At 69.3% G+C, this 57,671-nt stretch carries 50 protein-coding genes (2 of these 50 running past the window's edge); 37 read left to right on the top strand and 13 right to left on the bottom strand.

Annotation, left to right across the window (positions count from 1 at the left end; translation table 11 throughout):
* The 22 genes from AC1PLR_RS13650 to AC1PLR_RS13755 all read left to right on the top strand — a co-directional run.
* On the top strand, positions 1-1,935 hold the 3' portion of the coding sequence (locus AC1PLR_RS13650) for a fimbria/pilus outer membrane usher protein (RefSeq protein WP_481101331.1). 435 nt of this gene lie to the left of the window's left edge; the window shows 1,935 of its 2,370 coding nt (coding positions 436-2,370); its start codon lies off the left edge, out of view; the stop codon is at positions 1,933-1,935.
* Entirely contained in the window at positions 1,932-2,954 is a 1,023-nt protein-coding gene (locus AC1PLR_RS13655; protein ID WP_481100361.1) for a Csu type fimbrial protein, read from the top strand. The genes AC1PLR_RS13650 and AC1PLR_RS13655 overlap by 4 nt, the downstream gene beginning before the upstream one ends.
* An 81-nt stretch (positions 2,955-3,035) precedes the next feature.
* On the top strand, positions 3,036-3,356 hold the full coding sequence (locus tag AC1PLR_RS13660) for a hypothetical protein (RefSeq protein ID WP_481100360.1): 321 nt from the start codon (positions 3,036-3,038) through the stop codon (positions 3,354-3,356).
* 17 nt (positions 3,357-3,373) lie between these two features.
* Positions 3,374-4,087, top strand: a complete 714-nt coding sequence (locus tag AC1PLR_RS13665) for a fimbrial biogenesis chaperone (protein ID WP_481101332.1) — start codon at positions 3,374-3,376, stop codon at positions 4,085-4,087.
* A 275-nt stretch (positions 4,088-4,362) separates the two neighbouring features.
* On the top strand, positions 4,363-5,160 hold the full coding sequence (gene rpsB, locus AC1PLR_RS13670) for a 30S ribosomal protein S2 (protein ID WP_017908839.1): 798 nt from the start codon (positions 4,363-4,365) through the stop codon (positions 5,158-5,160).
* Between the two features lie 151 nt (positions 5,161-5,311).
* Positions 5,312-6,190 carry a translation elongation factor Ts gene (gene tsf / locus AC1PLR_RS13675; RefSeq protein ID WP_017908840.1) on the top strand — a complete coding sequence of 293 codons (879 nt, stop codon included), beginning with the start codon at positions 5,312-5,314 and terminating at the stop codon, positions 6,188-6,190.
* A gap of 119 nt (positions 6,191-6,309) precedes the next feature.
* On the top strand, positions 6,310-7,806 hold the full coding sequence (locus AC1PLR_RS13680; RefSeq protein ID WP_481101333.1) for an HDOD domain-containing protein: 1,497 nt from the start codon (positions 6,310-6,312) through the stop codon (positions 7,804-7,806).
* An 81-nt stretch (positions 7,807-7,887) separates the two neighbouring features.
* On the top strand, positions 7,888-8,610 hold the full coding sequence (gene pyrH, locus AC1PLR_RS13685) for a UMP kinase (protein WP_010344040.1): 723 nt from the start codon (positions 7,888-7,890) through the stop codon (positions 8,608-8,610).
* Between the two features lie 203 nt (positions 8,611-8,813).
* A complete protein-coding gene (frr, locus tag AC1PLR_RS13690) occupies positions 8,814-9,371 on the top strand; it encodes a ribosome recycling factor (RefSeq protein ID WP_010344041.1) in 558 nt (185 codons plus the stop codon).
* Positions 9,372-9,409: 38 nt separating this feature from the next.
* Entirely contained in the window at positions 9,410-10,150 is a 741-nt protein-coding gene (uppS, locus tag AC1PLR_RS13695) for a polyprenyl diphosphate synthase (RefSeq protein ID WP_481101334.1), read from the top strand.
* Positions 10,147-10,971, top strand: a complete 825-nt coding sequence (locus AC1PLR_RS13700) for a phosphatidate cytidylyltransferase (RefSeq protein WP_209029776.1) — start codon at positions 10,147-10,149, stop codon at positions 10,969-10,971. Before uppS ends, AC1PLR_RS13700 begins: the two co-directional genes overlap by 4 nt.
* A 5-nt stretch (positions 10,972-10,976) precedes the next feature.
* Positions 10,977-12,182 carry a 1-deoxy-D-xylulose-5-phosphate reductoisomerase gene (locus AC1PLR_RS13705; protein WP_481101335.1) on the top strand — a complete coding sequence of 402 codons (1,206 nt, stop codon included), beginning with the start codon at positions 10,977-10,979 and terminating at the stop codon, positions 12,180-12,182.
* A 26-nt stretch (positions 12,183-12,208) separates the two neighbouring features.
* Positions 12,209-13,567 (top strand): RIP metalloprotease RseP, encoded by a 1,359-nt coding sequence (rseP, locus tag AC1PLR_RS13710; RefSeq protein ID WP_481101336.1) that lies wholly within the window; start codon positions 12,209-12,211, stop codon positions 13,565-13,567.
* An 80-nt stretch (positions 13,568-13,647) separates the two neighbouring features.
* Positions 13,648-16,068, top strand: a complete 2,421-nt coding sequence (gene bamA, locus AC1PLR_RS13715) for an outer membrane protein assembly factor BamA (protein WP_209244274.1) — start codon at positions 13,648-13,650, stop codon at positions 16,066-16,068.
* 513 nt (positions 16,069-16,581) lie between these two features.
* A complete protein-coding gene (lpxD, locus tag AC1PLR_RS13720; RefSeq protein ID WP_481101337.1) occupies positions 16,582-17,604 on the top strand; it encodes a UDP-3-O-(3-hydroxymyristoyl)glucosamine N-acyltransferase in 1,023 nt (340 codons plus the stop codon).
* Positions 17,601-18,071, top strand: a complete 471-nt coding sequence (gene fabZ, locus AC1PLR_RS13725) for a 3-hydroxyacyl-ACP dehydratase FabZ (RefSeq protein WP_481101338.1) — start codon at positions 17,601-17,603, stop codon at positions 18,069-18,071. Before lpxD ends, fabZ begins: the two co-directional genes overlap by 4 nt.
* Positions 18,072-18,090: 19 nt before the next feature.
* Positions 18,091-18,882: an acyl-ACP--UDP-N-acetylglucosamine O-acyltransferase gene (gene lpxA / locus AC1PLR_RS13730; RefSeq protein ID WP_209229467.1), complete on the top strand. Its 792-nt coding sequence runs from the start codon at positions 18,091-18,093 to the stop codon at positions 18,880-18,882.
* Positions 18,879-20,168 carry a lipid-A-disaccharide synthase gene (gene lpxB, locus AC1PLR_RS13735; RefSeq protein ID WP_481101339.1) on the top strand — a complete coding sequence of 430 codons (1,290 nt, stop codon included), beginning with the start codon at positions 18,879-18,881 and terminating at the stop codon, positions 20,166-20,168. The genes lpxA and lpxB overlap by 4 nt, the downstream gene beginning before the upstream one ends.
* A complete protein-coding gene (locus AC1PLR_RS13740) occupies positions 20,165-20,857 on the top strand; it encodes a ribonuclease HII (protein WP_481101340.1) in 693 nt (230 codons plus the stop codon). Before lpxB ends, AC1PLR_RS13740 begins: the two co-directional genes overlap by 4 nt.
* Positions 20,858-21,016: 159 nt before the next feature.
* Positions 21,017-24,607 (top strand): DNA polymerase III subunit alpha, encoded by a 3,591-nt coding sequence (dnaE, locus tag AC1PLR_RS13745; protein ID WP_481101341.1) that lies wholly within the window; start codon positions 21,017-21,019, stop codon positions 24,605-24,607.
* A gap of 56 nt (positions 24,608-24,663) precedes the next feature.
* Positions 24,664-25,527 (top strand): hypothetical protein, encoded by an 864-nt coding sequence (locus tag AC1PLR_RS13750; RefSeq protein ID WP_481101342.1) that lies wholly within the window; start codon positions 24,664-24,666, stop codon positions 25,525-25,527.
* Positions 25,528-25,607: 80 nt separating this feature from the next.
* A complete protein-coding gene (locus tag AC1PLR_RS13755; RefSeq protein ID WP_481101343.1) occupies positions 25,608-26,567 on the top strand; it encodes an acetyl-CoA carboxylase carboxyltransferase subunit alpha in 960 nt (319 codons plus the stop codon).
* Positions 26,568-26,720: 153 nt separating this feature from the next.
* Here the strand turns inward: AC1PLR_RS13755 and AC1PLR_RS13760 are convergent, their stop codons facing one another.
* Positions 26,721-27,176, bottom strand: a complete 456-nt coding sequence (locus AC1PLR_RS13760) for a CopD family protein (protein ID WP_481101344.1) — start codon at positions 27,174-27,176, stop codon at positions 26,721-26,723.
* Between the two features lie 81 nt (positions 27,177-27,257).
* On the opposite strand from AC1PLR_RS13760, the gene AC1PLR_RS13765 reads away from it, so the two are divergent.
* Positions 27,258-27,863, top strand: coding sequence for a class I SAM-dependent DNA methyltransferase (locus tag AC1PLR_RS13765; RefSeq protein ID WP_010344055.1), 606 nt, complete (start codon positions 27,258-27,260; stop codon positions 27,861-27,863).
* A 63-nt stretch (positions 27,864-27,926) separates the two neighbouring features.
* Positions 27,927-29,237 carry a polyhydroxyalkanoate depolymerase gene (locus AC1PLR_RS13770; RefSeq protein ID WP_371181533.1) on the top strand — a complete coding sequence of 437 codons (1,311 nt, stop codon included), beginning with the start codon at positions 27,927-27,929 and terminating at the stop codon, positions 29,235-29,237.
* Positions 29,238-29,288: 51 nt separating this feature from the next.
* On the opposite strand, the gene AC1PLR_RS13775 is transcribed toward AC1PLR_RS13770, so the two are convergent.
* Positions 29,289-30,218 carry a sensor domain-containing protein gene (locus tag AC1PLR_RS13775; protein ID WP_010344057.1) on the bottom strand — a complete coding sequence of 310 codons (930 nt, stop codon included), beginning with the start codon at positions 30,216-30,218 and terminating at the stop codon, positions 29,289-29,291.
* Complete coding sequence (locus tag AC1PLR_RS13780) at positions 30,215-30,580, bottom strand: PadR family transcriptional regulator (RefSeq protein ID WP_481101345.1); 366 nt, start codon at positions 30,578-30,580, stop codon at positions 30,215-30,217. Before AC1PLR_RS13780 ends, AC1PLR_RS13775 begins: the two co-directional genes overlap by 4 nt.
* A 170-nt stretch (positions 30,581-30,750) precedes the next feature.
* Here AC1PLR_RS13780 and AC1PLR_RS13785 point away from each other — a divergent pair, with 170 nt between their 5' ends.
* Positions 30,751-32,529, top strand: coding sequence for an XVIPCD domain-containing protein (locus tag AC1PLR_RS13785; protein WP_481101346.1), 1,779 nt, complete (start codon positions 30,751-30,753; stop codon positions 32,527-32,529).
* Positions 32,530-32,630: 101 nt separating this feature from the next.
* Complete coding sequence (locus AC1PLR_RS13790) at positions 32,631-33,551, top strand: peptidylprolyl isomerase (protein WP_481101347.1); 921 nt, start codon at positions 32,631-32,633, stop codon at positions 33,549-33,551.
* A 30-nt stretch (positions 33,552-33,581) separates the two neighbouring features.
* Here AC1PLR_RS13790 and AC1PLR_RS13795 read toward each other — a convergent pair whose 3' ends face one another.
* Together AC1PLR_RS13795 and AC1PLR_RS13800 are read right to left on the bottom strand one after the other, a co-directional pair.
* Entirely contained in the window at positions 33,582-34,094 is a 513-nt protein-coding gene (locus tag AC1PLR_RS13795; protein WP_481101348.1) for a DinB family protein, read from the bottom strand.
* A gap of 78 nt (positions 34,095-34,172) precedes the next feature.
* Positions 34,173-35,099 carry a DMT family transporter gene (locus tag AC1PLR_RS13800; protein WP_481101349.1) on the bottom strand — a complete coding sequence of 309 codons (927 nt, stop codon included), beginning with the start codon at positions 35,097-35,099 and terminating at the stop codon, positions 34,173-34,175.
* Between the two features lie 213 nt (positions 35,100-35,312).
* Here AC1PLR_RS13800 and AC1PLR_RS13805 point away from each other — a divergent pair, with 213 nt between their 5' ends.
* The 4 genes from AC1PLR_RS13805 (at position 35,313) to AC1PLR_RS13820 (ending at position 38,620) form a co-directional block, all read left to right on the top strand.
* Entirely contained in the window at positions 35,313-36,254 is a 942-nt protein-coding gene (locus tag AC1PLR_RS13805; protein WP_481101350.1) for a LysR substrate-binding domain-containing protein, read from the top strand.
* A 227-nt stretch (positions 36,255-36,481) separates the two neighbouring features.
* Complete coding sequence (locus AC1PLR_RS13810; RefSeq protein WP_010344064.1) at positions 36,482-36,796, top strand: metalloregulator ArsR/SmtB family transcription factor; 315 nt, start codon at positions 36,482-36,484, stop codon at positions 36,794-36,796.
* A gap of 30 nt (positions 36,797-36,826) precedes the next feature.
* Positions 36,827-38,260: a DUF2867 domain-containing protein gene (locus tag AC1PLR_RS13815; RefSeq protein ID WP_481101351.1), complete on the top strand. Its 1,434-nt coding sequence runs from the start codon at positions 36,827-36,829 to the stop codon at positions 38,258-38,260.
* A 66-nt stretch (positions 38,261-38,326) separates the two neighbouring features.
* Positions 38,327-38,620, top strand: coding sequence for a hypothetical protein (locus AC1PLR_RS13820; protein WP_010344067.1), 294 nt, complete (start codon positions 38,327-38,329; stop codon positions 38,618-38,620).
* A gap of 373 nt (positions 38,621-38,993) precedes the next feature.
* On the opposite strand, the gene AC1PLR_RS13825 is transcribed toward AC1PLR_RS13820, so the two are convergent.
* Positions 38,994-39,821, bottom strand: coding sequence for a DUF4349 domain-containing protein (locus tag AC1PLR_RS13825; RefSeq protein ID WP_481103599.1), 828 nt, complete (start codon positions 39,819-39,821; stop codon positions 38,994-38,996).
* A 254-nt stretch (positions 39,822-40,075) separates the two neighbouring features.
* On the opposite strand from AC1PLR_RS13825, the gene AC1PLR_RS13830 reads away from it, so the two are divergent.
* Positions 40,076-41,890, top strand: a complete 1,815-nt coding sequence (locus AC1PLR_RS13830) for a DUF885 domain-containing protein (protein WP_481101352.1) — start codon at positions 40,076-40,078, stop codon at positions 41,888-41,890.
* 255 nt (positions 41,891-42,145) lie between these two features.
* On the opposite strand, the gene AC1PLR_RS13835 is transcribed toward AC1PLR_RS13830, so the two are convergent.
* From AC1PLR_RS13835 to AC1PLR_RS13845, 3 genes are all read right to left on the bottom strand, one after another.
* Positions 42,146-44,074, bottom strand: a complete 1,929-nt coding sequence (locus AC1PLR_RS13835; RefSeq protein ID WP_481101353.1) for a S8/S53 family peptidase — start codon at positions 44,072-44,074, stop codon at positions 42,146-42,148.
* 257 nt (positions 44,075-44,331) lie between these two features.
* Positions 44,332-45,381 carry a tRNA preQ1(34) S-adenosylmethionine ribosyltransferase-isomerase QueA gene (queA, locus tag AC1PLR_RS13840; RefSeq protein WP_481101354.1) on the bottom strand — a complete coding sequence of 350 codons (1,050 nt, stop codon included), beginning with the start codon at positions 45,379-45,381 and terminating at the stop codon, positions 44,332-44,334.
* 140 nt (positions 45,382-45,521) lie between these two features.
* On the bottom strand, positions 45,522-45,953 hold the full coding sequence (locus AC1PLR_RS13845) for an Lrp/AsnC family transcriptional regulator (protein WP_010344072.1): 432 nt from the start codon (positions 45,951-45,953) through the stop codon (positions 45,522-45,524).
* 128 nt (positions 45,954-46,081) lie between these two features.
* On the opposite strand from AC1PLR_RS13845, the gene AC1PLR_RS13850 reads away from it, so the two are divergent.
* The 4 genes from AC1PLR_RS13850 (at position 46,082) to AC1PLR_RS13865 (ending at position 52,329) form a co-directional block, all read left to right on the top strand.
* A complete protein-coding gene (locus AC1PLR_RS13850; RefSeq protein WP_481101355.1) occupies positions 46,082-47,578 on the top strand; it encodes an aminotransferase class III-fold pyridoxal phosphate-dependent enzyme in 1,497 nt (498 codons plus the stop codon).
* A 625-nt stretch (positions 47,579-48,203) separates the two neighbouring features.
* Entirely contained in the window at positions 48,204-50,498 is a 2,295-nt protein-coding gene (locus AC1PLR_RS13855; RefSeq protein ID WP_481101356.1) for a catecholate siderophore receptor Fiu, read from the top strand.
* A 63-nt stretch (positions 50,499-50,561) separates the two neighbouring features.
* Positions 50,562-51,254, top strand: a complete 693-nt coding sequence (locus AC1PLR_RS13860; RefSeq protein ID WP_371181519.1) for a Fe2+-dependent dioxygenase — start codon at positions 50,562-50,564, stop codon at positions 51,252-51,254.
* Between the two features lie 100 nt (positions 51,255-51,354).
* Positions 51,355-52,329 carry an FAD:protein FMN transferase gene (locus tag AC1PLR_RS13865; protein WP_481101357.1) on the top strand — a complete coding sequence of 325 codons (975 nt, stop codon included), beginning with the start codon at positions 51,355-51,357 and terminating at the stop codon, positions 52,327-52,329.
* Between the two features lie 302 nt (positions 52,330-52,631).
* Here the strand turns inward: AC1PLR_RS13865 and xopAW are convergent, their stop codons facing one another.
* From xopAW to AC1PLR_RS13885, 4 genes are all read right to left on the bottom strand, one after another.
* The gene (gene xopAW, locus AC1PLR_RS13870) at positions 52,632-53,375 is read right to left on the bottom strand and encodes a XopAW family type III secretion system calcium-binding effector (RefSeq protein ID WP_481101358.1); all 744 of its coding nucleotides are present in this window, start codon (positions 53,373-53,375) and stop codon (positions 52,632-52,634) included.
* Positions 53,376-53,705: 330 nt separating this feature from the next.
* On the bottom strand, positions 53,706-54,413 hold the full coding sequence (locus AC1PLR_RS13875) for a response regulator transcription factor (protein WP_481101359.1): 708 nt from the start codon (positions 54,411-54,413) through the stop codon (positions 53,706-53,708).
* A gap of 117 nt (positions 54,414-54,530) precedes the next feature.
* Complete coding sequence (locus AC1PLR_RS13880; RefSeq protein ID WP_481101360.1) at positions 54,531-55,127, bottom strand: HutD/Ves family protein; 597 nt, start codon at positions 55,125-55,127, stop codon at positions 54,531-54,533.
* A gap of 252 nt (positions 55,128-55,379) precedes the next feature.
* A complete protein-coding gene (locus AC1PLR_RS13885; RefSeq protein WP_010344081.1) occupies positions 55,380-55,712 on the bottom strand; it encodes a ComEA family DNA-binding protein in 333 nt (110 codons plus the stop codon).
* A 204-nt stretch (positions 55,713-55,916) separates the two neighbouring features.
* Here AC1PLR_RS13885 and AC1PLR_RS13890 point away from each other — a divergent pair, with 204 nt between their 5' ends.
* Together AC1PLR_RS13890 and AC1PLR_RS13895 are read left to right on the top strand one after the other, a co-directional pair.
* Positions 55,917-57,407 (top strand): M20 family metallopeptidase, encoded by a 1,491-nt coding sequence (locus AC1PLR_RS13890; RefSeq protein WP_481101361.1) that lies wholly within the window; start codon positions 55,917-55,919, stop codon positions 57,405-57,407.
* 247 nt (positions 57,408-57,654) lie between these two features.
* Positions 57,655-57,671, top strand: partial view of a GlsB/YeaQ/YmgE family stress response membrane protein gene (locus AC1PLR_RS13895; protein WP_010344083.1) — the beginning only. 253 nt of this gene lie beyond the right edge of the window; 17 of the gene's 270 nt are visible here — the first part of the coding sequence; its start codon is at positions 57,655-57,657; its stop codon lies off the right edge, out of view.

Raw genomic sequence — 57,671 nt, forward strand, 5'->3', positions numbered from 1 at the left:
TCCCCAGGCGCCCTGCTCGACTACGACCTCTACGCCAGCCGCCAGGGCGGCGCCAGCAATCTCACCGCCAGCGGCGAACTGCGCGTGTTCGGCCTGGGCGCGGGCCTGCTGCGGCAGTCCTTCGTCGGCCGCCTGTACCGCGAACCGCAGCGCGACTGGCGCGCCCAGGCGATCCGCCTGGACACGCAATGGCAGTGGTCGCTGCCCGAGCGCATGACCAGCGTGGTGCTGGGCGACACCTTCAGCAGCAGCACCAGTTGGAGCCGCACCGTGCGCCTGGGCGGCGTCCGGGTGGGCAGCGACTTCGGCCTGCAGCCGTATCGCGCGATCACTCCCTTGCCGGAGTTCCTCGGCGAGGTGGCGGTGCCGTCCAGCGTGGACCTGTACGTCAACGGCATCCGCCAGTACGGCGCGCAGTTGCCGGCCGGGCCGTTCCAGTTGTCCGCGGCGCCGGGCGTGGACGGCGCCGGCAATGCCCAAGTGGTGATCACCGACGCCTACGGCCGCACCCGCTCGCTGGCCTTTCCGTTCTATGCGACCCAGGACTTGCTGGCCAGCGGGCTGACCGACTGGTCGCTGGCGCTGGGCCGGGTGCGCGAGGAGTACGGCGTCGCCGATTTCGCCTATGCCGGCGACACCGTCGGCAGCGCCAGCTGGCGGCGCGGCCTCGGCCCGCGCTTCACTGCCGAGGCGCATGCCGAGGCCGGGGCCGGCGCGCGCAATGCCGGGGTCGGCGGCCTGTGGCTGCTGCCGCGCGCCGGCGTGTTCGGCGCCTCGCTGGCGCACGGCGGCGCTGCCGGCCAGCACGGCCTGCAGTACGCGCTGAGCTACCGCTGGAACAACGGTCGCTTCAACCTGGCGATGGACACCCAGCGCGCGCAGGCCGGCTACCGCGACGTGGCCGCGCGCTACGGCGCCGCGCCGCCGCGGGTCAGCGAGCGCGCCCTGTTCGGCAGCACCTGGAACGGCGTCGGCAACATCGCCCTGAGCTATGTGCGCCTGGCCTACCCCGACAGCGGCGACCAGCGCTATGCCAGCCTGTTCTGGACCCGCGCCCTGCCGCGGCAATCGTCGCTGAACCTGAGCATCAACCAGAACCTGGACCAGGCCAGCGACCGCAGTGTGTACCTGGGCTGGTCGATCGCCCTGGACGGCCGCCGCCAGGCGGGCGTGGCCATGCAGCGCATCGGCGCGCGCACCAATGCGACGGCGGACCTCAGCCAGGCGGCCGCCGCCGACGGCGGCAGCGGCTGGCGCCTGCAGGCGCGCGGCGGGCAGGACGGTGGTGGCGGGCTGGCCGAAGCCAGTTGGCGCGGCGACAGCGCTCGCTACGCCGGCGGCATCGCCAGCGCCGGCGGCCAGACCTACGGCTATGCCGAAGCCTCGGGCGGCCTGGCCTGGATCGGCGGCGGCTGGTTCCCTGGCCGCGATCTCGACCAGGCCTTCGCCCTGGTCTCCACCGGCGGTGTCGCCGACGTGCCGGTGCTGCTGGAGAACCGGCCGATCGGGCGCACCGATGCGCGCGGCTTCCTGCTGGTCACGCCGCTGCTGGCCTGGCAGCACAACCGCCTGTCGATCGATCCGATGCGCCTGCCGCCCGAGTTGCGGCCGGAGCAGGTCGACCAGATCGTGGTACCGCGCGACCGCACCGGGGTGGTGGTGGCGTTCCCGATCCGCCGCAGCGACGGCGTGCTGGTGCAACTGCACGATGCCGCCGACCTCCCGCTGCCGGTCGGCAGCCGGGTGCGCGGCGCGGGCGTCGACACGGTGGTGGGCTACGATGGCCAGGCCTATGTGGAAGGGCTCGCGCCCGGCCGCAACGACCTGGAGGTGGACATGCAAGGAAGCCGTTGCCGGTTGCGGATCGAGCGCCCGACGCAGGCACCGCCCACCCGGCTGGGCCCGCTGCGCTGCGTGCCGGAGACGACGCCATGAGCGCGCGTGCCTGGCCGATGGCGCTGACGGCGCTGCTGCTGGCGGCCGTGGCGCTGCTGCCGCAGCGCGCCGCGGCCACCACCACCTGTACCGCGCAGGCGACGGCGGCGAGCTTCGGCACCCTCTCCGATACCGCCGCCACCGACACCACCGCGCAGATCCTGGTGACCTGCCAGACCGGCGCGATCAGCGTGCTGGGCACGATCTACGTGCGCATGTGCCTGAACATCGGCGAGGGCGCGCAGGGCGCCGGCTTCGGCATCACCCCGCGGCGCATGCTCAACCCGCTCAACGACATCCTGGGCTTCCAGCTCTACCGCGACAGCGCGCGCAGCCTGATCTGGGGCAGCGCCCTGAGCGGCTCCACCCCACTGCAGGTGGACCTGACCTATTCGTCGCTGGCGACCGGCGGCACCGGCACCGCCACCTACACCATCTATGCGCGCGTCCCGCTGCAGAGCGGCATCGCCACCGGGACCTACCAGAACAGTTTCAGCGGCGTGTACACCAACCTGCAGTACCGCTACGACGAGCCGTTGGTCGGCAACCCCGCGGTGATTCCCACCTCCTGCACCACCGGCGGCAAAGGCGGCGGCACCTCGGTGCAGTTCCCGTTCGTGGCCAGCGCCACCGCCGCGCCGACCTGCACCATCGCCAGCATCGCCGACCTGGATTTCGGCACCCAATCGGGCCTGATCGACAATGCGCTGAACTACACCACCACGCTCAGCATGAACTGCCGCGCCCGCACCGCCTGGCAGGTGAGCCTGGACAACGGCCAGAACGCCAGCGGCAACGTGCGGCGCATGCGCAGCGCCAGCGGCCAGTACCTGACCTACGAGCTGTATCGCGACGCCGCGCGCACCCAGCGCTGGGGCAGCACCCTGAATACCGATACCCAGACCGGCACCGGGACCGGCAGCGCCCAGTCGCTGACCCTGTACGGGCAGGTTCCCGCGCGGCAGACCCCCGTCCCGGGCAGCTACAGCGACGTGGTCAAGGTCACCGTCACCTACTGAGGCCTGAACGGCGCCGCGGTGCCGGTCAAGTTGCCGGGATGGGAGCCGTTATCGGTTGTGTCTACTCCGGAGTGCCGATCGATGCGCCTGCCGTTTCTACGACCGCTGCTGTTGGCGAGCCTGTGCGTGGCCGGCGTCGACGCGGCGGCGCAGCCGGGGGCCGGCAGCGGCGGCGCCATGCTGCGGATCGGCATCCGCATCGAGCGCAGTTGCGAAATCGGCGCCGCGGCGCGCCCGCAGCCCGGGGCGCTGCCGACGGTCGCCTGCAACCGCCCGCTGGCCTACCAAGTCAGCATCGACGGCATGCCCGCGCCCGACGCCGCCACCGCCCTGGCCTTGAGCGTGCCCGCGGCGGGCGCCACGCCGCGCATCCCGGCGCGCTACGCCACGGTCGCGTTCTAGTGGGCGGTGCCCGCCGCATGCGTGCGCGCCTGCTGCCGGCGCTGCTGCTGGCGCTTGCCGGCAGTGCCGACGCGGCCGGGGTGCGGATCAGCCCGACCCTGGTGCAACTGGCTCCTGGCGAGACCAGCACCGAGATCTGGTTGAGCAACACCCAGGACCGCCCCTGGCAGGCCCAGGTGAAGGTGTACCGGTGGCGGCAGACCGACGGGATCGACGACCTGGAGAGCACCGACGAGGTCCGCACCAGCCCGCAATCGATCGACATCCCGGCGCAGGGGCGGCAACTGCTGCGGCTGGTGCGTCCCGGACCGGCCAGCGCCGACGAAGGCGCCTACCGCCTGGTGCTGGAGGAACGCCCCGCCCCAGCCGACCCGGCCGCACCGGCGCCCGCCACCCAACCCCCGCCCTTGCTGCTGCGCTATTCCACCCCGGTGTTCCTGAGCGCGGCGGACCCGGCAGCCGCGCCGCGCCTGAGCGCCCACCTGGTGGCCGGCGCGCGCGGGCCGGAGCTGGTCGTGCACAACCGCGGCAGCGCCCATGCCCGGCTCAGCGACCTGAGCTTCGTCAGCGCCGACGGCCGCACCCTGCCCCTGTTCCCCAGCCTCGCCGGCTACGTCCTGGCCGGCGCCTACAAGCGCTGGCCGCTGCCGGCCGCCGCGACCGCGCCTGGCGGCCACTTCGCCGCCAGGCTCGACGACGAGGCGCCGCTGCAGGCGCTGCCCGCCGAGTGAACCGCACGGCGCATTGCGCCAGCGGCCCCCGCCAGGTATAGTGCGCGGCTTCGTCGTGCCCGTCTTGGGCCGATGGACCGTCCACGCCGGACGCACCGGCGAATTCACACCTGCCGCCATCGCCCGTGCCGGGGTGCTCCGCAAGGAGTTCGGCCACGGAGGCGGCAGGGAGGCCCAACCCCGGAATCGTCGCGCGGCTCGCAAGGCCGCCGTCATGCGCGCGCTTCACCCATTCCTGCCCGCGCACGGCCGGTTCCCCATCAGGAGTCACTGCAATGCCCCAGGTCACCATGCGTCAGATGCTGGAAGCCGGCGTCCACTTCGGCCACCAGACCCGCTACTGGAACCCCAAGATGGCGCCGTACATCTTCGGCGCGCGCGGCAAGATCCACATCATCAACCTCGAGAAGACGGTTCCGCTGTTCAACGACGCGATGAACTTCATCTCCAGCGTCGCGCAGAAGCGCGGCACCATCCTGTTTCTGGGCACCAAGCGCAGCGCCCGCGACGCGGTGAAGGAAGAAGCCGAGCGTTGCGGCCAACCGTTCATGACCCAGCGCTGGCTGGGCGGCACGCTGACCAACTTCCGCACCGTCAAGCAGTCGGTGGCGCGCCTGAAGGAGCTGGAAGCGGCCGAGACCGACGGCACCTTCGACAAGCTGGTCAAGCACGAAGTGCTGACCCTGCGCCGCGAGCGCGACAAGCTGGAAGCCTCGCTGGGCGGCATCAAGGAAATGAACCGCCTGCCCGACGCCCTGTTCGTCATCGACATCGGCCATGAAGACATCGCCATCAAGGAAGCCAAGAAGCTCGGCATTCCGGTGATCGCGGTGGTCGACACCAACTACAACCCGGACCTGGTCGACTACGCCATCCCGGGCAACGACGACGCCATCCGCGCCGTGCAGCTGTACGCCCGTGCCGCCGCCGACGCCGTGCTGGAAGGCAAGGCCGCTGCGCCGAACGCTGCCAGCGTGCGCGAGGAAGAGTTCGCCGAGGGCGGCGACGACAAGGGCCGCGGCCCGCGCAAGAACGGCAAGAAGGCCGAAGAGACCGCTCCCGCCGCCGAGTAACCGGCGCGCCATGCGGCTGCGCGATCATGCGCAGCCGCCGCCCGGCGCGCTCGGCGCGCCCGGCTTCGCGAGCGCCGCCTGCGGCGCCCGCTTCCCAGATCTACCGGCCGGCCGCAAGCCGGCCTTTTCCCACCTTTCGTGAGGACATCCCGTGGAAATCACTGCTTCCCTGGTCAAGGAACTGCGCGAGCGCACCGGCGCCGGCATGATGGAGTGCAAGAAGGCGCTCACCGAGAACGCCGGCAACATCGACAACGCCGCCGAGTGGCTGCGCAAGTCGGGCCTGGCCAAGGCCGACAAGAAGGCCGACCGCGTCGCCGCCGAAGGCCGCATCGCGATGGCCCAGGACGGCGGCAAGGCGGTCCTGGTCGAAATCAACTCCGAGACCGACTTCGTCGCCAAGGACAACAACTTCCTGGCCTTCACCGATGCCGTCGTCCAGGCCGCCCTGGCCTCCGGCGCCGCCGACGTGGAGGCACTGAAGAGCGCCAAGCTGCCCAGCGGCGAGACCGTCGAGGAAGCCCGCGCCGCGGTCATCGCCAAGGTCGGCGAGAACGTGCAGGTGCGCCGCCTGGTGCGCATCGACAGCGCCAACAACGTCGCTGCCTACGTGCACGGCGGCCGCATCGGCGTGCTGGTCGAGGTCAAGGGCGGCGACGCCGACCTGGCCCGCGGCATCGCCATGCACATCGCGGCGATGAACCCGCCGCACGTCAAGGCGTCCGACGTCCCGGCCGAGTTCGTGGCCAAGGAAAAGGAAATCGAGCTGGCCAAGATGTCGGAGAAGGACAAGGCCAAGCCGGCCGACATCCTGGAGAAGATCATCAGCGGCAAGATCGCCAAGATCGTCAACGAAGTCACCCTGTACGGCCAGCCCTACGTGCTGAACACCGACCAGACCGTGGAGCAGGCGGTGAAGGCCGCCGGCGCCGACGTGGTCGGCTTCCAGCGCCTGGCCGTGGGCGAAGGCATCGAGAAGGTGGTGGAAGACTACGCCGCCGAAGTGATGAAGCAGGCCGGCCTGGCCTGATCCCGCGCCCGGGAAGAAAAGAGCCGCGCATTGTCGCGGCTTTTTTTTTACGGGTGTACGCTGCACAGGCCGGGACAGGCCGCTCCCCCACCTCTCATTCCATGCCGTATCGGAAGTGCATGCATCCTGAACTCGAAGCGATCCTGAGCCACTCCCGCGACCTGCCCTCGCCGCCCGGCGTGGCCTTGCGCATCATCGAACTGGCACAGGATACGGACGTGGATCTGGCCGCCACCGCCGATGCCATCGCCATGGACATGGCGCTGAGCGCGCGCATGCTGCGCATCGCCAATTCCCCGCTGTACGCCAGCCGACGCCGCGTCGACAACCTGGGCCAGGCGCTGACCATGCTCGGCCTGAACGCCGCGCTGAGCCTGGCGCTGGGCTTCTCGATGGTGCAGAGCCTGCGCGGCGGCAGCGGCGAGCCGCAGGAACGGCTGTGGCGACGCAGCGTGCTGGCGGCGCTGGCCAGCCGCCTGCTCGGCCAGGCCGCGGGGTTGCGCAAGCACGAGGAGCTGATGCTGGCCGGGCTGTTGCAGGACATGGGCGCACTGGCCCTGCTGCACGTCTGCCACGACCGCTACGCCGCCCTGCTGCACGAGGCCGCCGGCGATCCGCAGCGGCTGAGCGCGCTGGAACGCGAGCACCTGGGCGCCGACCGCGCCGAGGTCGGCGCCTGGCTGGCGCACAAGTGGAAGCTGCCCACCTACCTGCAGCGCAGTATCGGCAGCGGCGGCGATACCAGCCCCGCGACCGAGCCCTTCGACATCTGCGTGCGGCTGTCCGGCCGCATCGCCGACATCTGGCTTGGCGACGATCCGGAAGCCGCGCGCACCCACGCCATGCAGTGCGCCTATCGCGACCTGCAACTGGACAGCCGCCGCTTCGACGAGGTGGTGGGTCACATTGCCGAGGCGCTGCCGGCGGTCAGCCCGATCTTCGATGTGCGCATCGCCCAGCCGGAGCGGGTCGACGCGATCATCAGCCATGCCCGCGAACTGATGGTGCTGCGCAACCTGCGCGAAGTGCAGGAAGCCAACCGCGTGCGCCAGCGCGCCGACGAGTACGAGCAGCACGCACGGCGCCTGGCCGAACAGGCCAGCCGCGACGCGCTCACCGGCGTGTTCAACCGGCACCAGCTGGACACCCTGCTCAAGCAGCAGTTCGAGCTGGCCAATCGCCACGACTGGCCGCTGTCGGTGGCCTTCATCGACCTGGACGATTTCAAGAAGATCAACGACGCGCACGGGCACCTGGTCGGCGACCAGGTCCTGCGCGCATTCGCGCAGAACCTGCAGCCGATGCTGCGCGCCAGCGACACCGTGGCGCGCTTCGGCGGCGAGGAATTCCTGGTGCTGTTGCCCAACACCGGCGAAGAGGCTGCGCTGGGCGTGATGCGGCGCATCCTCGCCGAGATCGCGCAGCGGCCGATGGCCGACACCAAGCAGGGGCCGTTGCACATCAGCTTCTCCGCGGGCGTGGCCACCCAGGGCGGCCGCGAGCGTTTCAACAGCGCGCAGGAACTGCTGCAGGCGGCCGACGACATGCTGTACAGCGCCAAGCACGGCGGTCGCAATCGCGTCACCGCGCGCTCGTGCGGCGAGGCGCAACGCTGAAGCATCGCTGCCGGCGCAGACGCGCTGGCGCGCATCGGCTAAAATCGTGTGGTTTGCCCGTCATCCCCCAACGAGGTCGCCATGTCCCAGCTCGCCTATCGCCGTATCCTGTTGAAACTGTCCGGCGAAGCGCTGATGGGAGACGGGGACTACGGCATCGACCCCAAGATCATCAACCGCCTCGCCCATGAGGTGATCGAGGCGCAGCAGGCCGGCGCGGAAGTAGCGCTGGTGATCGGCGGCGGCAACATCTTCCGCGGCGCCGGCCTTGCCGCCAACGGCATGGACCGGGTCACCGGCGACCACATGGGCATGCTCGCCACCGTCATCAACGCGCTGGCGATGCAGGACGCGCTGGAGAAACTCGGCGCCAAGGTGCGGGTGATGAGCGCGATCAAGATCAACGACGTGTGCGAGGACTTCATCCGCCGCCGTGCGATCCGCCATCTGGAAAAGGGCCGCATCGCGATCTTCGCCGCCGGCACCGGCAACCCCTTCTTCACCACCGACTCCGGCGCGGCGCTGCGCGCGATCGAGATCGGCGCCGACCTGCTGCTGAAGGCGACCAAGGTCGACGGCGTGTACGACAAGGACCCGAAGAAGCACGCCGACGCCGTGCGCTTCGACAGCCTGACCTACGACGAGGTCATCGCGCGCAACCTGGAAGTGATGGACACCGCCGCCTTCGCCCTGGCCCGCGACAGCGACCTGCCGCTGCGCATCTTCAACATGGGCCAGCCCGGCGAACTGCTGAAGATCCTGCGCGGCGCCGAGATCGGCACGTTGGTCAAAGGTCGGGGCTGATGCCCCGACCCGGGATTGGGGATTCGGGATTGGGGATTCGCGAAGGCGTTGCGCGCTGCAGCATTGCGGGCGCAGGCGCGTTTTCGCATCTCATCGCGCCTGAAGCGCCGCTTTTGCGAATCCCCAATCCCGAATCCCCAATCCCGGCCCCACGCCTTTCCCGGCTATAATCGTCCGATTCAGATTCAGCACGGACACCGGCGATGCTCAACGAAATCAAGCAAGACGCACAGACCCGCATGGCCAAGAGCATCGACGCGCTGCGTCATGCGCTCATCAAGGTGCGCACCGGCCGCGCGTCGACCGCCTTGGTCGAGCACCTGAAGGTCAACTACTATGGCTCGGACATGCCGCTGAGCCAGGTCGCCAGCGTGGCCGTCGCCGACGCCCGCTCACTGACCATCACCCCGTGGGAAAAGCAGATGGTCGGCGCGGTCGAGAAGGCGATCCTGGCCTCGGACCTGGGCCTGACCCCGAACACCGCCGGCACCACCATCCGCCTCAACCTGCCCGCGCTCACCGAGGAGCGCCGCCGCGAGCTGTCCAAGGTCGTGCACGGCGAAGGCGAGGACACCAAGGTCGCGATCCGCAACATCCGTCGCGACGCCAACCAGCAGGTCAAGGATCTGCTGAAGGACAAGAAGGTCACCGAGGACGAGGCCCGCGCCAGCGAGGACGACATCCAGAAGCTGACCGACAAGGCGATCAAGGACGTGGACGACGTGGTCAAGGGCAAGGAACAGGAACTGATGGCGGTCTGAGCCTGCGCCTGCCGGCCATGCCTTCCGACCCCATCCCCATGTCCCTGCCCCGCCACCTGGCCATCATCATGGATGGCAACGGCCGCTGGGCGCAGCGCCGCCGCCGGCCGCGCGTGATCGGCCACCGCGCCGGCGCGCGTGCGGTCAACCGCACCATCGACTTCTGCCTGGAGCGCGGCATCGGCGCGCTGACCCTGTTCGCCTTTTCCAGCGAGAACTGGGGGCGCCCGCAGGAGGAAGTGGACGCGTTGATGAAGCTGTTCCTGCACGCGCTCGACCGCGAGGTCGATGAGCTGCAGCGGCGCGGCGTGCGCGTGCGCTTCATCGGCGACCGCTCGCGCTTCGCGCCGTCGCTGTGCGAGCGCATGGCCCAGGCCGAGGCGCGCACCCGCGACAACCAGGCCCTGCACCTGTCGATCGCCGCCAGCTACGGCGGCCGCCAGGACATCGCCCTGGCCGCGCGCGCGCTGGCCGAGGACGTCGCCGCCGGACGCCTGCGCCCGGAGCAGATCGACGAGGACGCGCTGTCGGCGCGCATGGCGCTGGCCGAGCTGCCGCCGCCGGACCTGTTCATCCGCACCGGCGGCGACCTGCGCATCAGCAACTTCCTGCTGTGGCAGCTGGCCTACACCGAACTGTGGTTCACCGAGACCCTCTGGCCCGAGTTCGGCCCCGAGGTGCTGCAACAAGCCCTGGACGACTACGCCCGCCGCGAGCGGCGTTTCGGCCTCACCAGCGCGCAGGTCGCCGAAGCGGCGACGGAGAACGTTTCCGCATGACCCGTACCCGCGTCATCGCCGCGCTGATCATGGCCCCGCTGGCCATCTGCGCCATCCTGCTGCTGCCGACCCAGTGGCTGGTCGCGCTGGCCGCCCTGATCTTCCTGATCGGCCTGTGGGAATGGCTGAAGCTGGCCGAGGTCGACGACACCTTGCCGCGCACCATCCTGCTGATGCTCAACCTGCTGCTGATGGTGCTGCTGGTATGGGCCTCGGCCGGCTCGCTGGTGCTGTTCCAACTGACCACCCTGATCGGCGCCGGCTGGTGGTGCGTGGCCTTGCTGTGGCTGGGCTTCTACCGCTTCGGCTCCGACCACGCCACCTACGCGCGGGTGTTCAAGCTCGCCGCCGGCACCCTGGCGATCGTGCCGGCCTGGGCCGCGCTGGGCCTGATCCACGCCAGCGAGCCGAACGGCCACCGCTGGCTGCTGACCGCCCTGGCGACGGTGTGGGCCGCCGATTCCGGCGCCTATTTCGCCGGCCGCCAGTTCGGCAAGCACAAGCTGGCGCCGCGGATCAGCCCCAACAAGACCGTGGAAGGCCTCATCGGCGGCCTGCTGGCCGGCCTGATCGTGGCCGCCGGCTTCGGCTGGCTGGCCGGGGTGACCCTGCCGCACCTGCCCGGGCTGCTGATCGTGGCCGCGGTCAGCGTGCTGGCCTCGGTGGTCGGCGACCTGTTCGAGAGCCTGCTCAAGCGCCACGTCGGCGCCAAGGACTCGGGCAACGTCATTCCCGGCCACGGCGGCGTGCTGGACCGGATCGACGGCGTGCTGGCGGCGCTGCCGATCTTCGCGCTGGGCAAGGACATCTTCGGGTTCTGAGGCCAGTGAACACGCAACACAGCAAGGACCCGGCGGTCCGCACCATCGCCGTGCTCGGCGCCACCGGCTCGATCGGCGCCTCGGCGCTGGACGTGATCGCACGCCATCCGCAGCGCCTGCGCGCCGGCGTGCTGGCGGCCGGACGCAACGTCGACGCGCTGCTGGCGCTGTGCGCCACGCACCGCCCCGCGCATGCGGTGATCGCCGATCAGGCGCTGTACCCGGCGCTGCGCGACGGCCTGCGCGCGGCCGGGCTGTCGACCCAGGCGCATGCCGGCGACGCCGCACTGGACCAACTGGTGGCCAGCGACGCCTGCGACAGCGTGGTCGCCGCCATCGTCGGTGCGGCCGGCCTGGCCTCGACCCTGGCCGCCGCCCGCGCCGGCAAGCGCCTGCTGCTGGCCAACAAGGAAGCGCTGGTGCTGGCCGGCGAACTGGTCACCGCGGCGGCGGCGGCGGCCGGCGCCGAGATCATCCCGATCGACAGCGAGCACAACGCCATCTTCCAGTGCCTGCGCTCGCGCCAGACCGGCACCGAGGTGCAGCGGGTGCTGCTGACCGCCTCTGGCGGCCCGTTCCGCGGCTGGGACCGCGCACGCCTGCAGGCGGTGACCCCGGCGCAGGCCGTGGCGCACCCGAAGTGGTCGATGGGGCCGAAGATCTCGGTCGATTCGGCGACGTTGATGAACAAGGGCCTGGAAGTGATCGAGGCCCACCACCTGTTCGCGCTGGCGCCCGAGCGCATCGAGGTGCTGGTGCACCCGCAGAGCCTGGTGCACTCGCTGGTCGAGTTCATCGACGGTTCGACCCTGGCGCAGATGGGCCTGCCGGACATGCGCACCACCCTCGCGGTGGGCCTGGGCTGGCCGGAGCGCATCGCCTCCGGAGTCGCCGGGCTGGACCTGCTGGCGCAGGGACGGCTGGACTTCGAGGCGCCGGACCTGGACGCCTTCCCCTGCCTGGCCCTGGCCTGGCGCGCGATGCAGGCCGGCGGCAGCGCCCCGGCGATCCTGAATGCGGCCAACGAAGTGGCTGTTTCAGCCTTTCTTCAGGGCCGAATCGGTTTCCTATCGATTCCTGCGCTGGTCGAGAACGCCCTGACCGAGCTGCCTGCGGTCGCGGCCGATTCCCTGGACGCATTGCTGGCGGCGGATGCGCACTCGCGCAAGATCACCGAACTCGCCATTGCCCGCCACTTCGCCCATGCTTGATGCCCACGCCGCCATGAGCCACGCGCATGGGTAATTTCGTTGGCTCCATCTGGTGGATGCTGGTCAGCCTGGGCATCCTGGTGACGTTCCACGAGTTCGGGCATTTCTGGGTGGCCCGCCGCTGCGGGGTCAAGGTGCTGCGCTTCTCGGTGGGCTTCGGCAAGCCGCTGTGGTCGCGCTACGACCGCCACGGCACCGAGTTCGCGATCGCCGCGATCCCGCTCGGCGGCTACGTGAAGATGCTCGACGAACGCGAGGCCGAGGTCGACCCGGCCGAGCGCGCGCAGGCCTTCAACAACAAGAGCGTGTGGCAGCGCATCGCCATCGTCGCCGCTGGCCCCATCGCCAACCTGATCCTGTGCGTGGCGTTCCTTTGGGCGATGTTCGTCATCGGCAAGCAGGACTACGCCCCCATCGTCGGCCGCGCCGAGGGCCTGGCGCAGCAGGCCGGGTTCCAGGCCGGCGAGCGCATCGTCCGCGTCGGCGACCGCGACGTCGCGACCTGGAGCGAGGCCGCCATGCAGCTGACCGTCGCCGCCATGGACCGCGAGGACGTGCCGGTGCAGACCGAGGACGCGCAGGACGGTGCCAGCCATACCCGGACCCTGCGCCTGTCGCAGCTCCCGGTCGGTTTCGACGAGCGGCAGGTGCCGGCGCTGGCCGGCCTGACCTGGCGCTTCACGCTGCAGCCGGCGGTCATCGCCAGCGTCACTGCCGGCTCGGCCGCCGACGGCGTGCTGCGCCCGGGCGACCGCGTGCTGGCGGTGGACGGCAGCCCGATCACCAGCGCCGACCAGGTCGCGCCGCGGGTGCAGGCCCTGGGCCGCGAGGGCGGCAACGGCCTGATCGAGGTCGAGCGCAACGGCGAGCGCCTGGCCCTGGACGTCCATCTCAAGCAGGCCGCCGGCCCCGGCGCGCCGCGCTGGACGCTGGGCGTGGCCATCGGCGAGCAGCGCCGCCCGGCCTACGACGCCACCCTGCGCTACGGCCCGCTGGCGGCGATCCCGATGGCCTTCGGCGAGACCGGCCGGCTGGCCGGCGACACCCTGGGCATCCTGCGCCGCATGCTGACCGGCGACGCCTCGCTGAAGAACGTGTCCGGCCCGATCACCATCGCCAAGGTCGCCAACATCTCGGCCAAGGAAGGGCCGGACGGATTCCTGAATTTCCTGGCGCTGCTGTCGCTGAGCCTGGCGATCATGAACCTGCTGCCGATCCCGATCTTGGACGGCGGGCACTTGCTGTATTACCTTATCGAGTTGGTCAAGGGCAGCCCGCTGAGCGAGCGCGCCATGGCGGCGGGGCAGTTCGTGGGCCTGACGTTGCTGGCAGGACTGATGGGGTTGGCGTTCTACAACGACCTCTTCGGGCAGGCCCTGCGATGACCCGCGCCGATCCACTCGACCCGCTGTCGTCTTGCGCCGGCGCCCATGCAACAACGATATCGACCTCTACCGGACGTGACATGACGAGATTTCCCACTCGCCGCCTGCTTGCCCTCGCCCTCGCCGCCAGCCTCAGCCTGCCGGCCCTGGCCCAGGTAGCGGAGCCCTTCACCGCCAGCGACATCCGCGTCGACGGGCTGCAACGCATTTCGTCCGGCACCGTGTTCACCTACCTGCCGGTAGAGCGCGGCGACACCGTGGACGAGGCCAAGGTCGCCGAGGCGATCCGTGCGCTGTACCGCACCGGCTTCTTCGAGGACGTGCGCGTCGACCGCCAGGGCAACATCCTGGTGGTCACGGTCAAGGAACGTCCGGCGATCAACAAGCTGACCGTCACCGGCAACAAGGACATCAAGAGCGAGGAACTGCTCAAGGGCCTGTCCGACATCGGCCTCAGCGAGGGCGGCACCTTCGACCGGCTGAGCCTGGACCGGGTGACCCAGGAGCTGACCCGCCAGTACAACAACCGCGGCAAGTACAACGTCGAGATCACCCCGACGGTGAGCCCGCTGGACCGCAACCGCGTCGACGTGGCCATCGCGATCAAGGAAGGCAAGGCGGCCAAGATCCGCCACGTCAACCTGATCGGCACCGAGAAGTTCCTCAACAAGGACATCCTGGAGAACTGGGAGTCGCGCGAGCACAACTGGCTGTCCTGGTACCGCCGCGACGACCAGTACTCCAAGGAAAAGCTGTCCGGCGACCTGGAGAAGCTCAACTCCTGGTACCTGGACCGCGGCTACGTCGACTTCAGCGTCGACTCCACCCAGGTGGCGATCAGCCCCGACAAGCGCGACATGTACCTGACCGCCGGCATCACCGAAGGCGAGCAGTACAAGATCTCCGACATCAAGGTCACCGGCGACACCATCCTGCCGCAGGAAGAGATCGAGAAGCTGGTGATCCCCAAGGCCGGCGACACCTTCTCGCGCGCGCTGCTGGAATACAGCTCCGACGCGATCACCAACACCCTGAGCAACATCGGCTACGCCTTCGCCAAGGTCACCCCGATCCCGACCACCGACCGCGAAAAGCGCACGGTGGCGGTGAACCTGCAGGTGACCCCGGGCCCGCGCGTGTCGGTGCGGCGCATCGTGTTCCGCGGCAACACCCGCACCTCCGACGAAGTGCTGCGCCGCGAAATGCGCCAGTTCGAGGACACCTGGTACTCGCAGGCGGCGATCGACCGCTCCAAGATCCGCCTGCAGCGCCTGGGCTACTTCGAGTCGGTGGACGTGGAAACGCCGCCGGTGCCGGGCAGCAACGACAAGGTCGACGTGGTCTACAACGTCAAGGAGACCACCTCGGGCAGCTTCACCTTCGGCCTGGGCTACTCGCAGACCTACGGCGTCACCACCTCGGTGCAGCTGTCGCAGAACAACTTCCTCGGCGGCGGCAACCGCGTCGCCGTGGACGCCTCGCGCAGCAGCTACCAGGAGCGCTACGCGTTCTCCTACACCAACCCGTTCTTCACCGACGACGGCGTGTCGCTGGGCTACAACCTGTCGTGGCGCAAGCTGGACTACTCCGACTTCGGCACCGCGCAGTACAACAGCACCAACGGCGCGGCGCAGGTGATCTTCGGCGTGCCGATCACCGAGACCGACAGCGTCTCGCTGATGTTCGGCATCGACAGCAACCAGATCACCACCTACCCCGGCTATACCCCGCAGGCGATCATCAACTACATCGATGCGATGGGGACCAAGACCTTCCACGCCTGGCGTAGCGAACTGGGCTGGGCCCGCGACACCCGCAACGACTACTTCATGCCGACCCGCGGCATGTACCAGCGCGTCGGCCTGGAAGCCACCCTGCCCGGCTCGACCGTGGAGTACTGGAAGCTCAACTACCAGATCTCCAAGTACTGGCCGATCTCGCCGGCACTGGTGCTCAACACGCGTGCCGAATTCGGCTACGGCGACAGCTACGGCAGCGACGTGTCGCGCGATATCTGCGGCACCACCACCACCAACAGCTCCGGCACGCCGGTGTACACGGCGCAGGCCTGCGACGGCACCAACCTGGTCCGCCGCGTGACGGCGTCCGGCCTGCCGTTCTACGAGAACTTCTACGCTGGCGGCACCAACTCGGTGCGCGGCTTCGAGGACAACACCCTCGGCCCGCGCTCGGAGGCTACCGCCTCGTACAGCCGCGGCCAGCCGCTGGGTGGCTCGTTCAAGACCGTGGGCTCGGCGGAAATGTACTTCCCGAAGCTGTTCGACAGCCCGTCGGCGCGCATTTCGGCGTTCGTGGACGTCGGCAACGTGTTCAACGGCGTGGACAACTTCAAGTCCAACCAGCTGCGTGCCTCCACCGGCATCGCGTTGCTGTGGCGCGCACCGGTCGGTCCGATCTCGATCAGCTACGCGATTCCGCTGAAGAAGGAAGACAACGACGAGATCGAGCGTCTGCAGTTCACGTTCGGCGGTCAGTTCTAAAGAACTGCCCGCCCGCTGCCAGGGTTTCACCCTGGCAGCCCAGGTTTTCGCTACACGAAAACCTGGCCGGGGCTTGGCCTTCCGAATCCCCGCGCCTTCGGCGCGCCCCCTTTACCAAAGGGGGCTTTGCTCCAGTCGGTTGATCGTTCCCGACAGGTGGTCGTGGCCTGTTGCGCGGCCGCATGCGATCGCCCTACGCGGCCGTCCGACTGCCCACCCGATGCCGGGCCTTGGCCTTCCACATCACTGCGCCTGTCGGCGCGCGCCTCGCCCTGCGAATCGCAAGCCATGGCTCGTTGCCTTCCGAATCCCGCGCCTGGGAGCCTGTCGCTTTTGGCCGTACCCTCACCCCAACCCCTCTCCCGGTGGGAGAGGGGCTGACGCACCTCCCTTCTCCCACCGGGAGAAGGTGCCCCGTAGGGGCGGATGAGGGTCGGGCAGCGCACGCTGTGTCAGCGCGCCCTACGCGGGCGTACGTATGACCGTGTTGATGGCACACGGTAGAATCTCCCGGTGAATACTTCGACCTATACCGCTGACGAGATCGCCGAGCGTTTCGGCCTGCAGGTGCATGGCGACGGCAGCGTCGCGGTGCATGGCGTGGCCACGCTGGCGCAAGCCGGCCCGGGGCAGCTCAGCTTCCTGGCCAATCCCCGCTACCGCGCGCAACTGGCCGACAGCACCGCGGCGATCGTGGTGCTGCGCGCCGACGACGCCGAGGCCGCGCCGGGCACCGCGCTGATCGCGCGCGACCCGTATGTCGCCTTCGCCAAGATCGCCGCGCTGTTCGACGTGGCCCCGCTGCGGCCGCCCGGCATCCATCCCAGCGCCAGCATCGATCCCAGCGCGCAGGTCGCGGCCAGCGCGCACATCGGCGCGTTCGTCAGCATCGGCGCGCGCAGCGTGGTCGGCGAAGGTTGCGTGATCGGCCCCGGCTGCGTGATCGGCGAGGACTGCCAGGTCGGCGCCGGCAGCGAACTGATCGCCCGCGTCACCCTGGTCACCCGGGTGCGCCTGGGCCAACGCGTGCGCGTGCATCCCGGTGCGGTGCTCGGCGCCGATGGGTTCGGCCTGGCGATGGACGCCGGCCGCTGGATCAAGGTGCCGCAGCTGGGCGGGGTCCGCATCGGCGACGATTGCGAGATCGGCGCCAACACCTGCGTGGATCGCGGTGCGCTGGAAGACACCACCCTCGAAGAAGACGTGCGCCTGGACAACCTGGTGCAGGTCGCGCACAACGTGCACATCGGCGCGCACAGCGCCATCGCCGGCTGCACCGGCATCGCCGGCAGCGCCAAGATCGGCCGTTACGTGATGCTCGGCGGCGCGGTCGGCGTGGTCGGCCACCTGGAGATCTGCGACAAGGTCGTGGTCACCGGCAAGTCGGTCGTACGCAACTCCATCCACGCGCCGGGCGAGTACTCGTCCGGCACCCCATTGACCGACAACCGCACGTGGCGCAAGAACGCCGCGCGCTTCAAACAGCTCGATGCCCTGGCCCGTCGCATCCTGTCTGTGAGCAAGGAGAAGGAATGAGCCACGATCAGCCCCTGCCGGACGCCAACCTGCCGGACATCAACCAGATCCGCGCACTGCTTCCGCATCGCTACCCGTTCCTGCTGGTGGACAAGGTGGTCTCGCTGGATTTCGAGAACCGCCGGATCGTCGCGCACAAGAACGTCAGCATCAACGAGCCGTATTTCCAGGGCCATTTCCCCGGCCAGCCGATCATGCCCGGCGTGCTGATCATCGAGGCGCTGGCGCAGGCCGGCGGCATCCTGACCCAGTTGGCGATGGGCCGCGACGCGCAGTCCAAGCTGTTCTACATGGTCAAGGTCGACAACGCCCGCTTCAACAGCCAGGTGGTGCCCGGCGACGTGCTGGAGCTGCACGTGGAGATCAAGCGGGTGATCCGCAACATGGCGGTGTACTACGGCGAGGCCAAGGTCAACGGCAAGGTCGTGGCCTGCGCCGAAGTGCTGTGCGCCGGCACCCGCGAATGACCCTGGCAGGAGACCTGCAATGAGCGCCAACGCTCCCCTGATTCACCCCTCCGCGGTCATCGATCCCGGCGCGACACTCGCCGCCGACGTGCGCGTCGGCGCCTTCACCGTGATCGGCGCCGAGGTGGAGATCGGCGAAGGCTGCGAGATCGGCTCGCATTGCAGCATCGTCGGCCCGACCCGGCTGGGCCGCGACAACCGCCTGGTCGGCCACGTCGCGCTGGGCGGCGACCCGCAGGACAAGAAGTTCGCCGGCGAACGCACCGAACTGGTGATCGGCGACCGCAATGTGATCCGCGAGTTCGTCACCGTCAGCCGCGGCACCGGCAGCGGCGGCGGCATCACCCGGGTCGGCAGCGACAACTGGTTCCTCGCCTACACCCACGTCGCCCACGACTGCATCGTCGGCAACCACTGCGTGTTCTCCAACAACACCACCCTGGCCGGGCATGTGGAAGTGGGCGACCACGTCATCATCAGCGGCTTCGCCGGCGCGCATCAGTTCTGCCGCATCGGCGATCACGCCTTCCTCGGCATGGGCGCGCTGATCAACGGCGACGTGCCGCCGTTCACCATGGTCGGCGGCAATTCGCTGGGGCGCCCGCGCGGCATCAACAGCGAAGGCCTGAAGCGCCGCGGCTTCGACCCCGAGCGCGTGGCCGCGATCAAGCGCGCCTACCGCGCGCTGTACGTGGCCGGCCTGCCGCTGGCCGAGGCCAAGCACCAGTTGGCGCTGCTGGCCGAAGGCAGCGAGGACGTGCGCGCGATGCTGGAGTTCATCGAGTCCAGCGAGCGGCCGTTGTTGCGATGATGGCCGGGATTCGGGATTCGGGATTCGGGATTGGCAACGGCAGCATTGCCGGTGCCGATAGCGCCGCGTCCGCTGTTGCGAATCCCCAATCCCCAATCCCCAATCCCCGCGCAACACCGCTGCGCATCGCCCTCGTCGCTGGCGAGGCCTCCGGCGACCTGCTGGGCGCGGGGCTGATCGAGGCGTTGCGCGCGCGCTATCCCGACGCGGAGTTCGCCGGGGTCGGGGGCCAGGCGATGCGCCAGGCCGGGTGCCGGACCTGGTTCGACGCCAGCGAGCTGGCGGTGATGGGTCTGCTGGAAGTGCTGCGGCACCTGCCGCGCCTGCTGAAGCTGCGCCGCGCGCTGCGCGAGCGGCTGCTGGCCTGGCGCCCGGACGTGTTCGTCGGCATCGACGCGCCCGATTTCAATCTCGGCGTGGAGCGCTGGCTGAAACAGCGCGGGCTGCGCACCGTGCATTACGTCAGCCCGTCGGTGTGGGCCTGGCGCGAGCAGCGCGCGGCCAAGATCGGCGCCAGCGCCGACCGGGTGCTGTGCCTGTTCCCGATGGAGCCGCCGATCTACGCCAAGCACGGTGTGGACGCGCGCTTCGTCGGCCACCCCATGGCCGATGCGATCGCGCTGCACGAAGACCGCGGCGCGGCGCGCGCTTCGCTGGGCGTGGGCGCCGACGTGCCGGTGCTGGCGGTGTTGCCGGGCAGCCGCCTGGGCGAGATCGGCAAGCTCGGCGACACCTTCTTCGCCGCCGCCGCGCAGGTGCTGCAACAGCTTCCGGACGCGCGCGTGCTGGTGCCGGCCGCCAATGCCGCGTGCAAGGCGCTGATCGAAGCGCAACTCGCGCGTTCGGCCTTGCCGCCGACCGCCACCCAGGTGCTGGACGGCCACGCGCGCACCGCGCTGCTCGCCGCCGATGCGGTGCTGCTGGCCTCCGGCACCGCGACCCTGGAAGCCATGCTGGTGAAGCGGCCGATGGTGGTCGGCTACAAGGTCGCTCCGCTGACCTACCGCATCGTCAAGGCGCTGGGCCTGCTGAAGGTCGACCGCTACGCCCTGCCCAACATCCTGGCCGGCCACGACCTGGCGCCGGAACTGATGCAGGACGCCTGCACCCCCGACGCCCTGGCCGCCGCGCTGCTGCACTGGCTGCGCGACCCGCAGGCGGTGGCAGCGCTGCAGCCCGAGTACGAGCGCCTGCACCTGCTGCTGCGCCAGGACGCCTCGGCGCGCGCGGCCGATGCGGTGTTCGAATTGCTTGGGAGCCGGGATTCGGGAGAAGCAAAAGCATGAAGCGCTGCGATCCGACATCGCCGCAGCGGGAACTGCTGTGCGAATCCCCAATGCCGAATCCCCAATCCCGGCTCTACGCCGGCGTCGACGAAGCCGGCCGCGGTCCCCTGGCCGGGCCGGTGGCGGTGGCGGCGGTGGTGTTCGATCCGGCGCGCACCCGCATCAACGGGCTGGACGATTCCAAGCAGTTGACCGCGGCGCGGCGCGAGACGCTGTATGCGCGCATCGTCGAGCGGGCGCTGGCCTGGCAAGTGGTGCTGATCGAGGCCGAGGAGATCGACCGGCTGAACATCTACCAGGCGACCATGCTGGGCATGCGTCGCGCGGTCGAGGGCGTGGCGCACGTGGCCGGCTTCGCCCGCATCGACGGCAACCGCGTGCCCAAGGGCCTGCCCTGCGCCGCCGAGGCGCTGGTCGGCGGCGACGGCCTGGACCGGGCGATCATGGCTGCCTCGATCGTCGCCAAGGTCACCCGCGACCGGATCATGCAGCGCCTGCACGACGAACACCCGCACTACGGTTTCGACCTGCACAAGGGCTACGCCACCCCGGCGCACCTGGCCGCACTGGCCGCGCACGGCCCCTGCATCCACCACCGGCGCAGCTTCGCGCCGGTGCGCGTGGCCCTGGCGGGCCGGGATTCGAGAGTCGGGATTGGGGATTCGCTGGAATCCCTGCAACTCGCGTAGGACGCTCAACGCGGATAAGCGCGAGATCACGCGCACTCACCGCCCACTGAGACCGCAACCAATCCCGAATCCCCACTCCCCAATCCCCGCCCCTCGCTGTCAAGCCTTGCCCGGCTCGCCCCCCGCCGCTACCCTGCCCGGGCATCGCTCTGGTTCCGCATGTCCACTTCCCGCTTCGCCCATCTGCACATCCACACCGAGTTCTCGCTGGCGGATTCGACCATCCGTGTGCCCGAGAAACCGGATCAGGCTGACCCGAAGAAAGCCAAGCAGGCCAACCTGCTCAGCCGCGCGGTGGAACTGGACCTGCCCGCGCTGGCGGTCACCGACCTCAACAACCTGTTCGCGCTGGTCAAGTTCTACAAGGCCGCCGAGGGCGTGGGCATCAAGCCGATCGCCGGCGCCGACCTGCTGATCGCCGACGGCACCCAGGCGCCGTGGCGGCTGACCGTGCTGTGCCGCAATCGCGACGGCTACCTCAGCCTGTCGCGGCTGCTGACCCGCGCCTGGCTGGAAGGCCACCGCAACGAAGGCGGCGTGGCGCTGCGCCCGGAATGGCTGCAGACCGGCAGCGACAACCTGTTCGCCCTGGCCGGCCGCGAGAGCCTGGCCGGGCGCCTGGCCAGCGAAGGCCGCCACGACCTGGCCGAGCAGCAACTGGCCGACTGGCAGCGCATCTTCGGCGACGGCCTGCACCTGGAACTGACCCGTACCGGCCGCGACGGCGAGGAGGCGTTCAACCAGTTCGCCCTGCACGCCGCCGGCACCCGCGGCCTGCCGGTGATCGCCAGCAACGACGTGCGCTTCCTGTACGCCAGCGATTTCGCCGCGCACGAGGCACGCGTGTGCATCTCCTCCGGCCGCGTGCTCGACGATCCCAAGCGCCCGCGCGACTACAGCGACCAGCAATACCTGAAGTCGGCCGAGGAGATGGCCGCGCTGTTCGCCGACATCCCCGACGCGATCGACAACACCCTGGCGCTGGCGCAACGCTGCAACATCGAGATGCAGCTGGGCACCTACTTCCTGCCCGCCTATCCGGTGCCCGACGACGAGACGCTGGACAGCTGGATCCGCAGCCAGTCGCGCGACGGCCTGGCCGCGCGCCTGGAGAAGAACCCGCTGGCGCCCGGCAAGACCCGCCAGGACTACGTGGACCGGCTCGAGTTCGAGCTGGACACCATCATCAAGATGGGCTTCCCCGGCTACTTCCTGATCGTGGCCGACTTCATCCAGTGGGGCAAGAACCAGGGCATCCCGATCGGCCCGGGCCGCGGTTCCGGTGCCGGTTCGCTGGTGGCGTGGGCGCTGCAGATCACCGACCTGGATCCGCTGCCGTACAACCTGCTGTTCGAGCGCTTCCTCAACCCGGAACGCGTGTCGATGCCCGACTTCGACATCGACTTCTGCATGGATCGCCGCGACGAGGTGATCGACTACGTGGCGCGCAAGTACGGCCGCGACCGGGTCAGCCAGATCATCACCTACGGCACCATGGCCGCCAAGGCGGTGGTGCGCGACTGCGGCCGCGTGCTCGGCTTCCCGTACGGCCTGGTCGACGGCGTCGCCAAGCTGATCCCCAACATCCTCGGCATCACGCTGAAGGATGCGATGGGCGAAGGCAAGGACAGCGAGATGGCCTCGCCGGAGCTGATCCAGCGCTACCAGGCCGAGGACGACGTCCGCGACCTGATGGACCTGGCGCGGCAGCTCGAGGACCTGACCCGCAACGCCGGCAAGCACGCCGGCGGCGTGGTGATCGCGCCGACGCCGCTGTCCGACTTCTGCCCGCTGTTCGCCGAACACGACGTCGACAACTTCGGCAAGAACCCGGTCACCCAGTTCGATAAGGACGACGTCGAGCAGGTCGGCCTGGTCAAGTTCGACTTCCTCGGCCTGCGCACCCTGACCATCATCGACTGGGCGGTGAAGGCGATCAACGTGCGCCACGCGCGCGCCGGCATTCCGCCGGTGGAGATCGCCGCGATCCCGCTCGACGACGCGCCGACCTACAAGGGCATCTTCGCCTCGGGCAACACCGGCGCGGTGTTCCAGTTCGAATCCTCGGGCATGCGCCGGCTGCTGAAGGACGCCCGCCCCGACCGCTTCGAGGACCTGATCGCGCTGGTGTCGCTGTACCGCCCCGGCCCGATGGACCTGATCCCCTCGTTCAACGCGCGCAAGCACGGGCAGGAGGAGATCGTCTATCCCGATCCGCGCACCGAAGCGATCCTGAAGGACACCTACGGCATCATGGTGTACCAGGAGCAGGTGATGCAGATGGCGCAGATCGTCGGCGGCTACTCGCTGGGCGGCGCCGACCTGCTGCGCCGCGCGATGGGCAAGAAGGTGCCGGCGGAAATGGCCAAGCACCGCGAGATCTTCCGCGAGGGTGCGGCCAAGGGCGGCGTCGGCGAGGCCAAGGCCGACGAAATCTTCGACCTGATGGAGAAGTTCGCCGGCTACGGCTTCAACAAGTCGCACGCCGCCGCCTACGCGCTGGTCAGCTACCAGACCGCGTGGCTGAAACGCCACTACCCGGCCGAGTTCATGGCGGCCACGCTGTCCTCGGACATGGACAACACCGACAAGGTGGTCGGCTTCCTCGACGAGGTGCGCAACCTCGGCCTGACCGTGCTGCCGCCGCGCATCAACGCCTCGGCCTACATGTTCGAGGCGGCCACGCCGGACACCATCCAGTACGGCCTGGGCGCGATCAAGGGCGTGGGCCGCGGCGCCTGCGAGGCGATCGTGGCCGAGCGCGAGCGCGGCGGCGAGTACGCCTCGCTGCTGGATTTCTGCACCCGCGTGGAATCGGCCAAGCTCAACAAGCGCACCCTCGAGGCGATGATCAACGCCGGCGCGATGGACGGGCTCGGCGCCAACCGCGCCACGCTGATGCTGCAGCTGCCGGAGGTGATGAAGGCCACCGAGCAGATGGCGCGCGAGCGCGCCTCCGGGCAGAACTCGCTGTTCGGCGGCGCCGACACCAGCGCCCCGGCGCTGCGCCTGGACCTGCCGGAAAGCAAGGAATGGCCGCTGGGCCAGTTGCTGGCCGGCGAGCGCGAGACGCTGGGCTTCTACCTCAGCGGCCATCCGTTCGATCCGTACCGCGACGAAGTGCGCGAACTGGTCGGCTGCGACCTGAGCGCGCTGGAGAAGATCTGCGCGCAATCCGGCGGCGGCCGCGGTGGTGGCGGCGATGGCGAGAAGCGCGCCTGGCGCCCGGAGGTCAGCGCGATCCTCGCCGGCCAGGTGGTCGGCGTGCGCCGCAAGGGCGACAGCCAGGTGTTCGTGCAACTGGAGGACGGCCGCGGCCGCATCGAGTGCAGTGCGTTCTCCGACGCCATCGCCGAGTTCGGCCACCTGCTGACCCGCGACCGCATCCTCATCGTCAAGGGCGGCGTGCGCGAGGACGAATTCAACGGCGGCTACGCGATGCGCATCCGCCAGTGCTGGGACTACGAACAGATCTGCACGCATCACGCGCAGCGCCTGTCGCTGCGCCTGGACCTGCGCCAGCGCAGCGCCTGGCCGCGCATCGACGGCCTGCTCGCCCGCCACCGCCCGGGCAAGACCCCCCTGCGCCTGGACCTGCTGCTGCAGTCGGCGCAGGGCGGCATCGCCGGCATGCTCGACCTCAACGGCAGCCATTCGGTGCGCGTGGACCCGCAACTGCTGGACGCCCTGCGCGGCGACCCGGCGGTGCGCGCGGTGAAGGTCAAGTACAGCCCGCCGTGGGCGAACTGACCCTCGCTGTCAACCGAATCGGCCCTCTCTTTTTTCCTTCTGTTCTGGATATCCGCGTGCGCTTTTTGCTCCTGTCCTGCTGCATTTTGTTGTTGACTGCCTGCGGCAAGGGTCCGCAAACCTTCCGCTTCGACAATCCGACCGGGCAGGCCTTGCCGATCCAGGTCGATGGACAGTCGCACAGCATCCCGGCACATGCCGAACTGGCCCTGGAACTGGCGCCGGGCGCGCACACCCTGCAGACCGCGCAACTCGGCCGCGTCCCCTTCATCGTCTACGCCGATCACGACGGTGCCCTGGTCAATCCCACCCTGTCGGATTACTACTGGATCGACGAGATCTACTGGACCAGCACCGCCAATCCACGCGAGTTTCAGGGCGATGGGGTCGTCGAGGTGCGGGGCGTGGCACTGAAAGGCCGCTACGGGCAAGTCCACGACCTGTTCATCGTCAAGGACTGGGACTTCGACGTGCATACCCCATTCCCCGAGAACGCCGTCGGCACAGTCGACAGCAGCGGCGGCCGGCGCATGCGCAAGATTTTCGCGCCCGACGACTTCGTCGCCTACGTCGAGAGCAGCCACGATGCCCCTGGCTATGTCGCGGCGCATCAGCCGCGCGATTGGCAGCCGCCGCAGCGCCGGGTCACGCCCGCGGCCGAACGCCTGCCGGCCTTGCCGCCAGTGATGGAGGCGCACGCCGGGCCGCTGCGTGCGCTGGCCAACGCCTACCTGCACGCGACCGATCCGGCGGAGCAACAGCGCCTGCGCAAGACCTACGTGTCCACGCAGATCGACTTCACCCATGCCACCGCGCGCCTGTTCAGCGGCCTGTCGGTGGACGACAACAAACGCGTCAACGCCTTCGTCGAGGGCATGCACCAGATCATGAACAGCCCTGCGCTGGTGACCGGCCCCTGAGCCGGGTACCGGACGGCCGCGTACGGGCCGCCACGCGGCATTCGGCTAAACTCCCCACTTCACGTTCTCCACGGCTTCCAATGAACCCGAACTACCTCGACTTCGAGCAACCCATCGCCGATCTGGAAGCCAAGATCCAGGAACTGCGCAACGCCAGCACCGGTCCGGCGGTCAACGTCGATGCCGAGGTCAGCGCGCTGGAAGACAAGCTGCGGGTGCGCACGGCACAGATCTTCCGCGACCTGTCCTCGTGGCAGATCTCGCAGTTGGCGCGGCATCCGCAGCGCCCGTACACGCTGGACTACATCAACGTGTTCTGCGACGAGTTCCAGGAGCTTGCCGGCGACCGCGCGTTCGCCGACGACAAGGCCATCGTCGGCGGCCTGGGCCGCATCGACGGCCGCGCGGTGGTGATCATCGGCCACCAGAAGGGCCGGGACACCAAGAGCAAGATCGCGCGCAATTTCGGCATGCCGCGTCCGGAGGGCTACCGCAAGGCGCTGCGCCTGATGAAGCTGGCCGAGCGCTTCAAGCTGCCGCTGCTGACCTTCATCGACACCCCCGGCGCCTACCCCGGCATCGGCGCCGAGGAGCGCGGCCAGAGCGAGGCGATCGCGCGCAACCTGCTGGAAATGGCCGAACTGAAGGTGCCGGTGATCTGCACCGTGATCGGCGAAGGCGGCTCCGGCGGCGCGCTGGCGATCGGCGTGGGCGACCGCACCCTGATGCTGGAATACGGCACCTATTCGGTGATCTCGCCGGAAGGCTGCGCCTCGATCCTGTGGAAGGACGCCTCCAAGGCCAAGGACGCCGCCGAGCAACTGGGCCTGACCGCCAAGCGCCTGTCCGCGCTGGGCCTGGTCGACAAGGTGATCCGCGAACCGATCGGCGGCGCCCACCGCAACCCCACGCAGATGGCCAAGCGCCTGAAGGCGGTCCTGCTCAACGAACTGGACGCCCTGGAACAGCAGCCGATCGAGCAGTTGCTGGAGAAGCGCTACGCGCGTCTGCGCAGCTACGGCGCGTACGAGACGGCGTGAGGCGCCGGGCGGCGCCTCGGGATTGGGGAGTGGGGATTAGGGATTCGTAAAAGCGGGTCCTTCCGCTCCAGTGTTGATCGCAGCAACCCATAACACGTCGGCGCCGGGGAACTGGCTGTTACGAATCCCCAATCCCGAATCCCCAATCCCCGCTCAAAACGGCTTCGCCAGCACCAACCAGATCACCACCAACAGCCCCAGCACCGGCACCTCGTTGAACAGGCGCAGGGCGCGCGAGGACGGCAGCGCGCCGGCCTGGCCGACGCGCTTGAGCCAGCGGCCGGTGAAGATGTAGTAGGCCAGCATCAGCGCCACCAGGCCGAGCTTGGCGTGCAGCCAGCCGCTGTGGCCGGGCGCGACCATGGTCGGGAAGTCCGGCAGCACCTTGTAGCCCAGCCACAGGGTCAGCCCCAGCAGCAGCGCCAGGCCGAACATGCTGTGGCCGAAGCGGTACAGGCGCCGCCCCATCAGCGCCAGACGCTCCTGCACCTGCGGCTGGCCCGCGCTCTCGGCGATGTTGACCAGGATCCGCGGCAGGTAGAACACCGCCGCCATCCATGCGATCACGAACAGCAGATGCAGGGACTTGATCCACAGGTAGAGTTGCATGCGCTGGCTCCAGGTCGCTGGCGTAGGATGTGCGGCCATTTTCGCCGATTCGTCCGGCGCCCGCACGGACCACACGCCCGCATGGACAAACAGTACGACGCCGACTACTTCCAGCGCTGGTATCGCCGCGACGGCATCGGCGACGCGGCGCGCCTGGCGCGCAAGGTCGCACTCGCCGTGGCCCAGGCCGAGTACTACCTGGAACGGCCGATCCGCAGCGTGCTCGACATCGGCTGCGGCGAAGGCGCCTGGCGCGCGCCGCTGCTCAAGCTGCGGCCGAAGCTGCGCTATCTCGGCTTCGACAGCAGCGACTACGCCGTCGCCCGCTATGGCCGCCACCGCAACCTGCACCCGGCGCGCTTCGGCGATTTCGCCTGGCTGCGGCCGTGCGCGCCGGTGGACCTGCTGGTGTGCTCGGACGTGCTGCACTACGTGCCCAGCCGCGAACTGCGCCAGGGCCTGCCCGGCCTGGTGGAGCTGTGCGGAGGCGTGGCGTTCCTGGAGACCTTCGCCGCCGAAGACGACTTCGACGGCGACCACGCCGGCTTCCAGCCCCGCGCGGCGCGCTGGTACCGGCGCCAGTTCGGTGCGCTCGGGCTGCGCCCGGTGGGCAGTCATTGCTGGCTCGCGCCTGCGCTGGCGGGCGATGCGGCGGCCCTGGAGACGATTGGTCTGGTGCCCCATTAAGGTGCAAACCGCGCGGATGCGTTATGCTGCACGGCAGCATACGCTCAGGATGGAAACACCGGCATGCTCTACCAGTGGCACGAACTGACCCGTAACCTGCTCGCCCCCTGGGTGCACCAGGCCGAAGCCAACGCCAAGATCTTCTCCGACCCCAACAGCCTGTGGTCGACGCTACCCGGCGCCGAGCGCCTGGCCGCGAGCAACGAGTTGATGCACCGCCTGGGCAAGGACTACGAGAAGCCGGCCTGGGCGCTGGACCATGTCGAGGTCGACGGCCACGCGCTGCCGATCGTCGAGCAGGAAGTGCTGCGCAAGCCGTTCTGCCGCCTGCTGCGCTTCAAGCGCTTCAGCGACGACGCCAAGGTCGTGGACGGACTCAAGAAGCAGCCGGCCGTGCTGGTGGTGGCGCCGCTGTCCGGCCACCACGCCACGCTGCTGCGCGACACTGTGCGTACCCTGCTGCGCGACCACAAGGTCTACGTCACCGACTGGATCGACGCGCGCATGGTGCCGCAGTCCGAAGGCGACTTCGGCCTCGACGACTACGTGCGCTACGTGCAGGACTTCATCCGCCACATCGGCGCCGAGTCGCTGCACGTGATGAGCGTGTGCCAGCCGACCGTGCCGGTGCTGGCGGCGGTATCGCTGATGGCCGGACGCGGCGAGACCACGCCGCGCTCGCTGGTGATGATGGGCGGGCCGATCGACGCGCGCCGCAGCCCCACCGAGGTCAACAACCTGGCCACGCGCAATCCGCTGTCCTGGTTCGAGCACAACGTCATCCACACCGTGCCGCCGGCCTACCCCGGCCACGGCCGCGCGGTCTACCCGGGCTTCCTGCAGCACATCGGCTTCCTGGCGATGAACCCAAGCCGGCACTTCATGTCGCACTGGGATTTCTACGCCAACCTGGTCAAGGGCGACCTGCAGGACGCCGAGGCGCACCGCCGCTTCTACGACGAGTACAACGCGGTGCTGGACATGCCGGCCACCTACTACCTGGACACCATCCGCGTGGTGTTCCAGGAGTTCCTGCTGCCGCGCGGGGAATGGGTGATCGACGGCGAACGCGTCGACCCGGCCGCGATCCGCGACACCGCGCTGCTCAGCATCGAAGGCGAACTGGACGACATCTCCGGCCTGGGCCAGACCGCTGCCGCGCACGACCTGTGCACCGGCATCCCCGCCGCGCGCCGCCAGCATCTGGAAGTGCAAGGCGCCGGCCACTACGGCATCTTCAGCGGCCGCCGCTGGCGCGACATCGTGTATCCGCAGGTGCGCAGCTTCATCGCCGCCAATGCCGGCGCCAGCCGCGCGCCGGCGGCCGGCAACGTCACCCCGCTCAAGCGCCGCGGCAGCCGCAAGGCCGGCTGAGCGGCATCTCGCCCGCGGCGACCCCGCCGCGGGCGATCGTGCATCAGGACATCAGGGCGCCTCGCTGCGCACCAGCAGGTGCTTGGCGAGCAGGCCATGCGCCTTGCCGAAGCCGCGCGACAGGTGCAGGGTGACGAAGAACAGCGCTGCGCCCAGCACGCTGGCCAGCAGCAACGGCAGCCACGCCTCGCTGCCGATCCAGTGCAGCGGACCGACATGAACGGTCAGATCCGCGACGTCCGGGGCAAACAGCGCGGCAGGCGCCAGCAGCATCAGCAGCGACGTACTCAGCAAGGCCGCGAAGACCGTGAAATAGAAGATCCCCAGCGGCAGCATCAGCAGGAAATACAGCATCGTGGTCCAGGTGCGCGCATCGGTGAACATCTGCCCGATGCGCTGCAGCCACGGCTGTTCGGGTGCGCTGTACAGCGGCCGTCGCGGCATGCGCTCGCCCAGCAGGACTTCCACCACGCGGCCCTCCACCAGCGACAGCAGCCGCACCGAACCGAAGAACAGCACCAGCAGCGGCACCCCGACGATCAGGATCAGCAAGCCCGCCGACACGCTGACGCCGGTCACCAGCCAGGTGAAGTAGAAGATGCCGGTGACCAGCGACAGCAGCATGTAGAACAGGCTGCCGTAGGCGCGCGGGTCGGCGACCACGCCGAAGAAGCGGCCGAGCAACGATTTGCGCTTGGGCGGCGCCGGCGGCTTCAGCGCGCGGCTGACCGTGACCTCGGTATCGCGGTAGATCTCGGCCACCTCCTCCGGTGCGCCGTAGCTGCCGGCGACGCCGGCGATGACCTCGGCCTCGCTCTTGCCCGGCTGCTCGGCCAGTTCCGAACGCAGGTATTCCTCCGCGTCGTACAGCGCGTCCTGGATCAGCGCCGGGTCGGCGCCGCCCAATGCCGCACGCAGTTGCGCCAGGTAGTCGGGAATGGTGGTCGGCAAGGGCCGCGGTGCGGTGTGTGCGCTGCTCATTCTGAAATCCCCTTCAGCACGGAATCGACGGAATCGCGGGTGGCGCGCCACGCCGTGGCCCATTGCCGCAGCGTGGAAAGACCCGCCGCGGTGATGCGGTAGTAACGCCGTGGCGGCCCGGCCACCGACGGCTCGACATGGCTGGACAGCAGGCCGGCCGCCTCCAGGTTGCGCAGCACCGGGTACAGCGCGCTCTGCTTGCCGCTGAGCACGCCCTCGCCCACCTGCTCCATGCGCTTGGCGATCAGATAGCCGTATAGCGGCGCCTCGGCGGCGGCCAGCACCGCCAGCAGGGCCAGCGACACGGTGCCGGCGCTCAGCTCCTTCTGGAATTTCTTCAGCTGCGCATCCGGCTCGACCATGGCGCCCCCGCTAGGTTGAAGTGGATACTAGTGCAGAGTTCGACATAGTCCCTGTGCCGTTGGTCATAGGCGCCGCTCCCGCTGGCGTTCCCGGCGACAAACGTTTCGGCAACACCGCGCTGACTACACTGCGGGACCTTCCTTTGTGCATGCCATCCAGGAGGTCACGCATGAGTTCGACGCCCGCCACCCCACAGCCCGGGCAGGCCACCGAGGCCAGCTTCGCCGGTTCCGGCAATCAGTTCTCGACCGGCGCGTTCAAGCGCGATCCAGAGGCCGGTGCGGCCTCGGTCGAGTACAGCCGCACGGCCGCCGAGGCCAAGTACGGCCCGCTGGAATACGCGGCGGTGCATACCGGCAAGGTCGGCGCCGGCCGCAAGCAGGAAAACGGCGACACGGTGTTCAACGTCGAGATGGAGTTCACCCAGGGCCATCGCCTCCAGGGCGACTTCAAGGCCGGGCGCCTGGCCGCCGACGGCAGCCTGACCCAGGCCACCGGCGAGCGTGGCCGCTACGAAGTCCGGCTGCGCGGCGAGGCCACGGCCGACGCCGCTGCGCGAGTGAACCCCTTCGACCCCGGCACCATCCCGGAAGGCGGCAGCGTCAAGCTCGACGGCCAGGTGTTCGCCAAGACCTCGATGGAAGCCGCGTTCCGCGGCATCGCCACGTCCAGCGAGCGCACCGACGCGGCCGGCATGAGCTATGCGGTGCAGCGCGTGGATGCCGACCACGTGCGCGTCGCGGTCGGCCCGACCCAGGCGGTGGAGCGGCTGGAGGCCGTGGGCCTGAAGACCGACGTCGCCCAGGCCATGCTCGGCCGCCAGGATGCGCTGGGCCAGGCGACCATGCGCACCGCCACCTTCGACCTGCGCGAGCCGCAGGCACAGGCCGCCTATCGCGACTTCCTGGCCAGCGGCCGACTCGCCGCCAACGCGCCAGGGGTCACCGACGTGCAAAAGGTCGAAAGCCTGACCATGAGTTCGGAGACCCGCGCGCAACTCGGCCTGGGTCCGTTCAAGGCCGAACTGGGCGGCCAGCGCAACACTGGCGAGAACGTGCGCACCACCTATGCCGACGGCAGTTCCAGCGTGGTCGGCAAGGTGCAGTACGCCGGCAACGTGCCGATGACCCTGACCCGCCAGTTCGACCCGGCGGGCAAGGAGCGCGTGGACGAACGCAGCTATCAGTTCACCTTCGACAAGGTCGACCACAACCAGGCGCAACTGCTCAACGCCGCGCTCACCGGCAAGGACACCGCCTCCACCGATACGCCGATCGCGGCCGGCAAGACCGCCACCCTGCGCTTCTCCGAACAGCAGATGGACGCGCTGCGCCAGCAATACCAGCGCGCCGCCCAGGCCAGTCCGATGACCGCACATGAGGCTGCGGAGTATGCAAAGCAGAGTCCGCAGGACTTCGCGATCGGCCTGGCGCGCAACCTGGGCAATTCCCAGTACGGGCTGAGCGAGCGGCTGTTCCGCGTGTCCAGCAGCGCCGGCGGCACGCCGGGCGGCGACCTGGTGCGTATCGACGCGCAGGTCGACCGCGCCGATCAGCCACCACCCTCAGCGCCCGTCCGCTCCGCCCCGAGCACGGGCACCGCGTCCGATGCGCGTACCGCCGCCGATCCACAACAGCAGGCGATGCAACAGGCGATCGAACACAAGCTCACGCCCTACGACGCCAACGTCGCGAGCGGCCTGCTGCTGGCGGCCCGGCGCGATGGCCTGACCCAGGTCGATCACGTCCTGCGCAACGACAACGGCCGCGTGTTCGCAGTACAGGGCGACCCGATGTCCGCCGACAAGCGCGTGGCCTACGTGGACGCCGCGCAGGCGGCGACCATCCCGGCCGCCGAAAGCGCCAGGCAACTGGCTGCGCTGCCGCCGGTGCCGACCCAGGCGCCAGTGCAGGAGGCGCAGGAACCGCAGAAGCGCGCGCTGTCGTAAGCGGACCTCTCGGTGGCACGGCGATCGCGCCGTGCCACCGGTGCATTGGCAGCGGCCACCGCTTCGGTGAGAATCGAGCGCTCACCGACCGGGCCGCCCTCATGCCGCTGCGCACTTCCCTGCTCGCCCTCGCGTTGTCGCTGTCCGCCTCCGCCGCATGGGCGGGGGCACCACCGCCAGCCGTGCCGTACCGCAGCCCGCAACAGATCCTGGACGCATCCAAGCCCAGCGACTGGCGCACGCTGGATCCGGCCAACACGCTGTACCTGGAGTTGGACACCGGCCGGGTGATCATCGAACTGGCACCGGCGTTCGCGCCGCAGCACGTCGGCAACATCCGCACCCTGGCCCACGAGCACTTCTGGGACGGCCTGAGCATCTACCGCTCGCAGGACAATTTCGTGGTGCAGTTCGGCGACCCCGACGGCGAGGAACCGGGCAAGGCCAAGTCGCTGGGCAGCGCCAAGACCCACCTGCCCGCCGAATTCCAGCGCCCGGCCGCGGGCCTGGCGTTCCAGCCCCTGCCCGACCGCGACGGCTGGGCACCGCAGGTGGGCTTCGTCGACGGCTTTCCGGTGGCGCGCGATCCCAAGGACGGCACCGCCTGGCTGGCGCATTGCTACGGCACCGTGGGTGCCGGCCGCAACAACGACGAAGACAGCAGCATCGGCGCCGAACTGTACGTGGTCACCGGGCAGTCGCCGCGGCAACTGGACCGCAACATCACCGTGGTCGGCCGCGTGGTCAAGGGCATGGAACTGCTCAGCGTGATCCCGCGCGGACCGGATCCGATGGGCTTCTACGAAAAACCCGAGCAACGCACGCCGATCCGCGCGATCCGCCTGGCCAGCGACGTGCCGGAGGCCGAGCGCACCCCACTGCAATTGCTGCGTACCGACACCCGCACCTTCCGCGAGGTTGCCGAGGCGCGGCGCAACCGCCGCGACGATTTCTACAAGCGTCCGGCCGGCCACATCGACCTGTGCAACGTGCCGCTGCCGGTGCGTCCGCCGCCGAAGTGACGCGTCATGCGCGCGCCGGACGGCGCGCGCTCAGGCGCCGCCGACGCTGCGCCGCTGCGGCTGCTGCGCGTGCAGGAAACGGGTGAACAGTTCGCGCGGCTGCTCCACGGCGCACTCGGCCAGCAGCATGGCGATGTTGCCGCGATGGAAGGCGCCATGCGCGAGCACGTGGAACAGCATTTCCTGGCGGCTCATGCGGCCGGCATCGCCATCGGTGAAACGGAACGCCAGCGTCTGCTGCAAGGCGGGCGCGTCGAGTCGGGCCACATAGTCGGCATACCAACGGTCCGATTCGGCCACCGCCGCACCCAGCGCCTCCAGCTCCGGCGTCTGCGGCGTGTTGCTCGCGGCGTATGCGTGCGTGCCGCCCTCCAGGTGCGCGGCGAAGATCCGGTCCACCACGTACGTGTGATTCAACAGCCGGATCGCGCGCTGCCGCTGCGCCGGATACGCAACCGCGTCGATCTGGGCCAGCGCCTGCAGCATCTCGGCGTTGGCCCAGGCCTTGAACGCGAACTGCGATGCGAGCAGGGAATCGGTCATTGCGTCGTTCTCCAGGCCAAGGGGATGGGCCGCGCGCGCCAGCATCGGCGTCCTCGCGCAAGCCCGCAAGCTGCGCTGCTAGCGTGCGCGCTGGCTGAAGGCGACGCTGCCCAGGATCAGCATGCCCGCCAGCAACATGGTCCAGGTCAGCGGCTCGCCCAGGAACCACCAGGCCAGCAGCGCGCCGAACACCGGGATCAGGTAGGTCACGGTCGAGGCGCGGGCCGGGCCGATGCGCTGGATCAGCCGGTAGTACATCAGGTAGGCCAGGCCGGTGCAGACCACGCCCAGGCCGCCCGCGCAGGCCCAGGCCAGCGCCGACACCGGCGCGGCCGGCCAATGCGTCCACGCCAGCGGCGCCAGCAGCAGCGCGCTGCAGCCGAGCGTGGCCGCCGCCGACGCAGCCGGCGGCAGGTCGCCCATGTGCCGCTTCACCAGGTTGTAGCCGATGCCGTACAGCAACGAGGCGGTGGCGCCGGCGAAGGCGGACGGACCGACGCTGAGCCCGGCCGACTTGCCGGTGGCCAAGACCAGCACGCCGATGAAGCCGACCAGCAATGCCAGCGCGCGCCGGGTGCCGATGCGCTCGCCGAAGAACAGGAAGGCGATCAACGCGGTGAACAGCACGGTCATCGCATTGCAGATCGCACCGATCGCCGCCGGCGCGTGCTGCGCGCCCCAGGCGAACAACAGGAACGGCAAGGCGGAATTGAGTACGCCGATCGCCGCCAGGGTCGGCCAGCGCCGCGGCGGGAAGCGCGTCCGCGCCAGCCACAGGAACGGCAGCAGCACCGCCGCGCCCAGCGCCAGGCGCAATTCCACCAGCGCATAGGCGCCGAACTGCGGCGCCGCCACGCGCATGAACAGGAACGAGCAGCCCCAGACGACGCCGAGGAACCCCAGCTCCAGCGGCGTGCGCCAGTCGCGCGGTACTGCAGGGTCGGACACGGGCGTGGGAGAGGCCGAGGCGATGGCCGGCTGCAGGGAGGGTTCGGCGGTAGGCATGGAGGAGGCTCGCGGTCGATCGGCAACGCGCCGCAGCGATCGTGCGACGCCACGCATCCGCTGTCGGCTGCGGGTGCCGCTCGGCGCGTCTACGCCGACCTCGCATCGCCACCGGCCGCGCATGTCGTGTTCGGCTGCCAGCATCGCCCCGGGCCGTGGGGTCGACAAGCGCGTAGTATCGTCGCGAGCCACAAATCTGCTGCGTGTCTGATCGTGCAACTGCGCCCGTCCCTGCTGCCCGCGCTCGGCGTGTTCGCCGCGGCGGCGCGCCACCAGAACTTCGCCCATGCCGCGGAGGAACTGCATCTCACCGCCAGTGCGGTCAGCCATCATGTGCGGCGCCTGGAAGCCTTGCTTGGCGCCACGCTTTTCCAGCGCCACGCGCGCGGGGTCAAGCTGACCGCCGAAGGCCGGCAACTGGCCGATGCCGCCAGCGCAGCGCTGGCCGACATCGCCGCGGTCGCCGGCAACCTGCATCCGCAGGCCGACACCGCGCCGCTGCGCATCACCACGCTGCGCTCGCTCTCGTACTGCTGGCTGCTGCCGCGCCTGCCGCGCTTCTGCCAGGCCTATCCGCACGTGCGGCTGGACATCCAGACCGATGCGGCGTTCTCGCGCTTCGAGGAGGGTGGCCCGGATCTGGGCATCCGCTACGGCCAGGGCGCCTGGCCGGGCCTGACCTCGCACCACCTGATGGACGATGCGTTGTTCCCGGTGGCCTCGCCGGCGCTGCCGCAACTGGCGACGCTGCACCGGCCCGAACAGATCGCACAGTTGCCGCTGCTCACCGACATGTCGCCGCAGGGCTGGCGCGACTGGTTCCGCGCCGCCGGCGTGCGCGGCGTGGCGCTGCCGCCGATGCACACCTTCAACGACAGCACCGATGCGATGCGCGCGGCGGTCTACGGCGTAGGCGCGGTGCTGGCGCGCAAGCACATCGCCCAACCCTACCTGCAGCGCTACGAACTGGTGCGCCTGCCCGGGCCGGCGCTGACCGCGCGCTATTCCTACTACATCGTGCACCCCACCCACCGCCTGCTCAGCCCGGCCGCCAGCCACTTCATCGACTGGCTTAAGCGCGAGGCGCTGGATGAGCGCACGCCGATGCCGGCACTGCCGGCTGAATTGCTCGGGCTGCCGCCGACGGCGGGCTAGCGCTCGCCTAAGCGCAGGGCAGACGTGCAGGAACCCGCGGTATCGATCGCGTCGTAGGAGCGGTTTCAGCTGCGACAGCGGCGTTACCGGTAAAGCCCGTCGCGGCTGAAGCCGCTCTTACGGGAGACCACGCGAATCGACTGGACCACGGGCTGCCAGCCAACACCATTGACAACCGACACACAACGCGTCATTAATTAACTAATTCGTTAATTAGCTAAGCCCCAATGTCCATCGACCGCGTCTTCGAAGCCCTCGCCTCGCGCCCGCGCCGCGAGATCCTGGCCTACCTGTCGGCACAGGAACTCACGGCCGGCGAGATCGCGCAGCGCTTCGCGATGAGCGCGCCGGCGATCTCGCGGCACCTGTCGGTGCTGGAAGCTGCCGGGCTGGTGGCGAGCGAGCGCCGCGGCCAGTTCGTGGTCTACCGGCTCACCCCCGACAACCTGGTCAACACCCTCAGTGGGTTCGCCTTCGAGATCTGCCCCAGCGCCGGCCCGCTCAAGCGCGAGTCGCGCAGGCAGGCCAAGCGCACCACCTGATCCTTCCGCCACGGCAACAGGAGTCCGCCGATGACCGCCGCACCGCTCAGCGAACACGCCGCCGCGCAAACCGGATTTCCTTCGGTGCGCCTTCCCTCCTACAGCGGCGGCCTGCCGGTGGAGGTCATCCTGATCGCCCAGCTCGGGGTCGGCGCCGGCGATCCGCTGATCGCCCAGGCCTGCCTGCGGCAGCGTGCGCATCCGCAATTTCGCGACGCCCTGGACGAACCCTCGGCGCGCCTGGCAAGCACCGATTTCGGCAACGGCGAGTCCACCGCACTGTATTCGTTCGCGGTCGGTGCCGGCGGCCATCCATTCCACTGCCATGCCGGGCATCGCATGTTCACCGCGATCACCGGCAGCGGCGGCGCGCTGCTGCGTTTCAGCACCGCCTCACCGGCACAACTGGCGGAAGATCCACAGCATTTCCTCGCCGCGCTGCGCCATGTCGAATTGCCCGCCGATTGCCTGTTCAGCGTGCGCTTCGGCGGCGGCACCTGGCACCAGTTCGCACCGCTGCGCGCGCAGTCCGGGCATCCGGCGTTCTTCGCCCTGTCCTGCCACAGCGACGAAGCCGGCGGCGCGCTGGCCGACGAGGTGCGCGCGCAGGTGCTGGCCGGCACCGCCGACATCGCCACCCTCACCGAACTGCTGCCGGCCCCGGTCGCGGCGCTGCTGGCATCGCCGCAGGCGCAGGCGCGATCCGTGCCGACGGTGCGGCTATCGCTGGCGGCCTCGCCGGGCAGCCGGCGCCTGGCCTGGTGCGCCGGCCTGCGCGCGCTCAGCGGACGCCTGCGGCAGCGACTGGGCGGCTGGCGGCATCCGGCCGGCTTCGCGGCGCTGGCGCCGCGTCTGTCGCGTGCGCAGGTGACGCCGCAGTTGCTGCCCGGCTCGCTGCTCGCACCGCAGCTGCCAGCACATGATCACCAGGACAGCGTGCGGCTGACGGTGCCGGCGCAGGCGCTGCGGCCGCTGGGCGCGCACGCGCTGATGACGGCGTTGCTGGACGGCTTCCTGCAGCACCCGCCGCGTGGCGTGACCTGGCTGATGCGCCTGCGCAACGTGCTGGTGGCGCCGCTGCGGCTGCGCACCTCGCCGCTTGGCTGCCCGGTGTCCTCGCTGCTGTCGCCGCAGCGCGATCGGCTGTTCGCCGGGCGCTTCCCGGTGCTGGCGCAGGCATCGTCAGCACAAGCGCGACGCGTGCAGGTGCTGCTCGGTGCCGACGACCGCCACCTGGTGTTCCGCAGTTGCGTCGGCGTGACGCTGCGCGACGACGGCAGCGCCGAGCTGAGCCTGGAAACGCGCGTGGCCTGCCGCAACCGCTTCGGGCACCTGTACATGATGCTGATCGCCGCCGCGCATCGCCGCTACATCGCCCCGACCATGCTGCGCGCGGCCGCCGAGGCGCTGCTGCTGCCGGTGGCCGAGCATGCCGGCCCGGACGTGGTGGCAACGGTGCGCTGAGCGCGTCATCACTCCGCCTTAGCCGATGCCTGCCTAGCCTGCGCCTTCCCCCCAAGAGGAAGGCCCATGCCCCAGCTCCGCATCCGCATCACCGGCAGCGAGGACGACGCCCGCGCCATCATCAATCTGCTGTCGAGCCTGGACGGCATCGAGCACGTCGAGGAAATCGACGATCTGATGCCGCACATGGACGACGACGATTCCAGTTCCGCCGGCCTGCCCGACGACCAGGGACCGGGAACCCACGAAGTGGAAGTGGACGCCGGCAACGCCGCCACCGCGCAGAAGGTGCGCGAGGCCGTGGAAGCGCTGGCGTTCGAACTGGACGTGGTCGTGGAGTTCGAACAGGACGAAGGCTGAGGCCTGCATCCGGGGCGTTGCGCCGCGTGGCGCTGCGTCCTGGCATGCCCATGGCCAGCATTCTTGCTTTCCAGCGGCGCGAGCCGTGCCTCAAGTAGCGGACTTCAAGGCGTCGGGACTGAAGTCCCTCCCACAGTGCACCCAGTCAATGCATCGCGAGCCCCAGCAGGAGTCGTTCTGCTGTCGCTCAAGCTTGAGTGTCAGACGAGAAGAACGGTAGCAGCGGCTTCAGCCGCGACCCGCAACCCATCATTGCCCGCTGCTGCTGGACGACGTGCCACCGTTCCGTCGGCAACGCATGGCAGCACCGCTGCTCGCGCATCACCTCCATCCGTCCCCGCCCGACCCCGTCGGACGGGAACCGCCTCCCCCGCTAGGCCGAACGACGCCGACGCCGGCGCCAGGCGATCAGCCGCCACAGCGCATAGCCGAGCAGCACGAACGGGGCCAGCCCCACCACCGCACGAATCGCCCAGGCGATCGATCCGGCGAAGATTTCGCCGCTGTCGTGCAGCGCCTCGCCGATGTCGCTGCGGCTCCGCTCGGCGGTCGGCGCCGAGAACGTCAGGGTCACCCGCTGCGTATCCAGGCGCCGGCGCTGCTGCGCGGCTTCCTGGCTGGTGGCGAGCAGTTGCGTCTCCACCGCGGCCAGCTTCTCCGACAGCGCGATCATGTCGGCCACGCTGAGATCGCGGCGCTGCTGGAACTCCTGCAGGCGCCGCTGCTCGGCCTGCAGGCGCTGGCGCTGCGCGTCGTTGTCCTGCACCGCCTGCGCCAGGTCCTCGGCGTGGGTGGTACGGCTCTCGATCTGGCCGCCCTGGCCCGCCTGCGCGATCAACGGCTCGACCCCGGTGGGCGCGATCCGCACGCTGAGTTCGCCGCGCGGCCGCTCGCCGCCGCGCTGTTCGACCTGCAACACCGTGCACGCGCCGAAACTGGATGTCCGGCAGCTTTCCTGCAACTGCTTGAGCCGTGCGGGAATCTGCGCTGCCGGCAGCGCCACATCGACCTCGTGCTCATAGGCAAGGGACGGCGCGGCGTTCACGTCGCCACTCGGCGGGGGCGCTGCGACGGCGGCCTCTGCTGCCTGCGCTGCGGCCTCGGCGGCACTGGCCGCGCTACTGGCGGCATCGGAGGAATAGAGATGGGCGGCCGGCAGCGCCGCGCTCTCGCCGCCGCGGCTGCAGGCAGCGATCGACACCGCCAGCGCCAGGGAAGCGCCCCAGCGACACCAGCGCCGACGCGCAGGCGCGACGACATCAACCGTGCCAGCCGCCGCGGCCGCGGCTTCCGGATCGAACGTCGTATCGCGTGCGACATGGCCATGAAGGCGACGTCCCTTGTCCTGCATTGCGGTGCTCCTGAATGGCGAAAGCCTTCAGGGTAATCCAATGGCAGGGGCGCTGGCAGCACGGCGCGGCTACCCTGGCGGATCGACCCACTCCAGGAACCCCGATGCGCAAGCACCTGCTCGCCGCCGCCCTGCTCGCCGCCCTCGCCGGCTGCCAGAAACCCGCCGACGCGCCCGCCGCCAGCAACGCAGCCCCCAGCCAGGCCGCGGCCGCGCCCGATGCAGCCGCCGACGCCAGCTTCGCCGCGCTGTCCAAGCGCGCCGTCGACACCTGGATGCAGCTGTCCCCGGTCGGCGCCACCCAGACCGGTGACCATCGCTACGACAGCGAACTGGACGACCTCAGCGCCGCCGGCCGGCAGAAGAGTCTGAACGCGAGCAAGCAGTTGCTGGCCGAACTAGACAAGCTCGACGTGGCCAAGCTCTCGCGCGAGAACCAGGTGGACGCGGCGATCCTGCGCAACCAGTTGCAGTCGGACATCTGGAACAGCGAGGTAGCACAAGGCTGGGCGACCGATCCGCAGGTCTACAACGGCCTGGCCGGCGGCGCGATCTACGGACTGATGGCGCGCGAGTTCGCGCCGCTGCCGGAGCGGCTGAAGTCGGCCACCGCGCGCATGGAGAAGATCCCGGCGCTGTTCGCGCAGGCGCGCGCCAACCTCGACCCGGCCCGCGTGTCGGAGATCAGCGCCAAGACCGTGGCCAAGCAGAACCGCGGCATCCTCAGCATCGTCGACAGTTTCATCGTCCCGCACATCCAGGAACTGCCGCAGGCCGACGCACAGCGCCTACAGGCGGCGATCGAGGGCCTGAAGAAGGCCGTGGCCGAACAGCAGACCTGGCTGGACCAGACCCTGGTGCCCAACGCCAAGGGCGACTTCCGCCTCGGCGCAGAGAAGTACGACCAGAAGCTGAAGTTCGCGCTCAACTCCTCGCTGTCGCGCGCCGAGATCAAACAGCGCGCCGAAGCCGAGCTCACGCGCGTGCGCCAGGACATGTACGGCATCGCCCGCACCGTGCTGAAAGACAAGCCCGGCTCGCCGGCGCTGGTCGATGCGCCCAGCGACGAACAGCAGCAGAAGGCGATCGAGGCGGCGCTGGAGCTGGCCTATGCGCAGCATCCGGCGCGCGACAAGGTGGTCGAAGCCGCCAAGGCCTCGCTGGCCGATGCCACCGACTTCGTGCGCAAGAAGGATCTGGTGACCCTGCCCGATGCGCCGGTGGACATCATCCTCATGCCCGAATTCCAGCGCGGCGTGGCGGTGGCGTATTGCGATTCGCCCGGCCCGCTGGACAAGAACCTGAAGACCTTCTACGCGGTGTCGCCGATTCCCGACGACTGGACCGCGCAGCAGGCCGACTCGTTCCTGCGCGAATACAACAGCCGCATGATCCACCTGCTGAGCATCCACGAGGGTGTGCCCGGGCATTACGTGGAAGGCTGGCACTCGGCCAAGTTCCCGTCGACACTGCGCGGCGTGCTGCGCTCGGGCGTGTTCGCCGAAGGCTGGGCGGTGTACACCGAGCGGATGATGCAGGAGCAGGGCTACCTGGACAACGACCCGCTGTTCCACCTGGTGCAGCTAAAGTTCTATCTGCGCAGCATCGCCAACGCGCTGCTCGACCAGGGCGTGCACGTGGACGGCTGGAGCAAGGAACAGGCGCTGCACCTGATGGTCCACGACACCTTCCAGCAGCAGAGCGAGGCCGAGGGCAAGTGGGTGCGCGCACAGCTGACCTCGGCGCAGCTGCCCACCTACTTCGTCGGCGTGCAGGAGCACCTGGACCTGCGCAAGGCGATGCAGGACAAGCTCGGCGCGAAGTTCAACCTCAAGGCCTACCACGACCAGGTGCTGTCCTACGGCGCGCCGCCGGTGCGGTTCGTGCGTGAGCTGATGCTGGACGAGCCGATCAAGTAACGGGGATTGGGGAGTCGGGATTGGGGATTGGTCACGTCCCGGTCGCTGAGGCAGTCAGAGAAGGGCCCCCTCGGGTGAGGGGGCTGCCGAAGACGGCGAAGATGTGCAAACGGAAGCGCGAGTGCAGTTGAATGCACATAGCGCACAGTGGTCTTCTCGCCACGATTAGACCGCGACCGCATCAGCCCTAGGCGCAACCAGCAGCGCGAAGGTGTTGCCAGGCGCCGCCACGATCGGCGGCGGCGCCTGCGCGGCTCACTCGCCGTACACCTCGATTTCCGAGTAGGCCAGCCACGAATACAGATTGTTGGCCTCGATCTTCAGGTACTGCGAGACACTGCCATCCAGGGCGATGTACACCGGCGCCACGTCCGACTGGTCCGGCTCGGTGTAGTACTGCGGATTGTCGAAGTACACCGGCCCCGGACTGGAGCTCCCGCCGAATACCGCGCCGTGACGGCCCGCGGAGACGGCGAAGTCGATCGGCTGCGGCGTGCCCGCGGTTTCGCTGGCTGCGGTGCGCACGGTGATGCGCACGCCGGTGACCTTGCGCATCTGCCCCAGGTTCACGGTGACGCTGCCCCAGTTGGTGCGTGCGTTCCAGTAATCCGTGTCGCTGAAGAAGCGGCCGTCGTACAGCGAGGCCAGGTTGTCCGAATTGGTCGGCGAGGTCGCACCGATGATCGGCAGGCGCTTGATCAAGGTCAGCGACGAAGGCGCCACGTACTGCACCTTGCGCAGCGGCAGATCGAGCGCACTGAAGCCGGTGTTGCTCAGGCCGGCCTTGATGTAGGCCTCGCGCTCGATCGGCCGGGTCTGGGTGTTGCCGTAGCGCGAGGCGATGGCGGCGACGATCGGCGCGGCGAACGAGGTGCCGGAGACCGCTTCGGTTTCCCACGTGGACATCAGGTTGGTAATCTCATGCGCAGGCGCCCACGCCTCGACGCATGGACCAGCGCTCGAACCTCGGGCATAGGAGTCTCCATTGCCATCGGCCCAGCGCGGACCGTTTTGCGCGCCGGTGAAGCGCGAACCGTCGCGTTGCAGGCCACCTACTACGACGATGCCGTCCATGTCTTTCGCATGCCATTTGGCGGGCTGACTGCCGGCCGCTGGCTCGTAGTAGCCGAAAGACAATTGGCAGGCGTCTTTCTCCAGTGGCAGAAGTCCATCGGTGTAGGCGTTTCCTGCAGATTCGGTTATGAAGAAGCGATTGCTGGCGGCGCGCATCCGGCGCCCGCCGCTTCGATTCGCCTGAAGGAAATTGGTCAGTCCAGGCGGCATATTGAACGACATGTTCAGAACCGCGAAATCGCCGACCGATTCGGCGTAGCGTACGGCCGAATTGAGCACAGCCGAGACGGTCTCCTCCTTGAGATCAGTCACGCCGAAGGCCTTGATCGGCTGTCCCGGATTGATGCCGCGCACGAACTGGCCGTTTTGCTTGCCCCCCACCAGACCCGCGATCGCCGTACTGTGGTCTCCAGGATAGAAGTTGCCCTGGGGATCCTGCTGATACACCACATTGAGCTCCTGCCCTGGGTTGCTCAGCAACTGATCGATCAGATAGAACGGATTGGAGGTGGTGACCCCATCGTTGGTCTGCGTATACGGCAATGCCCACGACGTGATCTCACCACCATTGACGATGTCGCCCGCGGCCGAGAACGTGGCGTGCGCCGCCTCGACCCCGCGCACCGACACCACCCAGTCGGCCTTGAGCAGTTGCGCCGCGGTGCGCTCCGGCATCCAGGCATAGACGGTGCTGGAGACCGTCGACAGCACCCGCTCGATCTTCACCCCCGGCAACTGCGCGATCTGGTCGGCGAAGTGGACCATGCCGGTGCTGTTCTCGTGCGCGCGGATCGCCGGATCCAGCGTGCGGTAGTCCGAAGGACGGGACTTGGCGTACAGGCGCGTGGTCTCCTGCAGCACGAACGGGTTGAGGTCGATCGCGTACAGGCGCCGCCCCTGCGCATCGGTGCGCGGCATGGTCGCTTCCTGCAGCATGCGCTTGGCCGGGAACTTGCCGCCGCCGGCCGCTTGCGGCTGCGCGTGCGCGGAGGCGACGGCCAGGCTGGCCAGCAGCGCGGCCAGCAGCAGTTCGGTCGATGTCTTCTTCATGGACTCATCCTTTGACTGGGGGATGCCCCGCTCATCGGGGCACCGGAACAGGGGTTCCACCCATCAAGGACGAGAGGCATGCGCAGCTCCCCTACCGCATATGCGGCATCGTCTACTCAGGCAGACGCTGCACGCCGCGCATCACAGTCCGCGCATGTGTCGCATCGCTGCGGCAGCGTCGGCAAGGCGATCGGGAGTGGCACCGAGGTCGCGATGCGATGACGCAATCCTGCGCGCATGCACGCTGCCTGGCATCCGCAGATCCAGGGCGCGAGGCGCCGCAGCGCGCCCGTGTGCGGGCGCGGCGACGCGACGCATTATCCGACGCGCTCTGGCGGTGTCTCGCTACTCCACAGCAGCATCGCGTCGCCGTAGCTGAAGAAGCGGTAGCGCTGGGCGATGGCGTGGCGGTAGGCGGAGAAGATGCGCTCGCGGCCGGCGAAGGCCGAGACCATCATCAGCAGCGTGCTCTCGGGCAGATGGAAGTTGGTCACCATCGCGTCGACGCTGCGGATGCGGTAGCCGGGCAGGATGAATATCTGCGTCTCGCCGGCGAACGGATGCAGTTCGCCGTCCTTGGACGCGCTTTCCAGCGCGCGCACCACCGTGGTCCCGACCGCGATCACGCGGCCGCCGGCCGCACGCGTGCGCCGCACCTGCTCGACCAGGCTTGCACCGACATTGAGCCACTCGCGGTGCATCTGGTGCTGCTCCAGCGCCTCCACCCGCACCGGCTGGAAGGTGCCGGCGCCGACATGCAGGGTCACGTGCCCGACCTCGACCCCGCGCTGCTGCAGCGCCTGCAGCAAGGGCGCGTCGAAATGCAGCCCGGCGGTCGGCGCGGCGACCGCACCGGCCTCGCGCGCGAACACGGTCTGGTAGCGCTCGCGGTCGTCCAGGCCCGGCTCGCGGCGGATGTAAGGCGGCAACGGCAACCGCCCCGCCTGCTGCAGCCAGTGCTCCAGCGCGCCGTCCACATGGAACTGCAACTGGTAGAACTCGCCATCGCGGCCCAGCACCTCGGCCTCGCCGCCGGCATCCAGGGCGATGCGTGCGCCGGCCTTGGGCGACTTGCTCACGCCCAGTTGCGCCCGCGCGCGCTGGCCGCCGAGCAGCCGTTCGATCAGGATCTCGACCCGCCCGCCGGTGCTCTTCTGCCCGAACAGCCGCGCCGGGATCACCCGCGTGTCGTTGAAGATCAGCAGGTCGCCGGCACGCAGCAACTCAGGCAGATCGCGCACATGCCGATCGGCGAAGGGCGCCGGTGCCGGCGGTACCAGCAGCAGCCGGCTGGCCGAGCGCTCGGCCAGCGGCTCCTGCGCGATCAGGTCTTCAGGCAGGTCGTAGTGGAAATCGGACTTTTTCACGGCGCCGGGACGATCGAGAGCAGGGCCGAATATTGTAGCGGCGCCGGGATTGGGGATTCGGGATTGGGGATTCGTTGAAGCAAAAGCGGGATCGCCGCGCTCTTGCCAATCCCCAATCCCGAATCCCCAATCCCGGCCCCTCAGCGCTCGAACTTGGTGGACAGAATGATTGACGAAGTGGTGCGCTCCACCCCGTCCAGCGCGCCGATGCGGTCGGTCAGTTCGTCCATGTCGTTGACGCCCGGCACCACGCCCAGCGCGATCAGGTCGAAGGAGCCGCTGACCGAATGCAGCACGCGCACCGCGTCGATCTCGCGCAGCGCCTTGACCACCGAGGTCATCTTCTTCGGCAGCACGGTGATCAGGATATGCGCGCGGATGTGCCCCTGTTCGTAGTCGTCGCGGGTGCGCACGGTGTAGCCGCAGATCACCCCCTCGCGCTCCAGGCGCTCGATCCGGCTCTGTACCGTGGTGCGCGACAGGCCGAGGCGGCGGGCGATCTGAGCGGTGGAGGCGCGCGCATCCTCGCGCAGCAGCGACAGCAGGGCGTCGTCGGAGGCGGTGATCTTCATGGCCACGTATTTTCGTCGAATCGACGAAATTGCGTCAATTCCTGCACGGATTCACGCTGCCATTCGACGATCCTGTCCCGATAATAGACAGGATCGTCACCAGACAGCCCGCCTTCAGGAGATCGCCCATGACCGTACTCGGCCCCCTCGCCCCGCTCCGTGCCCATGCCGGCGACCGCCTGACCCATGGCCTGGACGACGCCAGCATCGAACGCCTGGCGACGTCGCATCCGGCACTGCGCGCGGCGATCGAGGCGGCAGGCGACGACTACGCGCGCATCGCTGCCGAATTCGGCGAGTTGCTGGACCTGGACGAGGCCGAGCAGATCCGCCGCCTGCAGGCCGGGTTCGTCAATTTCTACGCCGACGACGCGGTGACTCCCTACGTGGCGCTGAGCGCGCGCGGCCCGTGGGTGGTGACCCTGAAGGGCGCTGTGCTGTACGACGCCGGCGGCTACGGCATGCTCGGCTTCGGCCACACCCCGGAGGCGGTGCTGGAGGCGATGACACGGCCGCAGGTGATGGCCAACGTGATGACCCCCAACCTGTCGCAGCTGCGCTTCGAGCGCGCGCTGCGCGCGGAGATCGGCCACCGCCGCGGCGGCTGCCCGTACGCCCGCTTCATGTGCCTCAACTCCGGCTCCGAAGCGGTGGGCCTGGCCGCGCGCATCGTCGACATCAACGCCAAGCTGCAGACCGACCCGGGCGCGCGCCATGCCGGCGCGAAGATCAAGCGTCTGGTGGTCAAGGGCAGCTTCCACGGCCGCACCGACCGGCCCGGCATGTACTCCGACTCCAGCCGCAAGACCTATCTGCAGCATCTGGCCAGCTACCGCGGCGACGATGCGCTGATCGCCATCGCGCCCTACGACGTGGAGGCGCTGCGCCGCGCCTTCGCCGAGGCCGAGCAGCACAATTGCTTCATCGAGGCGGTGTTCCTGGAGCCGGTGATGGGCGAAGGCGATCCCGGCCGCGCGCTGCCGCCGGCGTTCTACGCCGCTGCGCGCGAACTGACCCGCACTCACGGCAGCCTGCTGCTGGTCGACTCGATCCAGGCCGGGCTGCGCGCGCACGGCGTGCTGTCGGTGGTGGACTATCCCGGCTTCGAGCAGCTCGACCCGCCGGACCTGGAAACCTATTCGAAGGCGCTCAACGCCGCGCAGTACCCGCTGTCGGTGCTGGCGGTGACCGAGCACGCGGCGCAGGTGTACCGCAAGGGCACCTACGGCAACACCATGACCAGCAATCCGCGCGCGCTGGACGTGGCGACCGCGACCCTGGCGCAACTGACCCCGCAGGTGCGCGCCAACATCCGCGAGCGCGGCGCCGAAGCGGTGCAGAAGCTGGAGAAGCTCAAGGCCGAGCTCGGCGGCGCCATCACCCAGGTGCAGGGCACTGGCCTGCTGTTCTCCTGCGCACTGGCCCCGCAGTACAAGTGCTACGGCGCCGGCTCCACCGAGGAGTGGCTGCGCCAGCACGGCGTCAACGTGATCCACGGTGGCGAGAATTCGCTGCGCTTCACCCCGCACTTCGCGATGGATAGCGACGAGCTAGACCTGCTGGTCGGGCTGATCGGCCGTGCCCTGCGCGAAGGCCCGCGCGTCGCCCAGGCCGCGGCGGCCTAACACCCCCGCTGACGGCGCCGGCACGCCGGCGCCGCAGGAGCCAGATCGCGCACGCATCGGCGTGTGTTTTCATTGGCCGGCCGGCATACGCCGTACCGGCCGGGCCTCGTCGTCAACGGCGCAAGAAACACCATCGCGGTACCGGAGCGGGCACGGCGCAGCGCTGCGTGGCCGTGCATACCGCGGATGTCGTGCGACGGCCCGGCCGCGCCGATGCACCGTCGGCACCAGGCCATCCCCAGGTACATGCGCTGCCTGACAGCGGCGCTCATTTCTGATCCTTCGCCTCGGACTTTCACGCAGCCACGGCGCTCGCATCGCGCGCTCGGCGGCTCCGTCCAAACGACGAACCCCGCCCCCACCCTTCGCCATCTACCGATGGTCCGCCTAGGCCAACGGAACACGCCTTTTGTGTGTGCTGGCGGCATGCAAGCAATCGCGGATCGGCGCCAACCACAAAAGATATTGCAAACAATTCGCATTTGCATGGAAAATGAACGCCCTGCCTGCAGCGCATCCGCGGCAGACACCCCTTCGGCCAACGGCCCGACCGAGCCGTCGTCGCTCCCAGCACGGACGACGGCGCACGCGATCGGGCGCCCTTCATCCTGCCACCGAACCGCCCATGACCTCTCCGATCAAGCGCCGCAAACACACCGTGACCCGCCAGGTCGCCGCACCGACCCTCAGCACCGCCGTGCTGCTCGGCGGGCTGAGCCTGCTCTCCCCCGCGCATGCGGAGACCGGCGACCAGCCCACCACCCTGGACAAGGTCGACGTGCAGGCCCAGCGCGCCAAGCGCTACCTGGTGGAAGTGCCGGATTCGCCGAAGTTCACCCAGCCGCTGATCGATACCCCGCAGACCCTCAACATCATCGGCAAGGACCTGTTCAACGAACAGGGCGCCACCACCCTCACCGAAGCGCTGCGCAACAGCCCCGGCGTGGGCACGTTCTACGTCGGTGAGAACGGCAACACCAGCACCGGCGATGCGATCTACATGCGCGGCTTCGACAGTTCCAGCAGCATCTTCGTCGACGGGCTGCGCGACCTCGGCTCGATCTCGCGCGACGTGTTCAACATCGAGCAGATCGAGGTCGAGAAGGGTCCGGCCGGCACCGACAACGGCCGCAGTGCGCCGACCGGCGCGATCAACCTGGTGAGCAAGCAGGCGCACTTGGACAACGCCAGCAGCGCCACCCTGTCCGGTGGCGATCATGGCCAGCGCCGCGCGACCGCGGACTGGAACCAGGCCCTGGGCGCCAGCAGCGCGCTGCGGGTGAACGTGATGGGCCAGAACAGCGACGCCATCGGCCGCGACCATGTCGCCAACAAGCGCTGGGGCCTGGCCTCGTCGCTGGCGTTCGGCCTCGGCACCGACACCCGCTACCTGCTCGACCTGCTGTACGTGAAGCAGGACAACGTGCCCGATGGCGGCGTGCCGACGATCGGGCTGCCCGGCTACAGTTCGCCCGATCCCACACGGCCGTGGCTCGGCGGCGCCGCGCGCGTGGACAGCAGCAACTTCTACGGCACCCGCGCCGACCACGACGACGTGACCGCGAAGATGGCCACCTTCCGCATCGAGCACGACGTCTCCGACACGGTCAAGCTGACCAATACCGCGCGCTGGGGCCGCAACGAACAGGATTACCTGCTGTTCGCATTCATGCCCAACGCCGCCAACCTGCGCACGCCGAATCCGGCCGATGCATCGACCTGGACGGTGCTGCGCAGCCTGCCGACCTTCAAGGACCAGCAGTACACCATCCTCGCCGACCAGTTGAACCTGCGTGTGGACTTCGCCACCGGCGCGGTACGGCACAACCTGAGCACCGGCGTGGAAGCCTCGCGCGAGGAACTGCGCAGTTGGGGGCACAACCTCGTCGACCGTGCGGCCTGGCTGGCGGCCAATCCGGCCAACCTGTATGCGCCGGACTGGAACACAACGCAGCTGCGCACCGCACGCAACGGCGCGCGCAGCCACGGCACAACCACCACCTACTCGGCGTATGCGTTCGACACGCTGAAGTTCGGCGAGAGTTTCCTGGTCACCGCCGGGGTGCGCGCGGACCGCTACAAGACCGACTTCGACAGCCTGGTGTGCACCTCCGCCACCTCCACCGCCGCGCCCTGCACCACCGTGGTCGGCCTGGACACCGACATCGCCGACACGCTGTTCAGCTGGAAACTCGGCGCGGTCTACAAGGCCAACGAGGACGTGAGCGTGTACGCGAACTTCGCCACCTCGCAGCAGCCGCCCGGCGGCAGCACACTGGAACTGAGCGCCTCGGCCAACAACGCCAACAATCCGCGCTTCGATCCGCAGAAGGCCAAGACCGCCGAGGTCGGCACGAAGTGGAATTTCCTCGACGATGCGCTGTTCGCGACGCTGGCGCTGTTCCGCACCGACGTGAACAACGAGATCGTGCAGAGCAGCGACGGGCTGTACTACCAGAGCGGCGCAAAGCGCGTGCAAGGCGTCGAACTGTCGGCGGTGGGCAAGCTGACCGAGCGCTGGTCCGTGTCCAGCGGCTACACCAAGCTGGACGCGCGGGTGCGGCAAGGCACGACGGTCTCGCAGGACGGCAGCCAGGACCTGGCCTACACGCCGGACAGCGCGTTCACCGCCTGGACCACCTACACCTTGCCGTTCGGACTGACCGTCGGCGGTGGCGTGCGCTACTCGGGCGAGATGAAGCGCGGGCGCGACGGCGCGGTCGGCACGCCGGCGTTCGTGAAATCGTACACGGTGTGGGATGCGGTGTTGAGCTACCCGGTCAACGACCACCTGGCGCTGCGCCTGAACGCCTACAACCTGTTCGACAAGGACTACGTCGCCGCGATCAACAAGAGCGGCTTCCGCTACACGCCGGGCGCGCCGCGCTCGGTGCTGCTGACCGCCGAGGTCCGGTTCTGACCGACCGCGCCTTTCAATGCGCGGTGGACGCCCTATCCTGGGCGTCCACCGCCGGAGCGTCGCATGCTGCTGCACATTCCCGACATCCTCAGCGCCGATGAGGTCGCACGGTTCCGCCAGGCGCTGGCATCCGCCGACTGGGTGGACGGCCGCGAAACCGTCGGCGCGCAGGGCGCGCAGGTCAAGCGCAACCTGCAACTGGCCGATGCCTCGCCGCTGAAGCAGGAGCTCGGCCAGGCGGTGCTGAGCGCGCTGGCGCGCAGCCCGCTGTACTTCGCCGCGGCGCTGCCGTTGCGCACCATCCCGCCGCGCTTCAATCGCTATGCCGGCGGCGGCAGCTACGGCCTGCACGTCGATGGCGCGGTGATGACCCAGGCCGCCACCGCCGCGCAGCCGGCGCTGACCGTGCGCAGCGACCTGTCCTGCACGCTGTTCCTCAGTGCGCCGGAGGAGTACGACGGCGGCGAACTGCTGATCCACGACACCTATGGCGAGCACGAGGTCAAGCTGCCCGCCGGCGACCTGATCCTGTACCCGTCCAGCAGCCTGCACCGGGTGGCGCCGGTGACCCGCGGCGCGCGGCTGGCTTCGTTCTTCTGGGTGCAGAGCCTGGTGCGCGACGCCGGCCGCCGGCAGACGTTGTTCGATCTGGACACCGCGATCCAGGCGCTGACCGCCAGCGGCGCGGACGCGGCGGCGCTGCTGCGCCTGACCAACGTCTACCACAACCTGCTGCGCGACTGGTCGGAGACCTGAGCGTGCGCGGCGACGCGGACGCGGCCCGCACCGCCAGCGTGCGCACGCGCAGCGCCGGGTGCCAGCGTCCCGGCATTGCAGCGCAGCGCGTGGTCGACGCATGACCGCCGCATCCCTCCCCAATGCCGGCATCGCCACCCTGCACGGCCGCAGCATGGGCACGCACTGGAGCGCCAAACTGGTCGCACCGCGCGCGCATGACCTACCGGTGCTGCGCGACGCGATCCAGGCCCGGCTCGATCTGGTGGTCGCGCAGATGAGCACCTGGGACGCGCAGTCTGATCTCGTCCGCTACAACCGTGCCGATGCCGACAGCTGGCACGCCTTGCCGGCCGCGTTGGACACGGTGCTGCGCTGCGCGCTGGAGGTGGCGCAGCGCAGCGACGGCGCCTTCGACCCCACCATCGGCGCCGTGGTCGGCCTGTGGGGGTTCGGCGCCGAGGCCGGCGATCGGCGGGTGCCGGACGCCGTGGCACTGCAACAGGCCCGCGCCGCCGGCGACTGGCGCCGGCTGCACGTCGACGGCGCGGGCCGCTGGCAGCAGCCGGGCGGGCTGCAGTTGGATCTGTCGGCGATCGCCAAAGGCTACGGTGTCGACCTGGCGGCGGCGGCACTGCGTGCGCATGGCGTGGAAAGCGCATTGGTCGAGGTCGGCGGCGACCTCTACGGCTACGGCCGCAAGCCGGATGGACAGGCGTGGCGCGTGCTGATCGAGGCTGCGCCTGCAGAGGAACGGCGTGGCAACGTGGCGCCACGCGCGCTCGCGGTCGACGGCCTGGCGGTGGCCACGTCCGGCGATCGCTGGCACCACTTCGAGCAGGACGGCCGGCGCTACGGACACCTGCTGGACCCGCGCAGCGGCCGCCCGATCGCCGCGACGCTGGCCGCGGTCACGGTGGCGGCTGCCGATGCGATGCGCGCCGATGCCTGGGCCACGGCATTGGGCGTGCTTGGCGTGGAGGCCGGACTGGCCTGCGCCGAGCGCGAGGGGCTGGCGGTGCGCTTCCTGCTGCGCCACGCCGACGGCGTGCAGGAACGGCTCAGCAGCGCCTTCGCCGCATTGCTCGACGCATGAGCGTGCGCCGGTCGCGGTGACCGCTTTCGCACGGGTGAGCGCACACCCGCTGCCTGCCGCCGCTGTCTGCAGTGACGCCCCGACCGCACCGATCGCATCCCGCCTCCATCGCGTGTCGAAGACGTGATCGCGCGATCTCGGCTACAGCGCAGGCGGCGCACCGTAGTGGGCGGCCACATGCCGGCCGGATGCGCGTGCGGCAGGAGGCTTGGCAGCGATACCCGCCTTACGCCTCGCGCCGCGCGGGAGGCGCGCGTCGCGCGCCGATGGCCACGGTCCGCCGCGAAGGCGGACCGTCGCGGTTACGCGGCGACCGAGAACGAGGTCGACGCGCTGGCGTTGCTGCCGTAGCTGCGATACTGGTCCGACGCCAACTTGAGCAGCAATGCGTAGGCATCCTGCGCGCTGCTGGTACTGGAGGCGGAACTGGAATCGGAACTGCTGGCAGAACTGGAACTCGAACTGCTGGCGGCGCTGGTGTCGGCACCGCTGGCACCGGCAGTGGCACCGGCACCGCCCTCGCCACCCCGCGGCGGCGGCGGCCCCATCGGGCGCATGCCGCTCTTCAGTTCCTGCAGGCTGATGCCCCCGTCCTTGTCGCTGTCGAGCTTGGCGAACAGGTCGCTGCTGTCGCTGCCATTAGCGGCGGCGCTCAACTCCTTGCTGCTGATGACGCCGTCGCCATCGGTATCCAGGCTGCTCAGGATCGACTTGGCGTCCTTGTCGACACCGCCCTGCGGAGGCGGCGGCGGCGCCAGGGCCTGGGAGAACTCGCTCTCGCTGACGGTACCGCCACCGTCCTGGTCCAGCATGCTCATCAGGCCATCGATGTCGATGCTGGAACTGCTGTCGCTTTCGCTGGACTTCAGCGCCGCGCTCAACTCGGAACTGCTGAGGCTGCCGTCGTTGTCGCTGTCGATGCTCTTGAACAATTTCTGCAGCGGATTCTGCTCCGCGGTTTGCGTCGTTTGCGCAGACGCACTGCTGGCCGTACTGAAGCGGCTGGCAGCATAGGCCGAACTGCCACTGCTGATGCTGCTGATCATGCGAACCCCCTAGTGTCATGAAGTGCAGTCGTGGAATGCAGCGATCGCTGCGGTCATGGCTGCTCCGACGGGTCAACCCGACGCCAGCAGTGTCGAGGCATGGGTTGTCAGCAAGATATCGGCTTTGTATCAGAACTGAAACACACGCTGAATTCACATCCAGCGTGCCGGGCGGGCGTGCCAGCGGCTGATGTCGCGCGGCACCGCGCACCGGCGCATGCCTAGGCCAACGAGGCCGGCCATCGGTGAGGCAGCAACGCTGCGGGGTGGAACGCAGGTCCGGCAGGACCGGGCACGCCGCTGTGGGCACGCGGCCAGGCTGGCCCGCGCTCAGCGGACGGCGGGCGCCCCCACCTGATGCGGCTCGAACAGATACCCCTTGCCGCGCACGGTGCGGATCCATTGCGGCACCAGCGGGTCGTCGCCGAGCTTCTGGCGCAACCGCGAGACCTGCAGATCGATGCCGCGGCTGCCCGCCGCGGCGCTGGCCTCGCCATCGCCCAGTGCAGTGCGCAGCGTCTCGCGCGTGAGCACCTCGCCGGGCTGCTCGAGGAAGACCGCCATCAACCGCAGTTCGCCGGGCGACAGCGGAATCGTCCGCCCGTCCGGCGCCACCGCCTGGTGACGCGCGGCATCGACCTGCCAGCCGCCATGCGCCGCCGGCGGCGGCTGCGTGGCACGGATCCGGCGCAACACCGCATTGAGCCGCGCCACCAGTTCGCGCAGGTCGGGCGGCCGCACCAGGAAGTCGTCCGCGCCCAGATCCAGCCCGATCACCCGGTCCACCGGCTCGGCGCGATCAGCCATCATCACGATGGCGATGTCGCCGCGGTCGCGCAGATGCCGGCACATGCGCAGGCCCTCGGCGCCGTCGAGGCCGGCATCGAGCACCACGGCGTCGTAATGCCCGGCCGCCAGTTGCGCCTGCAGCTGCGGCGCGCTGTCGGCGTCGTGGGTCTGCAGGTTGAAACAGGCCAGGTAACCGCGGATCCGGTCGCGCAAGGCCGCGTCCGCGTCCGCCACCAGAATTTTCGCCATCCACCTGTTATCCGAGACCACCTGTCGGCTTCCGCTGTTCGGCCCGGGTGGCCGCGTCCGCGCATTGGACGCGGTCGGCGCCGACGCCGCAAGACCCGCGCGCACGGCGTCGCAGGCTCAGTCGGCGGGGGTCGCCAAGGTCTCGATGCGCATCGCCAGCAACTCCCCACCCCCGCTCAAAGCGAAGCGGCGCCTGGCATCGGCGGCCAACCAGGCACTGTCGCCGGCCGCCAGTGGCGGCAGTCCGCTGGCCGCATCGAACTGCGCTTGCCCTGCCAGAAGATGAACGGCCCAGGCGACACCGGGTTCGGCGAAGAACAGCATCGGCCCGACCAGCGGCCGGTGCAGCAGTTGCGTGCGTAGCCGGTCGCGTCGCCACATGAGGTTGAAATCGTGGGTCGGCCCGTCAAGCAACTCGCCGCGCAGCGGCCGCTCGCCGGCGAAGCGCAGGCGCGCGCACGGGTCCTGCAGCACCTGCTCCTCGCCGTCGTCGAAGCGCAGGCGCACGCCGTTGCCACGCAGCAGGATCAGTTCGCGATCGATCCCGGGAAAGGGCGAAAAGGCGGCGTCCTGCTCGATCTCGGCGATGGACAGGCGCAGCAGCCAGTCGTCGCCGACCGCCGGCAGCCGCAGGATCTCCCGGGTCCAGCCCAGGCCGTTGCGCCAGCGTTCGCGGCGATACTCGTTGGCGGGAATGACCCGCGCAGGCAGCATGCACCCATCCATCCGCGCATTCTGCACGATCGCGGCAACGGCGCCGGTCCCCCGGCCCGCCCGCGGGGACGCGGGGGCAACGCAAGACGCGCCATGGCCCCAAAAAAAACATCGCCCGGCTGCACGTCACTGTGCAACGCCGGGCGACGATGTACCTCCATGTCGGCTTCCTGCCTTCCCCCTTCGCGTCCTGCTCAGTGAGGCTGCGGCCGCGCATCCAGCGCCGGCCCTATCCTTTCGTTGCAAATCCCTTTAACGCCTTTCCACCGGCTTGGCAGCTGCCTGCTTGGCGGCTGTCGGCGCGGGTGCCTTCGTGGCGCCCACATCGATCCGGTCGCGGTTCCGCTCGACCGTCTTGAGCCCGATGCCCTTCACCAGTGCCAGTTCCTCGGCGCTCTTGAAAGGTCCGTGCGCCTGTCGGTAGTCGACGATCGCCTGAGCCTTGGCGGCTCCCACGTTCACCAACACCTGGTCGATTTCCTCCGCTCCAGCGGAGTTGATGTTGACCTTGTCCGCGGCGAGCGCGGAACCGGACAGCATCAGGGCAACGACCAGCGACTTCAGGACCACGATAAAAGACTGCATGGCAACGCTCCTTGTGACTTGGATGGGGACTTCGCCGGCCTTTCCTGCCGGCGTGGTCAGCATCGCTCGCCACATGGGTACAGCCTATCGTCGGAGCGCGTCACAAACAGCAGGTAAACGGCGCGTCGCCGTGTAGGAAAAACCCTACACGGGCACCGGGGCGTAGAATGGCTGCACACGTGTGCAATCACCCCGGAGTTTTTCATGGACAGTGCCAAGATCGACCGTTTCCTGAGCGAAAAGTGGGATGACGACATCGTCCCGCAACTGGTCGATTACATCCGCATCCCCAACAAATCGCCGATGTTCGACGCCGATTGGGTCGCGCACGGCTATATGGCCGATGCGGTGGCGCTGATGGAGCGCTGGGCGCGGGCGCAGGCGATCCCCGGCCTGCTGGTGGAGGTGGTGCAGCTGGAAGGGCGCACCCCGTTGATCTACCTGGAGGTGCCGGCCAGCAGCGACGCCACCGGCGAGGACACCGTGCTGCTGTACGGGCACCTGGACAAGCAGCCGGAAATGACTGGCTGGGACGCCGACCTGGGCCCGTGGACGCCGGTGCTCAGGGGCGACCGCCTGTACGGCCGCGGCGGCGCCGACGACGGCTATGCCCTGTTCGGTTCGCTGGCGGCGCTCCAGGCGCTGCAGGACCAGGGCATCCCGCACGCGCGCTGCGTGGTGCTGATCGAGGCCTGCGAGGAATCGGGCAGCTACGATCTGCCCGCCTACGTCGACCACCTGGCGGCGCGGATCGGCAAGCCCTCGCTGGTGGTGTGCCTGGATTCGGGCTGCGGCAACTACGAACAACTGTGGTGCACGACCTCGCTGCGCGGCCTGGCCGGCGGCAACTTCAGCGTCAAGGTGCTCAGCGAAGGCGTGCACTCGGGCGACGCCTCCGGCGTGGTGCCGTCGAGCTTCCGCGTGCTGCGCGACCTGCTGTCGCGGCTGGAGGACGAAGCCACCGGCAAGATCAAGGTCGACGGCCTGTACGCCGACATCCCCGAGGAGCGGCTGGCGCAGGCACGCAAGGTCGCCGAGGTGCTGGGCGACGAGGTCTACAGCAAGTTCCCGTTCCTGCCCGGCATGCGGCCGATGCACGAGGACCTGTCCGAGCTGGTGCTCAACCGCACCTGGCGCCCGGCGCTGTCGGTGACCGGTGCCGACGGCCTGCCGCCGCTGGCCTCGGCCGGCAACGTGCTGCGCCCGGAGACCGCGGTGAAGCTGTCGCTGCGCCTGCCGCCGACGCTGGACGGCAAGCGTGCCGGCGAACTGCTGAAGGAGGTGCTGCTGCGCGACCCGCCGTATGGCGCCGAGGTGTCGCTGGCGCTGGAGAAGTCCTCCTCCGGCTGGAACGCGCCGGCGCAGTCGCCGTGGCTGACCGATGCGATCGAAGCGGCCTCGCAGGCGGCGTTCGGCAAGCCGGCGATGTACATGGGCGAAGGCGGCTCGATCCCGTTCATGGGCATGCTCGGCGAGAAGTTCCCCGGCGCGCAGTTCATGATCACCGGCGTGCTCGGCCCGCATTCCAACGCGCACGGCCCCAACGAGTTCCTGCACATCCCGATGGGCAAGCGGGTGACCGCCTGCGTGTCGCGGGTGATCGCCGCCCACTATGCCGCGAGCCTGCGCGGCGAGACCACCGGCAGCGCAGCGGTGGCCGGTGGCGAGCAGCATGGCGGGCATGGCTGTTGTTGAGGGGCCGGGATTGGGGATTCGGGATTGGAGATTGGCGAAGCCGGTTTCCTGGCTGCCTGATTTCCCTGATTTCTGCAGGAGAGGCGTCGGTCCAAACGCGACGCCCCTCCCTAGCGTGACCGTTGGACAGCGCAGGCGGCCAGCCCCATGGGCTGGCCGCCTGCGCCGCGCCCCCAAGCATCGACGCCATCACAGTCGATCTGGCACGATCCGACGCTGATTCCCTTCCGCGTCCGGAACGCTTCCCATGCACACTCTGTTCGG

The organism is Xanthomonas sp. NCPPB 3570 (genome assembly GCF_056725115.1).

Bases quoted from the DNA above. Each gene is read 5' to 3' on its own strand.
- AC1PLR_RS13655 (WP_481100361.1), top strand. From the start codon at position 1,932: ATGAGCGCGCGTGCCTGGCCGATGGCGCTGACGGCGCTGCTGCTGGCG.
- AC1PLR_RS13660 (WP_481100360.1), top strand. From the start codon at position 3,036: ATGCGCCTGCCGTTTCTACGACCGCTGCTGTTGGCGAGCCTGTGCGTG.
- AC1PLR_RS13665 (WP_481101332.1), top strand. From the start codon at position 3,374: ATGCGTGCGCGCCTGCTGCCGGCGCTGCTGCTGGCGCTTGCCGGCAGT.
- rpsB (WP_017908839.1), top strand. From the start codon at position 4,363: ATGCCCCAGGTCACCATGCGTCAGATGCTGGAAGCCGGCGTCCACTTC.
- AC1PLR_RS13680 (WP_481101333.1), top strand. From the start codon at position 6,310: ATGCATCCTGAACTCGAAGCGATCCTGAGCCACTCCCGCGACCTGCCC.
- pyrH (WP_010344040.1), top strand. From the start codon at position 7,888: ATGTCCCAGCTCGCCTATCGCCGTATCCTGTTGAAACTGTCCGGCGAA.
- frr (WP_010344041.1), top strand. From the start codon at position 8,814: ATGCTCAACGAAATCAAGCAAGACGCACAGACCCGCATGGCCAAGAGC.
- uppS (WP_481101334.1), top strand. From the start codon at position 9,410: ATGTCCCTGCCCCGCCACCTGGCCATCATCATGGATGGCAACGGCCGC.
- AC1PLR_RS13700 (WP_209029776.1), top strand. From the start codon at position 10,147: ATGACCCGTACCCGCGTCATCGCCGCGCTGATCATGGCCCCGCTGGCC.
- rseP (WP_481101336.1), top strand. From the start codon at position 12,209: ATGGGTAATTTCGTTGGCTCCATCTGGTGGATGCTGGTCAGCCTGGGC.
- bamA (WP_209244274.1), top strand. From the start codon at position 13,648: ATGACGAGATTTCCCACTCGCCGCCTGCTTGCCCTCGCCCTCGCCGCC.
- fabZ (WP_481101338.1), top strand. From the start codon at position 17,601: ATGAGCCACGATCAGCCCCTGCCGGACGCCAACCTGCCGGACATCAAC.
- lpxA (WP_209229467.1), top strand. From the start codon at position 18,091: ATGAGCGCCAACGCTCCCCTGATTCACCCCTCCGCGGTCATCGATCCC.
- lpxB (WP_481101339.1), top strand. From the start codon at position 18,879: ATGATGGCCGGGATTCGGGATTCGGGATTCGGGATTGGCAACGGCAGC.
- AC1PLR_RS13740 (WP_481101340.1), top strand. From the start codon at position 20,165: ATGAAGCGCTGCGATCCGACATCGCCGCAGCGGGAACTGCTGTGCGAA.
- dnaE (WP_481101341.1), top strand. From the start codon at position 21,017: ATGTCCACTTCCCGCTTCGCCCATCTGCACATCCACACCGAGTTCTCG.
- AC1PLR_RS13755 (WP_481101343.1), top strand. From the start codon at position 25,608: ATGAACCCGAACTACCTCGACTTCGAGCAACCCATCGCCGATCTGGAA.
- AC1PLR_RS13760 (WP_481101344.1), bottom strand. From the start codon at position 27,176: ATGCAACTCTACCTGTGGATCAAGTCCCTGCATCTGCTGTTCGTGATC.
- AC1PLR_RS13765 (WP_010344055.1), top strand. From the start codon at position 27,258: ATGGACAAACAGTACGACGCCGACTACTTCCAGCGCTGGTATCGCCGC.
- AC1PLR_RS13770 (WP_371181533.1), top strand. From the start codon at position 27,927: ATGCTCTACCAGTGGCACGAACTGACCCGTAACCTGCTCGCCCCCTGG.
- AC1PLR_RS13775 (WP_010344057.1), bottom strand. From the start codon at position 30,218: ATGAGCAGCGCACACACCGCACCGCGGCCCTTGCCGACCACCATTCCC.
- AC1PLR_RS13780 (WP_481101345.1), bottom strand. From the start codon at position 30,580: ATGGTCGAGCCGGATGCGCAGCTGAAGAAATTCCAGAAGGAGCTGAGC.
- AC1PLR_RS13785 (WP_481101346.1), top strand. From the start codon at position 30,751: ATGAGTTCGACGCCCGCCACCCCACAGCCCGGGCAGGCCACCGAGGCC.
- AC1PLR_RS13790 (WP_481101347.1), top strand. From the start codon at position 32,631: ATGCCGCTGCGCACTTCCCTGCTCGCCCTCGCGTTGTCGCTGTCCGCC.
- AC1PLR_RS13795 (WP_481101348.1), bottom strand. From the start codon at position 34,094: ATGACCGATTCCCTGCTCGCATCGCAGTTCGCGTTCAAGGCCTGGGCC.
- AC1PLR_RS13800 (WP_481101349.1), bottom strand. From the start codon at position 35,099: ATGCCTACCGCCGAACCCTCCCTGCAGCCGGCCATCGCCTCGGCCTCT.
- AC1PLR_RS13810 (WP_010344064.1), top strand. From the start codon at position 36,482: ATGTCCATCGACCGCGTCTTCGAAGCCCTCGCCTCGCGCCCGCGCCGC.
- AC1PLR_RS13815 (WP_481101351.1), top strand. From the start codon at position 36,827: ATGACCGCCGCACCGCTCAGCGAACACGCCGCCGCGCAAACCGGATTT.
- AC1PLR_RS13820 (WP_010344067.1), top strand. From the start codon at position 38,327: ATGCCCCAGCTCCGCATCCGCATCACCGGCAGCGAGGACGACGCCCGC.
- AC1PLR_RS13830 (WP_481101352.1), top strand. From the start codon at position 40,076: ATGCGCAAGCACCTGCTCGCCGCCGCCCTGCTCGCCGCCCTCGCCGGC.
- AC1PLR_RS13845 (WP_010344072.1), bottom strand. From the start codon at position 45,953: ATGAAGATCACCGCCTCCGACGACGCCCTGCTGTCGCTGCTGCGCGAG.
- AC1PLR_RS13850 (WP_481101355.1), top strand. From the start codon at position 46,082: ATGACCGTACTCGGCCCCCTCGCCCCGCTCCGTGCCCATGCCGGCGAC.
- AC1PLR_RS13855 (WP_481101356.1), top strand. From the start codon at position 48,204: ATGACCTCTCCGATCAAGCGCCGCAAACACACCGTGACCCGCCAGGTC.
- AC1PLR_RS13860 (WP_371181519.1), top strand. From the start codon at position 50,562: ATGCTGCTGCACATTCCCGACATCCTCAGCGCCGATGAGGTCGCACGG.
- AC1PLR_RS13865 (WP_481101357.1), top strand. From the start codon at position 51,355: ATGACCGCCGCATCCCTCCCCAATGCCGGCATCGCCACCCTGCACGGC.
- xopAW (WP_481101358.1), bottom strand. From the start codon at position 53,375: ATGATCAGCAGCATCAGCAGTGGCAGTTCGGCCTATGCTGCCAGCCGC.
- AC1PLR_RS13875 (WP_481101359.1), bottom strand. From the start codon at position 54,413: ATGGCGAAAATTCTGGTGGCGGACGCGGACGCGGCCTTGCGCGACCGG.
- AC1PLR_RS13880 (WP_481101360.1), bottom strand. From the start codon at position 55,127: ATGCTGCCTGCGCGGGTCATTCCCGCCAACGAGTATCGCCGCGAACGC.
- AC1PLR_RS13885 (WP_010344081.1), bottom strand. From the start codon at position 55,712: ATGCAGTCTTTTATCGTGGTCCTGAAGTCGCTGGTCGTTGCCCTGATG.
- AC1PLR_RS13890 (WP_481101361.1), top strand. From the start codon at position 55,917: ATGGACAGTGCCAAGATCGACCGTTTCCTGAGCGAAAAGTGGGATGAC.